A 57671-nucleotide genomic window follows, 5' to 3' on the forward strand; every position below is an offset into this window, starting at 1 on the left:
GCGCGGACCTGCATTTTCGGCTGAACGTCGCCACCATCGACTTGCCGCCCTTGCGTGCAAGGCCGCAGGACATTGCCCTGCTCTTCGATACGTTCGTGCATCAGGCCGCGCTGCGCGTCGATCGGCCGGCCCCGCCGATCAAGGATGCGGTCATCCGCGAACTGCTCGCGCACAAGTGGCCGGGCAACGTGCGCGAACTGCGCAATCAGGCCGAACGGTTCGTGCTGGGCCTCAAAGGCGCGCCGGGCAGCACGGCGGGCGCCGAGGCGGTGTCGCTGACGGCGGCCGTCGAGGCGTTCGAGCGCGGACTGATCGTGGAGGAACTGCGACGCAATCAGGGTAATCTTTCGCGCACCGCCGAAGCGATGCAGATTCCGAAGACGACGCTCTTCGGCAAGATCCGAAAATACGACATTCGAGAGCAGGAGTCGTAAGGCGCCGGCCGTCGCGCCTTACCGCTTGTTCGTGTCGCCTATCTCATGTCGTTGCCGCCGTGAGGCGGCGCCACCTCACGTTACGCCGCCGTCGGAGACGGGCTGTGCCGCATCGCTGCGCCGCACGTCGCCCACCGGCGGCGTTCCCCGACCATCCGCCGTGATTCCGCCTGCGCGTTCGGCCAACCGAACCGTCCTTGCGCCGTTTTTCGGCTAGCCGAACGAAGCGCGGCCTTCACACGTTCACGCGCATCGGAATTTCGTTGCAAAAACAACGATCTTCGGAAGAAGGCCGGCGATGGCATACCCCTTGCGATATCTGGCGCGAAGCCGGACCGGCTCTCATCGATACGACATCGAAATCGATAACCCGAACAAGGAACGACCACCATGGCTACGCCCAACACCATCGAAACCAGGAAACTTTCCGTACGCCCCGTTGCATCGCTTGCCGGCGCCGCGCTGCTGCACGATCCCGCCCGCAACAAAGGCTCGGCGTTCTCGCGCGACGAGCGCCGCAAGCTGGGGCTCGAGGGTCTGCTGCCGCATACCGTCGAGTCGCTCGACCGGCAGGTCGAGCGCGTCATGTCCCACCTCGACAGCCTGACTGACGACCTTGCACGCTACGTCTATCTGATCGATCTCGAGGCACGCAACGAAACGGTGTTCTACCGGACCATCATGTCCGACCCGAAGCGCTTCATCCCGATTCTGTACGATCCGACCGTGGCCGATGCCTGCCTCGAATTCGGCAACCTGTATCGCCGCGCGCGCGGCATGTATATCACGCGCGACATGAAAGGCCGCATCGCCGAGGTGCTGCGCAACTGGCCCGAGCGCGACGTGCGCTTCATATGCGTATCGACGGGCGGGCGCATTCTCGGGCTCGGCGATATCGGTGCGAACGGCATGGGCATCCCCATCGGCAAGCTGCAGCTTTACACGGCGTGCGCCGCCGTGCCGCCCTCGTGCCTGTTGCCCGTGCTGTTCGATATCGGCACGGCGAACGAGCATCTGCGTGCCGATCCGTTCTACATGGGCACGCGCGAAGTGCCGCTCACGGAGGCGGAACTCGACGCGCTCACCGAGGAGTTCGTTCAAGCCGTGCAGGAAGTGTTTCCAGGCTGCTGCGTGCACTTCGAAGATTGGAAGGGCGTGGACGCGATCCGCATGCTCGAACGCTATCGCGATCGCGTGCTGTGCTACAACGACGACATTCAAGGCACGGCCGCCGTTGCGCTGGCCGGCATCGCGGCAGGCCTGAATCAGGTGGGCGGCAGGCTCGCCGATCAACGCATCCTTTTTCTCGGCGCGGGCTCGGCCGGCATCGGCATCTCGAAGCTCATCGCAGCCGAGTTGCAAACGAAGGGTTTGTCGGCCGAAGAGGCCAGAAAGCGCATTCGGTTGTTCGACGTCAACGGCCTGATCGAATCTTCGCGCAAGGATCTGACGGCAGCGCAAAAGCCGTGGGCGCAGGACGAAAAGCCAAGCAAGGACTTCCTCGAAGTGATCGAGCGGTTCAAGCCGACGGTGCTGATCGGCGTATCGACGAAGGCCGGCGCGTTCACGAAGGAAGTCATCGAGGCAATGGCGCGCATGAACGAACGGCCAATTATTTTCGCGCTCTCCAATCCGACGACGAAAGCCGAGTGCACGGCCGAGCAGGCCTACGGCTGGTCGCAAGGGCGGGCGCTTTTCGCAGCGGGCGTGCAGTTTCCGGAGTTCACGATGAACGGCCGCCAGTACCGGCCTGGCCAGGCGAACAACTTCTACATCTATCCGGCCATCGGTCTTGCCACCTATGCCTGCCGGCCGACGCGCCTGACCGACGAGTGCTTCATCGTTGCCGCGCACGCAACAGCCGATCAGGTTGGACCGTCGCTGCAGGCCAAGGGCATGTTGTTTCCGAGCCAGGACCATATTCTCGAAACGGAAATCACGACTGCCGCGCGTATCGCCGAGCACATGTTCGACGCGGGCCTCGCTCAGGTGCCGCGGCCGCGCGAGTTGCGCGCCTGGATCGAGGGGCTTCTTTATCGCCCGGCGTACTGAGCGGTGATGGCGCGACGGCGCGCAGGCTGCGGCGCTGTTCGCGGCGGCAGCCTTGCCGTCCCCGTGACCCCGGCGGCTGTCGCCCGTCGCGCCGCTCGACGTAACAGTCACGCGCCCGCTCCGGGTGGGATAACGAGCGGGCCACACAATAGAAGAATCGCCATGGACTACTTTGTTCACACTCTGCAAAAGTATCCGGAAATCGCGCTCTTTCTGACGATCGGCATCGGTTTTTGGATCGGCAACCTGAAACTCGGCAGGTTCAATCTGGGCATCGTCACATCGACGCTGCTTGCGGGGCTTCTGGTTGGCCAAATCGGCATCAAGCTGCCGTCAGCCCTGCAATCGACGTTCTTCGCGATGTTCCTCTTCGCGGTCGGTTATTCGGTCGGCCCTCAATTCATTCGCGCGCTCAAGAACGACGGCCTGCCGCAGGTGCTTTTCGCCGTCATCGTTTGCCTTTCGGGCACGGCCACGGCGATCGTGCTCGGAAAGCTGCTCGGCTATAACGGGGCGTTGACCGCGGGCCTGCTGTCGGGTGGCTACACGAACTCGACGGTGCTCGGTGTGGCCACGGACCTCGTACAGCAATCGGGGTTGTCCGACGCGCAGCTGCAAAGCGCGCTGGCACTGCTGCCGATCGCCTATGCGGTGACCTATCCGTTCGGCACGATCGGCTCGGCATACCTGCTCGCGAACATCGCGCCGAAGCTGCTGAAGTTCGATCTCGCCAAGGAATGCGCGCAGTACGAGCGCGAGCATGGCGGCGGGGCGGCTATCGGGACGACCGCCTACCGTGAGTATTCGGCGCGGGCTTTCCGCCTGATGAATCCGTCGCTGATCGGCAAGACGGTGCGCGACATCGAATCGTTCTTCAATCACGAGATCTTCGTGCGGCGCATGCGCCTTGCCGACGGCGCCGATATCGTGGATTGCACGCGTGACACGACGGTATCCGAAGGCGCCATTCTCGCGGTCTCGGGCGGTCTGGCATCGCTGCTGCAACACGAGCGTGCGTTCGGCCCGGAGGTGAAGGACGTGCCGCTGCTCGATTTCCCGACGGAGCTGCTCGATATCGTCGTGACGAGCAAGCAGTTCGCGGGCAAGACGCTTGGCGAGATCAAAGATGCGCTTTTCGGCGAGCCGGGGCGCGGCGTGTTCCTGACGAAGGTCACGCGCTCCGATGGCATGATCGCTGTGCAGCGCGACATGAAGATCCAGCGCGGCGACGTGCTGCAGATTCTCGGCGCGCGGCAGGACGTGGCGAAGATTGCCAAGGTGCTTGGGTATGCCGACCGTCCTATCGAAGGTACCGATATGGCGTTCATGGCATTCGGCATCGTGGCCGGTAGCCTCATCGGTGCGATCACCGTGCATATCGGCGGCATTCCGCTCAGCCTGGGCACGGCGGTGGGCGCGATCGTGGCCGGTATCATCTGCGGCTATTTGCGCTCGACGATGCGCACCTTCGGCCATATTCCGGGTCCTGCCATCTGGGTGTTCAACAACGTCGGCTTGAACGGGTTCATCGCCTGTATCGGCCTGAACGCGGCACTCGGCTTCGTCGGCGGAATCCAGCACTATGGGCTCACGCTGTTCCTGGCCGGCACGCTCGTGACGATCGTGCCGCTCATCGTCGGCCTGCTGCTCGGTCACTTCGTCTTCAAGTTCCATCCGGGCATCATGCTCGGCGCCTGCGCGGGCGCCCGCTCCACCACGGCGGCGCTCGGTGCGCTGCAGGAAGCGGCGAAGTCGAACGTGCCCGTGGTCGGTTACGCGACAGGATATGCGGTATCGCGGCTCGTCATGGCGCTCTTGACGATCGTCGTCATCAGAATGTTCTGAGGGCGGGCGGCAACGACACGCTTGATCGGTGAGGTTTTCGGGAGCCGGCCGCGGTACGAGCGGCCGGCTGCTCTCTTTCATGGCCGGGACAGCCGAGGGTGCAGCGACGAACGCAGCGCCGGAACGCCGCATTCCGCAGCGGGCCGATCTGTCCTAGCATGAAGGATTGGATGTTCGCGCCGATGGATTGGATGTTCGCGCCGATGCTTACGCCCGCGCGCCGGCGCTCTGAAATCGTCATGAAAAAGATCCGGCTCGCCTATTTGGGCCTTTTGGCCGCGCTTGCGCTGCTGTGGCTCGCAGCGGATAACGTCTTCGACGTGCCGTACGCCTTTCGGGCATTTCGCAGTTCGATGATGAACCTCACGGGCGTGCTGGCCATCGGCTGCATGAGCGTGGGCATCGTTCTCGCTGTCCGCCCCGCTCGTGTCGAGCCGTGGCTCGGCGGCCTCGATAAATCTTATCGGTTGCACAAGTGGCTCGGGATCACCGCACTTGTGGTCGCGATCGTTCACTGGCTCTGGGCGAAAGGGCCGAAGTGGCTCGTCGCGCTCGGCTGGATGCAACGGCCGGAGCGCAAGCCGCCTCCGGGCGCGGGCTCGCTTTCCACGATCGAAGCGTTTTTCCGAAGTCAGCGGGGCCTGGCCGAACAAATCGGCGAGTGGGCGTTTTATGCCGCTGTCCTGCTCATCTTCATCGCATTGCTGAAGTCGTTTCCTTATCGGCATTTCTTCAAGACGCATCGTCTGATCGCCATTGCCTATCTCGCGCTCGTCTACCATGCGGTGGTGCTGATACCGGTCTACTACTGGCGCGAGGCGATCGGCCCGGCCGTCGGCCTGCTCATGATGGGCGGGGTGGGCGCGTCCGCCGTTTCGCTCTTTCGCCGTATCGGCCGTACGCGGCGCGCCGTGGGCGAGATCGAAAGTCTCTTGCTGCATGAGGACAACCGTGTGCTCGGTGTCGTCATCGATCTGAAGGACCGCTGGTTCGGGCATGCAGCGGGACAATTCGCGTTCGTCACGTTCGACCCCGTCGAGGGGCCGCACCCGTTCACTATCTCCTCGGCGTGGCAAGGCGACGGCAAGCTGCAATTTCACATCAAAGGCATCGGCGACTACACGCAGCGCCTGCCCCAATCGCTGACGGTGGGCGAACTCGTGACCGTCGAAGGGCCGTACGGCACCTTCGACTTTCGAAGCGACAAGCCCCGGCAGATCTGGGTAGCCGGCGGCATCGGCATTACGCCATTCCTTGCGCGGATGCGGGCCCGCGCGGCGCACGAGGACCTGCGTGCCGTCGATCTTTTCTACAGTACCAAGCTGCCCGATCCCGCGTTTATTGCGTGGCTCGAGGAACTCGCGGGCCGTGCGGACGTGCGGCTCCATCTGCTCGTGAGCGGCAAGGACGAACGCCTCGACGCCGACCATTTGTGCGAGCGCGTGCCGGAGTGGAAATACGCCGATGTATGGTTCTGCGGGCCGGCCGCATTCGGGCGGGCGCTGCGGCAGGGCCTTGTTGCGAAGGGGCTCGCGCCGAGGGACTTTCACCAGGAATTGTTCGACATGCGTTGAGGTGGCCCTGAGGGCGAGAGGGCGAGGGTGAGATTTTTCGGGACCAGGGAGGGGCCGATGCCCGACCCGATGCCCGCGCGGACGCTACGAGGCGCACGACCGGCACGCGTCGAACAAGCACCGAACAAGCGTCGAACAAGCGCCCGCCGCAACACCCGTCTCATGCGAATAGTTTCCCGGTAAGCTTGCGCAAGCTGAGTTTGCAGGAATCGGGCGCATGCTTGCTTTTGCCGAGGGCCGACATGGAAGTGGAATGGATCGAGGATCTCGTGGTTCTCGCGCAATACAGGAGCTTTTCGCGTGCCGCTGAAGTGCGCAACCTCACGCAATCGGGATTCAGCCGGCGGATCCAGGCACTCGAACAATGGGTGGGCGCCGACCTCGTCGACCGCAGCAGTTATCCGCTGTCGCTGACGCCGGCTGGCCAGCTTTTCAAGGAAGCGGCCGAAGACATCCTGCGCAAGCTGTTCGATACGCGTTCGATCATCCGGACCGACCAGCGCATGCAGGGGCCGGGGATCAGGATCGCGGCCGGCCATACGCTCTCGGTCAGCTTCCTGCCTGCATGGCTGAATGCGCTGAGCGGACAGTTCGGCGAGCTGCGCGCCCGCGTGTTGCCGACGAATGTGCACGATTCGATCCTGATGCTCGTCAACGGCAATTGCGAGCTCATGCTTGCCTATCATCATCCCGAGCTTTCGCTGCATCTGGACCCGACACGCTACGAACACCTGACGGTGGGGCGCGACGTATTCATGCCGGTGCGCCGCCCGGCAAAACGTGCGGCCGCCCAGGCGCGTCTGCCGGGTACGGCGCGGCAACCGGTGCCGCTCATCGGCTATACGTCGACCACCTACTTCGGTCGCTGTCTCGCGCTCGTGCTGCGACGGCAGGGCAACGCCGCAGTCTTGCAACCGTACTTCGAATCGGATATGGCCGAGGTACTCAAGAAGATGGCGCTCGCGAGCGACGGCATCGCGTGGCTGCCGCGCAGCCTGATCGAGGAGGAACTGGCCAGCGGTGCGCTTGTACCTGCCGGAGAGCGTCGCTGGATGCTCGATTTGGAACTGCGTCTGTACCGGGACCGCAATCATGCCTCCACGCTGCTTGCCCAGTTGTGGACGTGTATCGCGGAGGGGGCCGCGGCCGGCTGAGCGCTGCCTGCGCGCCGTACGGCGCGCGACGGTTTTCCATTGCGATCGTCATTCGAGGGCCGCCGTGCGGCCCGTTTTCTTTTGAAGCCGTTGCTTCGGCATGCCGGCTGCCGGATGGGCCGCCTCGCGCCCCGAACGTCGTTTTGGTGCGCCGCAGCATAGGCGAAGCCATTGCCAGATAAGGCGATGACGAGGTTATGCGGGCGCCGCATGAACGAATGCAGGACTCGCATCGAGCGCTGTTTATGGCGCCCTACCATGCGACTCGTCTTCCGGAATCGGCATTGCGCTCCCGGGAGTGGCTCGCCTGTCGAGAGACGTGCAAAGGCATGCGGGCACTGTTCAATGACCGCATCCGTGGGGATTCCCAGTGAAGACTGCTCAAGGTGGTGCGCGCCACGACGGCGCGGGCTCGGGGCGAGGGGAGCGAAGTGCGACGAAACGACTCATGACCGCGCGCCGCTCCCTCCGCGTAATTGGCGTGATCGGCGGGCTCGGCGCACTGGCCGCCGCCGATGTGTTTTTCAAACTGATCAAGTCGACGCCCGCGGCGCGCGACGGCGATCATCTCGACGTGATCTTCGAGCAGCATCCGAGCCAACGCGGGGCAGCGGCCGACGTTGCGAGCATCGAGCGCAAGCTTTACATCTACGACACGATTCGCGAGTTCGAAAAGCGCGGGGTGACGACTGTCGTGCTGCCGAGCTTCGTGAGCCATGCCTATATCGACGAATTGCGCGGGAACGCGCGAATCGAGATCGTGGATATGCTCGCGTGTTTGCTCGCGCACGTGCGCAGCCATTTTCCGCACGCGCGCCGCATCGGCGTGCTGACGTCGGACCTCGTTAGCGAGCGCGCGCTCTTCGAACGGTACTTTCGCGCCCCGGAATACGAGGTGCTGCATCCACGGCCCGATGACGAAGCGGGCGGCAACGTCGTGGCGCGCGCGGTGTACGGTGCCGATGGCATCAAGGCCGGCAATCTGCGCGGGCGCCCGATCACGCTGCTGCGCGAGGCATGCGAGGATCTGATCGCGCGGGGCGCCGAGGTGCTCGTGACCGGGTTGACCGAAGTCGGGCTTGTCGCGGAGCAGCTCGCGCCCTTGCGCGTGCCGCTCGTCGATTCGAACCTCGTCTACGCGCAGCATGTCGTGCGCGGCGAGTACGACCGCAGGGCACGGCCGTTCAAAGTGGGCGTGGTCGGGGGTGTCGGCCCGGCGGCAACGGTCGATTTCATGCAGAAGATCGTTCGCAACACGCCGGCCGAACGCGACCAGGATCACATCAAGGTGCTCGTCGAGCAGAACCCGCAGATCCCCGATCGCACGGAGAACCTGATCGGCGACGGCGAAGACCCGACCGTCGCGCTGTATGCCACCTGCAAGAAGCTCGAAGCGGGGGATGCCGACATCATTGCGATTCCCTGCAACACCGCACATGCATTCGTCGAACGGATCCAGCCGTATCTGAACGTGCCGATCGTGAACATGCTGACGGTGACGGCCGAACATTTGCGCGCCACGTTTCCCGCGCTGCGAGAGGTGGGGCTGCTCGCCACTTCGGGGACGCTCGCGAGCGGCGTGTACGAGCGCGCACTCGCCGCAGTGGGCCTCGAGCAGGTTACGCCGGAGCCGGCGCTGCAAGCCCGGGTCATGAATGCGATCTACGGCCCGCGTGGCGTGAAAGCCGGCTACACGAGCGGTGATTGTGTGGAGGAGATCGTCGCGGTGTGCGAGGCGCTGATGGCACGCGGCTGCAAGGTTGTCTTGCTCGGCTGTACGGAACTCCCGCTCCTCTTGCCGCAGGGCGAGCGCCGCGACGAGCGCGGCCGTACCGCATGCCTCGTCGATCCGACCGACGTGCTGGCACGACGTTGCATAGCCTATGCGCGCGGCGAGTTGCAAGGTGAGGATTTTCGGGAACAGGCGCGCCATGGCGCGCGGCTTCCTGCGAGAGGGCAAACGACGTAATATCCGGGATCGCTTCGCCGCTCGCGCGAGCCGCGATTCCTCGCGCACGCCGGGCGGCGCCTTTCATCATGCGTTCCATGCCGCCGCCCATATCGCCCTGTCGCTTTCGCCCCCGCCTGCAGTCAACGGCTGGGTCACGCGTGTTGCACGAGCCGCCACAAGGCCTGCACGTCGACGTTCGCCTGCACGGCGTCTGCGAGCTTGTCGATGGAGGCGAGGCGCCGGGCGTCGTGATCGATGCGCTCGGCAGCATCGAGTCCGGCCCAGCGCAGCAGCGCGCGGCATGCATCGGCGTTGTCGAAGAGCCCATGCAGGTACGTCGCAAGAATCCGGCCGTCTTCGGATATCGCGCCTTCGGCGCGCATCGTCTCGCCGTCGAGCAGCCGGATCGCGGGCCGGTTCAGTGCCGGGCCCTCGGTTACGCCCATGTGAATCTCGTAGCCGGCAACGGGTGCATCATCGAACGCGAGCCGGCCCGACGTATTGACGAGCCGTTTTTCGGGCGCGAGGGTGGTGACGAAATCGAGCAGCGCGAGGCCGCGCTCGCATCGCACGCCGCTTTCGAGTCCGAGGGGATCGAGCAGTTCGCGCCCGAGCATTTGCATGCCGCCGCAGATGCCGATCAGCTTTCCGCCATAGCGCAAATGACGCTGCAAATATGGCTCCCAGCCGTTGTCCCGCAGCCATGCGAGATCGCGTTGCACGCTCTTGCTGCCGGGCAGCACGACGAGATCGGCGGCAGGCAGCGGCTCGCCGGCGCGTACATAACGGAAATCGACCTGGGGGTGCGCCCGCAGTGCGTCGAAATCGGTGTGATTGCTGATGCGCGGCAACGCCGGCACGACCACACGCAACGCTTCGTCCGCCAACGCGCGGGCATGCCGGGCCGCCGGCAGCATGTCTTCGGCGTCGAGCCACAGCCCCGGCACGAATGGGACCACGCCGAACACCGGCTTGCCCGTGCGCGTTTGCACCCAATCGATGCCGGGCGCGAGCAGCGCCACGTCGCCGCGAAACTTATTGATAACGATGCCCTTGACGCGCGCGCGCTCGGCTTTGCTCAGACACTCGAGCGTGCCGACGATCTGCGCGAAGACGCCGCCGCGATCGATGTCGGCTACGAGCACGACGGGGCAGTCGACGGCCTGCGCGAAGCCCATGTTCGCGATGTCGCCTTCCCGCAGGTTCACTTCGGCGGGGCTGCCCGCCCCCTCGACAAGCACGAGGTCCGTCTTCGCGCGCAGCCGCGCGAACGATTCGAGCACGGCCTGCATCGCGACAGGTTTGTAGTCGTGATAGGCGCGCGCATCGAGGTTACCGCGCGCGTGGCCCTGCACGATCACCTGCGCGCCGATATCGCTGTTCGGTTTCAGCAGCACCGGGTTCATGTCGACCTCGGGTGCGATACCGGCGGCCAGGGCCTGCCATGCCTGCGCGCGGCCGATCTCGCCGCCGTCCACTGTCACCGCGCTGTTGAGCGACATGTTCTGCGGCTTGAACGGCGCCACGCGCTTTCCCGAGCGTGCCGCGAGGCGACACAACGCGCCGACGAGCGTGCTTTTGCCGGAGTCCGAGCTCGTTCCTTGGATCATCAGTGCGCCGGGCATGGCGGAATACCTGCGAAGTTGGGATGGGGCGCGCGCCTGGCGCGCGGATATCCGCGCATGCGGTGCACGTGCGCGACGTCGATGGGCTCGCATTATGTCATCGGTGAGGCGTGCTTCGAAAATCAGACGAGGGCGAAGCGGTGCCGGACGCATACGGTCGGCAATGCAGGGGCCGCTTTCCGTTGGAGCGAGCGATGATTGCCTCGCTCTCGGCCGTGACGATGGCGTTGCTGGCACTCGCGGGGTTCGCATTCGATGCGCTCGTGGGAGAGCCGCGCCGCTGGCACCCGCTCGTCGGCTTTGGACGCTGGGCGAAGTGGCTCGAGCACGCGCTCAATCCCGACTATGCGGCCAGCACGCCACCCGCTTCGCGCCGATGCCCGATCGTCTGGCGCACGCGCGTGTCCGGCGTGGCGGCATGGGCGCTGGCTGTGGTGCCTCCCGTCGTGCTTTCCATCGTGCTGATGCGCGTGCTGCCGCCCGCGGCAGGATGGGCGCTGCATGCCGCGCTGCTCTGGTTCGCGCTTGGCGCGCGCAGTCTGGCCGATCACATCGTGCCGATCGAAGCCGCGCTGGCCGCGGGCGATCTGCCGCGCGCACGCATGCTGACTTCGCGCGTGGTCACGCGCGACCTTTCCGATGCAGGCGAAACCGACGTCGCGCGCGCGGCGGTGGAGTCGGCGCTCGAGAACGGCAACGATGCCATCTTCGGCGCGCTCTTCTGGTTTGCCATCGCGGGCGGCCCCGGCGCGCTTGCTTTTCGGCTCGTCAATACGCTCGATGCGATGTGGGGCTATCGCACACCGCGCTTGCTCCATTTCGGCTGGGCCGCTGCGCGTCTCGACGATCTCGCGAACTACGTGCCGGCGCGGCTCACCGCGCTCAGCTATGCCCTGGGCGGCGATTGGCGCACGGCCTTGTATTGCTGGCGCACGCAGGCCGGCGCGTGGGACAGCCCCAATGCGGGGCCGGTCATGGCGAGCGGCGCCGGCAGTCTCAATGTTTCGTGCGGGGGCACGGCCCGTTACCATGGCGCGGACGAAGCACGGCCCGCGCTCGGCGCTGGCAGCAGCCCGGCTGCCGCCGACGTGGGACGCGCGATCGCGCTCGTACGGCGCGCGATCGGCATCTGGTTCGCTGCGTTCGCGTTGCTCGCGGTCTCGTCGACCTTGTTTTAGAAAACACGCTCACTCATGACCGATCTCGATCTCCCTGTTGCCGTTGCGCACGGCGGCAATCTCGGCGAGGCGATCCGCCGCTACGGGATCGCGCGCGAACACTGGGTCGACTTGTCGACGGGCATCAATCCGCACGGCTATCCGGTGCCGCCGATCAGCCCGGACGCGTGGTTGCGCCTGCCTGACGACGACGACGATCTGGAGGCCGTGGCGGCCGCGCATTATGGCGCCGCGCGCGCGCTGGCCGTCGCCGGCACGCAGGCCGCGATCCGCGCGCTGCCTCGGCTTTTGCCGCCGGGCTGCGTGGGCGTGGGGCTGCTCACCTACGGCGAATATGCGCCGGCGTTCGAGCGCGCCGGTTTCCGCGTCGACCGGTTCGTGACGCCGATGCTGGCCGATTGCCGACACGCCGCCGCTTTCGTGCTCGCTCCGAACGAGCCGTTGCCGGCGCACCTGAAGCACCTCGTGCTCGTCAATCCGAACAATCCGGGGACGGAATCGTTCACGCGCGAAACCGTCGCCGAATGGCACCGCCAACTTGCTTCGCGCGGCGGCACGCTGATCGTGGACGAGGCGTTCGCCGATGCGGTGCCGGCATCGAGCCTTGCCTCGTTCGCCGATGCCGAAGGGCTCATCGTCTTGCGTTCGGTTGGCAAGTTTTTCGGGCTCGCCGGCGCGCGCGTCGGCTTCGTGCTCGGCTCCGAGCGCGTGCATGGGGCGATGCGGGCGCTGCGGGGGCCGTGGGCGGTTTCAGGGCCGGCACGCGTGGCGGTGCGGGCCGCTTTGGAAGACGACGCGTGGCAGCGCGCGATGCGCGCGAGTCTCGCCGATGCCAGCGCGCGCCTCGCGCAACTGCTGCGAAGCCATGGCATGGACGCGGTCAATACGGCGCTTTTCGCGTGGGTGCGCGACGGCAATGCGATGCGGATACAAGACTGCCTCGCGCGGGACGGCATCTGGGTACGCCGATTCGAAACGGTGGCGGGGCTGCGATTCGGATTGCCGCCAGACGAATCGGCGTGGGCCCGCCTCGATGCCTCGCTGCGTGCTGCGCGAGGGCGCTGAGCGCACGGATTTCTTTTCCGATCGCAATGCAAAAAATCTAGTCAGATAGCTGTAATTATTGCCATCGAGCGGGCGCATGTTTCGTGCCTAAATACGATTTTTGCCCGATTGCGCAATTCGGCTGTAAAGCATATTGGTTTTTGGGTGCAGCGGCGATATCTTTGCTGGAACCGCAAAGCAAGGAACTGCCCCATGACCGACGCATCGCGCGCCTCGCGCCTCGAGCAGGGATTGAATTTCCTTTCGGGTGGTGGAGAACTAGGCAGACTCATTCGCAATTTCGACTGGCGGTCGACCCCGCTGGGCGAGCCGGAGAGTTGGCCGCAGAATCTGAAACTCGCGTTGCGCATCATGCTCAACTCGAGCCAGCCGATGTGGATCGGCTGGGGTAAGACGCTCGTCTATTTCTATAACGATCCTTACAAGGCTATTATCGGCGGCAAGCATGCCTGGGCGCTCGGGCGGCCGATGATAGAGGTGTGGGGCGAGATCTGGAGCGAGATCGAGCCGATGCTCGATACGGCGATGAACGGCGGACGCGGGACGTATGTGGAAGCGCAACTGCTCGTCATGGAGCGCAACGGCTATCCCGAGGAAACGTATTACACGTTCTCGTTCAGCCCGATTCCGGACGACGACGGCAACGCCGGCGGCATTCTCTGCGCGAACACGGACGACACACAGCGTGTGGTCGGAGAGCGGCAGCTCGCGCTCTTGCGCGATGTCGCGGCCGATACCGCGCATGCGAGGACCTGGCAGGATGCCTGCGCGCGCAGCGCACAGGCGCTCGCGACGAATGCGCGCGATCTGCCGTTCGCGATGATCTACATCGCCGAGGAGCCGAACGCGTCGGCCTTCGAGCTTGCGAGTGCTACGGGCATCGAACACGGGCATCGCGCCGCGCCGCTTTCGATCGCGCCCGGCGATGCCTCGCTGTGGCCGCTGCACGAGGCTGTGCAAACGCGCAAGCCGGTGGTGGTATCCGATCTTGCGGCGCGCGTGGGCGTGGCGTTGCCGAGCGGGCCCTGGAGCGAGCCGCCGAAACAGGCGGTGGTGCTGCCGATTTTTCCCGGTGGCGAACGGGGGCGCGTTGGCGCGCTCGTGGTCGGGTTCAATCCGTATCGGCTCTTCGATCGGAATTATCGAAGCTTCCTGAGCCTCGTCGCCGGTCAGATCGCCGCCGCGGTGGCCTATGCGCTGGCTTACGAGGAAGAACGACGTCGCGCCGAGGCACTGACGGAGATCGATCGCGCGAAGACGGCGTTCTTCTCGAACGTCAGCCACGAATTCCGTACGCCGCTCACGCTGATGCTGGGGCCGCTCGAAGACGCGCTCAACGAAGCCATGCCGGCGGCATTGCCGTCGCATCAGCGCCGGCGCCTGCAGATGGCGCACCGCAGCGGGCTGCGGATGCTGAAGCTCGTCAATTCGCTGCTCGACTTTTCGCGCATCGAGGCTGGCCGCGTGGTGGCCGCGTTCGAGCCGGCCGATTTGTCGAAGTTCACGGCGGAGCTGGCCTCCAATTTCGATTCGGCGACGGAGCGGGCGGGCCTCGCGCTGTCGATCGATTGTCCGCCGCTGCCGCAATCGGTCTATGTCGATCGCGACATGTGGGAAAAGATCGTCCTCAACCTGCTGTCGAACGCCTTCAAGTTCACGTTCGAGGGCGAGATCGCGGTGCAGATGCGGCCCTCGGCCGACGGCCGCGCGGCGGAACTCGTCGTGCGCGATACGGGGGTGGGCATTCCGGCAGGCGAGCTGCCCCGGCTTTTCGAACGCTTTCATCGCGTGGAGGGCCAGCGCAGCCGGTCGTTCGAGGGCTCCGGCATCGGCCTTGCGCTCGTGCACGAACTCGTCAAGTTGCACGGCGGCTCGATTGCGGTGGAGAGCGAGGTCGGACGAGGCACCCAGTTTCTCGTGAGCCTTCCCTTCGGCACCGCGCATCTGGCCGCCGAGCGAATCGGCACCGAGCGGATGCGCGCCTGGAATTCGAGCCGCGCGGAGGCGTATGTCGAGGAAGCACTGCGCTGGTTGCCGCGAGGCGACCTGAGCGAAGACGGCAGCGATGCGGAGCGCGCCGAGGAACTGCCTGACTTGGCCTTTGCTACGCGCACGATGGGCTCGCGCGTGCTCGTCGTCGACGACAACGCGGACATGCGCAGCTATATGCGGCGCCTGCTCAAGGGGCGTTGGGAAGTCGAGACCGCCGCTGACGGGCAGGCGGCGCTCGAGGCGATAAGACAACGTAAGCCCGATGTGGTCGTCACCGACGTCATGATGCCGAACATGGACGGATTCGGACTGTTGCACGAGATCCGGCGGGACCCGGCGCTGCGCGATCTGCCCGTCATCGTCGTCTCGGCGCGCGCGGGCGAGGAGGCGCGCGTGGAAGGGCTCGAGTCGGGCGCTGACGATTACCTGACCAAACCGTTTTCCGCGCGCGAGTTCGTGGCGCGCGTCAATGCCAACCTGGAAATGGCGCGGCTGCGCCGCGAAGTCACGCGCGATCTGCGCGAAAGCGAGGCGCGGTTCAGGAACATGGCCAACCACGCGCCCGTGATGATGTGGATCAGCAAGCCGGACGGCGCGTTCGACTACCTCAATCAGCCCTGGTGCGATTTCACGGGGCAGACGCTCGACGACGCCATTGGCGACGGCGCGTGGAACGCACTGCATCCCGAAGACCGGGAGGCTACGCGTCGGGCGTTTCTGGCCGACAACGTCGAGCAGCGGCTGTTCCGCGCCGAGTATCGCGTGCGCACGGCCCAGGGCGATTACCGGTGGGTGCTCAGCGCGGCGGTGCCGCGTTTCGACGACGACGGCCGGTTTCTCGGCTATATCGGCTCGATCATCGATATCACCGATCGGAAGGAGGCCGAGCAGATTCTGCGTGAAGCCAATGTGGTGCTGGAGCGGCGCGTGGAGGCCGCGATCGCCGAGCGCACGCATACCGAGGCGCAGTTGAGGCAGGCGCAAAAGATGGAGGCGATCGGCAAGCTGACGGGCGGTGTCGCGCACGATTTCAACAACGTGCTACAGGTTATCGCGGGCAACCTTCAATTGCTGCATCGTGACGTGGCCGGCAATCTGCGTGCGGAGCAACGCTTGCAGACGGCTGTTGCGGCCACGGCCCGCGGCTCGCGGCTGGCCTCGCAACTGCTCGCCTTCGGACGGCGCCAGCCGCTTTCGCCCAAAACGGTCAATCTTGGCCGGCTCGTTCGCGGCATCGACGACATGCTGCGCCGCTCGCTTGGCGAGAGCGTCGAGATCGAGACGGTGATTGCGGGCGGATTGTGGAATACGTTCGTCGATACGGTGCAGGTGGAAAATGCGCTGCTCAACCTCGCGATCAATGCGCGCGATGCGATGCAGGGCCACGGCAAGCTGACGATCGAGGCCGGCAACGCGTTTCTCGACGACGTCTACGTCGCCCGCCATCCGGACGTGACGCCCGGCCAGTACGTGATGGTCGCCGTGACCGATACGGGCTGCGGAATTCCCGCGGAACTGCTCGAGCGCGTGTTCGAGCCGTTTTTCACGACCAAGCCCGAAGGCCGGGGTACGGGGCTCGGCCTCAGCATGGTCTATGGGTTCGTCAAGCAATCGGGCGGGCACATCAAGATCTACAGCGAGATGGGGCAGGGCACGACGGTGCGGCTCTATTTGCCACGTGCACGCCAGCCCGAGGACATCGAAACCGAGGTCGAGACAGGGCCTGTTACGGGCGGAACCGAAACGGTGCTCGTGGTGGAGGACGATGAGGATGTGCGAGGCACCGTGGTGGACCTGCTTTCGGAACTCGGCTATCGCGTGCTGCGCGCGAAGGACGCACAGAGCGCGTTGGCGATCGTCGAAAGTGGCGTGCCGATCGATCTGCTCTTCACCGATGTCGTCATGCCGGGCCCGCTCGAGAGCCCCGAACTCGCGCGCAAGGCGCGTGAGCGGCTGCCCAACATAGCCGTGCTGTTCACGTCCGGTTATACCGATAACGCGATCGTCCACGGCGGCCGGCTCGACGACGGAGTCGATCTGCTCAGCAAACCGTATAGCCGAGAGGCGCTGGCACGCAAGATTCGCCAGGTATTGCGCCATCAGGTACGGGGGCGGCCTTCGCAGATGCCGGTGCCCGCGCTGTTGCCGGGCGAGCCCGCCGCCGCGGAGCGCGAGGCGCAGCCGCCGGCACGCACCAGAGGGGGGATTCTGCTCGTCGACGATGATCCGATGGTGCGCTTCACGACGGCGGATATGCTCGCGTATCTGGGCTATGCCGTGACCGAAGCGGCGGATGCGAGCGAAGCGCTGAGCCTGCTCGGCAAGCGTCAGTTCGACATCATCGTGACCGATATCGCATTACCGGACCTTTCCGGCGATGAACTTGCCGTACGGGCCATCGCGCTGCAGCCCGGCTTGCGTGTAATCTTCGCCTCCGGCTATGACGAGTTGCCCGATGGCGGGAATCATGCTGCGTTGTCCGATGCGATGCTGCTGCGAAAACCGTACGACAGGCAGCAGATGGAGGCGCTGCTCGATGCCGCCATGGCCGCGCGGATCGCCTCCGGCATGGCCGGCGCGACAGCGCCGTCGGATCGCACGAGGTTGCCGCCGTCGTTCGAGAAGGTCGACAGGTCCACTTAGTCGCGGCGCGCGCTGCTTTGCACAGACGCGCGCCTTGGGTTCGAGAGGGTGAGCCTTTACGGGAAGTGGCACCGCATTGGTGAGCGTTTTCGGGAGGCGCGCCGCGGGCGGGAGGGCATAGCGTTGCTTGCGGCGAACAGCGCCGTCGTTGCGGCAGCGGCGCATCATCCGTTACTATCGGCGCAGTCGAATGTCGTAGCCGTATCGTTGTATCCGCGTTCCGGCCGGCTTTCATTCTCTCCCGAATATTCTCACCGTCATTGTTTTGCTCTACAAAGGTGAGAATATTCGGGATTGCAACGGAAACTGCCGGGTATGTGGTTGTAGCCTCGGCATAAAAACCGTCGGCGCGGTTTGTGCGGAAATGGCGAACGTGCCCGATCGGGCATGAAATGCGCAAGGATGGGGCAGGCAGTCCGGCGCGCCGCGTCCGGAATCGTCAGTCTCCCGCGCACGGCGCAAATTTCCGCGCAACAATGCGGTGTGCTTGGCAATGCCTTGTCCAGGGCCGCACGTTCGGCGCCGCTGCGTGGGCGCACCGCGGCGGGCGCCTTGGTGAGCGGGCGTATGCACGGGGCAGCGCCCGTGTGACGGGAAGCAAAGGTTTCATACCGATTGCACGCCTTACGCACTGTGTCGGGGCAGCGAATCCGCTATACGTGCGATGCCGCGCTTATGGTTTTTCATATTTTGCTTTTTCGGATTTTTGTATCGATAATTGACGTCGACACGTTGAAACACGATCTGGCAGGCGTCAACTCTGGCGCCACCGTTGGGCAGTTGCGACTCCGCGCTGCCACGAGTCGAGTATGATTCGGCTCGGATCTATAAAGGGGGCTCGGCGTCCCCGCGTCAACCATAACCGGAATCATCGATGGAACAGCTTGAAGGCGAAGCTCGCGAACGGTTGATTCGCTGGCTCCGGCGTCGCATGGACGAATACGGCATTACATTGGAAGCCGTGGCGGAATCGATTTCCGCTGATGAGCAAGCCGAACGGCCCGTGCTTTACCGCGACGCGATGGGCAATACATGGGACGGCTACGGCGATCCGCCCGATTGGCTACGCCGCGCCGTAGCGGCAGGTCAACAAATGGATTTCTACCGTTGCGAGGGATAACACGCGCGTTTCGCGCGTGTTCGTCAGCCGTCGCCGTTCGACGGCGGCCAATAATTTTCGAAAACGCAATCGGAGACGGGAACACGTTGCGCCCAGTGTTCGATTTCGAGCATGGGCCGCGGATAGAACTGTTCGACATGCCCGAGGCATAGTATTGCCACCGGTTTCGCGCCGGCCGGCATATGCAGCAGCGCGCGAAGTTCGTCGACGTCGAAAAGCGATACCCAGCCCATGCCGAGACCCTCGGCGCGGGCGGCGAGCCACATGTTCTGAATTGCACAGGCCACCGAGGCCAGGTCCATCTCCGGCATCGTGCGGCGGCCGAAAACATGCTTTTCGCGTCCGTCCATGAGCGCGACGACGAGTAGTTCGCCGCATTCGATCATGCCTTCGACCTTGAGCTTCATGAATTCGTCGCGCCGCTCTCCGAGCGCGTCGGCCGTCTTTTCGCGCTCGCGCTCGACGGTATCGTGCAGCGCTTTGCGCAGCGCTTCGTCGGTGATGCGAAGAATGCGCCACGGCTGCATGTAGCCGACGCTCGGCGCGTGGTGGGCGGCATCGATCAGGCGGGCCAGTACCTTTGCATCGACCGGTCCGCGCACGAAATGGCGCATGTCGCGCCGCTCGTAGATGGCGCGATAGACGGCCGCGCGGTCCGATTCGTCAAAGGGCTTGTCCATGAATGCGTCGAGCCTCGAAGGTGGCGATGAGATCGCGGTGCGGGCACGTGCTGATGCGTCGTGCGTACGGGAGCCGCGAGCCCCGAGTGTAATCCAACCATCGGGTCTGACAGGTACGGATCGCCATTGATGCCGGGCGCTTCGGCGGTTTGGCCCTCAGCGCTTCGCATCGGCGCCCACTTCGGCGCGAACGAGGTACTGCGTGACCACGTCCGGCAGGTTTTCGAGCAGCCACTGCGCCATGGCCACTTCCTGAGGCAGGATGGTTTCGCAACAGCGTTGCGTCTCGGTGTCGCCAACGGCTTTCGCCGCCGCGATCAACGCCGTGTACGAGGCGATTTCCATCTGCTCGAAAACATAGCCGGCCATCCCACCCTTGACCACTTCGTCGCTCATCGTCATTCCGCCTATCGCCTGTCCGAACGCTGCGATGCGGGCGGCGAGGTCCTTGATCGTCGAGGGGCTGCTGCCCAGGCGGTCAAGGCATCCCTCGAGCAGCTTTTGTTGCGAAAGCGTTTCGTCCAGATGCTGCTCGATGCGCTGCTTGAGTTTCGGGTAGTGCTCGAGCCGCGAGGCTTGCGCCTTGAGCATCGATTCGGCCTGCTTCTCCATTGCGTAGGCATCTCGGAGCCAATCCACCAGATGTTCCCGTGGTTTCGTCGTCATCGCTTTCTCCACGCCGCGCTGTCATGGCGGCAAAGGCGAGCCGGCACCAGCGCGCGGCATCGACTTGCATGCAACGGCTGTTCCCGGCGTGCGGCGGCGCGAACGCGATGCCGGGTACGCGCGTTGCGGCAATTCCGTTGCGGCAATTCCGCTGTGGCAATCAATACGCAGACGCACCCCTCTTTCAACGAACCGGGAGGACGACGATGACCTCGAGAAAGCCCAGTCAGGCAGCCCCGAACAATCCGCGTCAGCAGCATGATCGCGGCGATCACCGGCAGGCTCAACAGCAGCAGAATCAGCAGAAGATGCCACGCCATCAGGGCGGCCAGCGTCAGCCATGACGCGCGGGGCCCGTTGCCGCCGGCAACCCGTGGCCGGCGCCGGTGGGCCGCCGTGTGCCCCTATTTGTGCAGCGTCTGGCGCAGCGCGGCCACGTCGTTTGCGCTGATCGGCTGCGCGTTGTTGCCCCATGCACTGCGCACATAGCTGAGTACCTGTGCGATCTGTGTATCGGCCAGCACGCCCGCGAATGCGGGCATCTGCTGGCGCGGCGGCCCCGCGAGCGTTTCGGGGCTGTTGCCCCCCTCCACCAGCAGGCGAATCAGCGAGGTGGTGTCTTTCGCCAATACGGACGGGTTGCCCGCCAGCGCCGGGAATACCTCCGGTGCGCCGCGTCCGTCTGCGCCGTGGCAGCGCGCGCAAAACGATCGATAGGCGAGGTATCCGACCGATTGCGCATCGGCCACGCGATTGCCGTTGGCCGGAGCAAGCGCGGACGTCGAATCCGGCGCGAACGTGCCCGACGGTTCTCGTACCGGCAGCGATTTGAGGTAATGGGCAATGGCCAGCAGGTCGGCATCGGTCAGGTACTGCGTGCTGTCCTCGATTTGTTCGACCATGCTGCCGTAGGCGCTCAGGCCGGCGGCATGCCCCGTCTTCAGGAACCGCGCGATGTCGGCTTCAGTGAGGCGGCCGAGGCCCGAGCCGGCGTCCGTAGTCAGGTTCGGTGCGAACCAGTGGTCATTGATGCCGCCCGTCAGATACCGGGGTGACGATTCGTCGTAGCCGCGCTCCTGGTAAGCGGCGCCGCGTGGCGTGTGGCACGCGCCGCAGTGTCCGAGCGACTGAACGAGATAGGCACCGCGCCGCCATTGTGCATCGCGGCCGGGCGTGTCGATCGTGGAGTCCTTCGGCATGAAGATCCATTGCCAAAAGCGCAGCGCCCATCGCTGATCGAACGGAAAAGCCACGTCCGAGCGTGCATTGGGGCGAGCGACGGGGCGCACGCGGTGCATCAGAAACGTGTAGAGCGCATACAGATCGTCGTCGCTCATCTTCCAGAACGCCGGATACGGCATGGCGGGGTAAAGCCGCTTGTCGCCGGGCGCGACGCCTTCTCTCACGGCCCGCGAAAAATCGGCGTAGCTATAGCGGCCGATACCGTGCACCGGATCCGGCGTAATGTTGGTCGTCACGATGGTGCCGAAAGGGGAGCCCATGCCGAGGCCGCCCGCAAAGGGCTCGCCCCCCGCGGGCGCCGTATGGCAGCCTGCGCAGTCGGACGCCTTCGCGACGTATTCGCCCCGCGCGAGCAGCGCTGAAGTGGGTTGGCCGCGTGCGGCAGCAGTTTTCTGCGCGTTCTGGCGGGCGGCGTCGGCGCTGCGCTGCGCGTTGCCCATCGCGATTGCGACGATCGCGGGCACGGTCAGCCAGAAGAGCTGCATGGCTCGCGTTGGCTCCTTCATGGCACAGGCCTCGTAGGGCAGGCAGGGGTCGCACCACCGTGCGCGCGCGGCGGCGAGGGCGCGCGCACGGTGGCGGAAGGCAGGAGCCAGCGCGCGGCCACGGCGAGCGCACCCAGCAAGTAAGCCAGCGCGGCGGGCACCCACATGATCAGCCCCCCGAGTTGCTGATCGCGCAATGCGTCGAGGCCAAGCACCGCGGCCGGTTCGACATACGACGGATACCAGAGCCCCGGCGCGAGCGTCAGCAGGGCGCCGAGCGCCCCTGTATGCACCATCGTCGTGAAGAGCGACAACATCGCATGGCCTCCAGTCGAACGCGTGGCGGCGTTGCCGACGATGGTCCACCAGAAGAGCAGCGCCGTCACGAGAAAGCTCGCATGCTGCAACGCATGGACATCGTCGCGAGCCAACGCTGCTTCGAAGAGAACCGGCGCATGCCAGGCCCACAGCGCGACGGCGTGCAGCATCCACGCCCACGCCGGCGAGACGAGGCGCCGCCAGACGCAGGTCCAGCCGCGCGACCGGGCGGCCCGCCCGATACACACCCGCGCGCGCGGCGGCAGCGCCCAGATCCAGGTGCCGAGGGGGCATCCGAGCACGAGCAGCGGCGCCGAAACGATCATCATCGCTTCGTGCTGCACCATGTGCGCCGAGAACAATGCGGCACTCAGCGTATCGAGCGGCGAAACGAGCACGGCTGCGAGCACGAGCCAGCCGGACCCGAATGCGGCCAACCGGCGATGCCGTACCGCCCGCCCGAGCCTGCCGCGCCGCACGAGCCGGACATAGCCGATCGCGTATGCCGCGAGGCTCGCGCACAGCAACGCGGTGACCCAGGGGGTGAACTGCCAGCCGAACGAGGGCGGCGCGCCGTTCGAGCCACCGACGGCGCCGCCATGTGCGAAAGCCGGTGGGGCCGGCACGAGTGCCCACGCCAGGCAGGCGGCCAAGACCATCGGGATGGCCGCCGCGGTTCGACGGCCCGCGGCGGGGCGCGGGCAATGCCGGACAGGGTGCGCAAGGCGGTTCATCGGCAAGGCGAAAGGAGCCATTGTGGAAACCACATCGTCAACTGCACGAGCGCGCTGAACGCACCGAGTACGGTAGCGGCAAACGCAAGAAAGGCGGGCCGCGCGGCGCGCGGTTCGTAGCTTGCAGGGAAAGGCGCCGCCGCATGCCGCCAGTTGCGGTAGGCCAGCGTCGTCGCCGCGATGGAGAATGCGAACGCGAGTGCGCTGACGACGTTGAGCGGCACAGGGTCGCCACGCTCGCACGTATACCGCACGAGCGCATAGTCCACGCTTTGCACGGCGAGCACGAGGGCGGGAGCGGCCAGCAGTCCGAGCCACGTTTTCATTGTGCGACGTCCTCCTCGAGCGGTGTGCCGCCAGCCAGCCAGTCAGTCAGTGCGGTATGCGCGGCGCCAGATAGATCACGGCATAGATGGGCGGCCAGCTCAATACGACGAAGTACCAATAGAGTGCGTTTTCGCTGACGTCCACGAAGCGGCGCCCCTCGATCGGCCCCGTGAAGAGCAGCGCGCCGAGCACGAGCGTGTCAACGGCATCGGTGAGCAAATGGGTGGTATGCAAGCCGAGCAGTAGCCAGATCGTCGAGCCATATGCGTTCGCGTACCACTTCGCGTTCAACGAAGCGAATTCGAAGCCGCGAACGACGAGCGCCGCCGCGGCGAACGCGAGGCACACGGTCACCCAGCGCCGGCAGCCCGACAGATCGAGCCGGTGGGCCGCGCGTTTGGCGAGCGCGTTGGGCGCCATGCTGGCAAGGAGGATCGCCGTGTTGACGGTTGCCCAGTCGAGCGAGGGCGGCGGCGCATCGAGCGGCCATGCGGCATTGACGCCGCGCAGATAGAAGAAGACGGCGAGCGCGAGTGCGAAGGCGGTGCCTTCGATCAGCATCAACGCCGTCGTCGCCCACCACATGAGGCTGCGATGGCCGAAGGCGAAGCTCGGCAATCCCTGTACATCGAGTGTTGCGCGGCTGACGTTGCGCGATGCCGGAGTCCGCTCCCCCGCGCGCTCGTGGCCTGCGTTGGCGGCGTGGTTCATGGCGCGCGCTCCAATGCCATCGCCTGAGCGTGATGCCGCCGCGTTGGCCAGAACCAGACGATCAGCGTGACGGCAACGGGCACCGAGCCCCAGACGACGGCCCACGGGGTGAATACGGAGCCGATGAAAAGCACTGTCGTCGCGAGGGCGCTCAGGAACGGCCAGATGGATGGCGTCGGGAAAAGCGAGCGGAGGTCGGGGCGCGCGTCGAGCACGGTGGTGACGAGTACCTCGCGCGCGTTCGCGGCAAGACCGGCCACGTATTCGGGCTCGCGGCGCGGCGCCCAGAGCGGATCGCGCGCGTGCACCACGGGCACCACGTCGAAATTGTGCGGCGGTGGCGGGCTCGGCGTCGCCCATTCGAGTGTGCCGCCGCCCCACGGATCGGCTCCCGCCCGCACGCCATGACGGCGCGCGCGCCAGACGTTGAACAGGAACAGCACGACGCTTGCGGCGATGGCGGCGGCGCCGAGGCTGGCGACCATGTTCATCGGCCCCCATCCCATGCTGGCCGGATACGTCCAGACGCGGCGCGGCATGCCTTCGAGGCCGAGCAGGTGCATCGGAAAGAACGTCAGATTGAAGCCCGCGAAGAAGAGCCAGAATTGCCAGCGGCCGAGCCGTTCGTCGAGCATGCGTCCGGTGATCTTGGGGAACCAGTAGTAAAGGGCGCCGAAGAGCGGGAAGACGGCGCCGCCGATCAGCACGTAGTGCAGGTGCGCGACGACGAAATAGGTATCGTGCAATTGCAGGTCGAGCGAGACGGAGCCGAGCATGATGCCCGTCATGCCGCCGAGCACGAGGATGAAGAAGAATGCGAGCACGAAGAGCAGCGGCGTCTTCGCATTGAGGCGGCCGGTAACGAGCGTGGCGATCCAGCAATAGATCTGCAGCCCGGAAGGCAACGCGATCATGACGCTTGCCGCCGTGAAAAAGCTCTTGCCGAGCTGCGGCACGCTCGTGGCGAACATGTGATGCACCCAAAGGCCGAACGCCATGAACGCGGTGGCAATGAGCGCGAGCACGATCGCGGTGTAGCCGAACATCGGACGGCGCGCGAAAGTGGGGATGATCGACGAAATGAAGCCGAGCGCCGGCACGAAGATCAGATAGACCTCCGGGTGGCCGAAGAACCAGAAGAGGTGCTGCCAGAGCAGCACGTCGCCGCCGAGTGCCGGATTGTAGAACTGCGTGCCGACGAGCCGGTCCAGGATCAGCGCCGTGCTCGCGACCATGACGGCCGGCATGGCGAAGATGACCATGAATTGCGTGACGAGGGTGGCCCAGGCGAAGAGCGGCATGCGGTTCAGCGACATGCCCGGCGCGCGCATCTTGAGAATCGTGGTGCTGAGGACGATGGCCTCGAGCAGCGCCGAGAGTTCGGTGAAGGTAATCATCTGCGCCCAGATGTCCGAGCCCTTGCCGGTGGCGTAGTTGGGCCCGGCCAGCGGGACGTAGCTGAACCAGCCGCTACGCGGGGCCGCGCCCAGGGCGAAGGCCACGTAAAGCGTCAGTCCGCCGAAAAGAAAAATCCAGTAAGCGTAGGCGTTCATGCGCGGAAATGCGACGCTGCGGGCGCCCACCATCAGCGGTATGAGGTAGCCGGCCACGGCCTGCATGACCGGCACGGCGAAGAGAAACATCATCGTCGTGCCGTGCATCGTAAAGAAGGCGTCGTAGGTGTCGGGCGCAAGCAGGCGTGCATCGGGCCGTGCCAGCTGGAGCCGCATCGCGAGTGCGAGCAATCCCGCCAGCGCGAAGAACACGAACGTGGTGACGATGAAGCGCCGCGCGATCGTCTTATGGTTGACCGCGGCCAGTGCACCGAGCCAGCCGGGCGGGTCGCTCCAGGTTTGGGCCAGCGCGGCGCATACGGCTTCGCTCGCCTCCGGGCCGTCCACCAGGCGGCCTTCGGCGGGCGTGCGCGGTACTCGCTCGGTATGGTCGGATGGGTTGCGGTCAGGGGTCATGGCGGCGTCGGACGGAGCTCGGGGCAGCGCTATCGGAGGGTGGTGAGCCAGGCGACGAGCGCTTGGAGGTCGGCGGCGGGTAGCGAAGACGCAGGCATCGTTGCACCGGGCTTCGCTGCGTTCGGGTCGCGAATCCAGGCGGCGAGACTGGCCGCGTCGTTCGGAATCGAGCCGGCCGCCAGCGTTTGCCGGCTCATCAGATGCGTGAGGTCGGGGCCGAGCGAGCCGGCGGCGCTCGTACCCCGCACCGTATGGCAGCCGGCGCACGACGACTGCTCGAAGATCTGACGGCCGCGCACAGCCAGCGCATTCGCCGGTGCGCCGGCCGGCTCGCGCTGACGTGCGGCCCACGCGGCGTAGCGCTCGGGCGCCTCCGCCACGATCGTCATCGCCATCAGCGCATGCTCGGCTCCGCAAAACTCCGCGCACTGCCCGCGGTAGACGCCGGCTTTGTCGGCGCGAAACTCGATCGTCGTCGAGATGCCGGGCAAAAGATCTTTCTTCCCGTGCAGGTTCGGCACCCAAAAGCCGTGAATGACGTCACCGGCCGCGAGCGAGATGACGACGGGGCGGCCGACGGGTACATGCAGTTCGTTGGCGACGGTGAAATCGGCCGCGTCGCCGTCGCGCGCATAGTTGGCCTGCCACCACCATTGCCATCCCACGAGGTCGATGTGAAGCGCGTTTGCGACGGGCAGTCTCGACAGCGCACGATCGGTCAGCGCATCGGCCACGGTAATGCCGGCGAGCAGCAGTACGGATGCCGCGCTGGCGGCCACGACGGCGCGGCGCGCCGCGCGCTCGGGGCGCGCGCTGCCGCCGAGATCGGGCGGCGTCGATTCGTCGGCCCGCCGGCCGCGCCGTGCCAGTGCGACGAGCACGATGGCCAGCACGGCGGCGAATACGGCGCCCGTTACGACGAGCGTGAGGTTCCAGAGCCTGACGATGTGCGCAGCTTGCACGCCCGCAGGCGTAAGCGCATTCTGGTGCGTCGCTGCATGCGCGAGCACGGCCGGGACCATGCATGCGGCGAACGGCGCGAATGCCGTGCGAAGGCGAGCGGCGCAGCGGCGTCGTAGCAGGAGCGGCCGGCGCGGCCCGCGCAAAAAGGCGCTCGTCGAGGCGCGCAGTCTTTTCATCCGGGCTTGCCGAGAGAGAGGGACCTTCCGCGCTCAGCAGATTCCGTACCCGCCGCGCGGCGCTGGACGGGCCGCACGGATCGGCGCTCTCTGGGCAATGCTTTTGGCAACGCGCGGCGGCCGGGCCGCATGGCCATGCGGCGGCGGGAACGAAGGTTGCGTCGCTCGGCAGACCGCCGCCGCGGCGGTCGAGTGCGCCTCGCCTGCGCATGGTTCGATGCCAACAACGGAGGCTGCCATGAACGTGAAACTCAAACCCATCGATCAGCAGACCATCGTCATCACCGGCGCCACGAGCGGCATCGGGCTTGCGACGGCACGTCTTGCGGCCCGGCGCGGCGCGCGTCTGATGTTGATCGCGCGCAGTGCGCCGGCGCTCGAGGAACTGGCGGCCGAGCTTGCCGGCGCGCGCGAGGGGGCGACCGGGCCGTCGGTCTCGGGGCGCGGGGCGGTGGTCGACTACGCCGTGGCGGACGTGGGCGAGCCGGATCAGGTCGAAAAAGCCGCGGCGCAGGCCATCGCGCGATTCGGCGGCTTCGACACGTGGATCAATAACGCCGGTGCGTCGATCTTCGGCCGCTATGCCGACGTCCCGCTGGAGGAGCAGCGCAAGCTCTTCGATACGAACTTCTGGGGCGTCGTGCACGGCTCGCTGGCAGCCGTGCGCCATCTGAAGACGCGCGGCGGGGCGCTGATCAACCTCGGCAGCGAATTGTCGGATCTGGCCATTCCGCTGCAGGGCACCTATGTGGCTTCGAAGCATGCGGTGAAGGGCTATACCGATGCGCTCCGGCTCGAGTTGATCGCCGAGCGCGCGCCGGTATCGGTGACGCTCATCAAACCCTCGGCCATTCACACGCAATTCGTCGAGCACGCGCGCAATCATCTCGAAGTCGAGCCCAAGCTGCCTGCACCCGTCTATGCGCCGGAACTCGTCGCCGAGGCCATTCTCCATGCGGCCGGGCACCCGGAGCGCGAACTGTTCGTCGGCGGTGCGGGGCGCACGCTATCCGCATTCGCGCGGCATTTGCCGAGGCTTTTCGATCGTGTCATGAGCCGCAACGGCTTGCGTTCGCAAATGAGCGACCGCGAACCGTCGGCAGGCGACGGCCTCGAGCAGGGGGCGAGCGGGCTGCGCGAACGTTCGGAGATGCCGCGGCGCGTGTTCCGGTCGAGCCTTTATACGCAGGCGGTGATGCATCGGCGCGGCACGACAGCAGTGGCGCTCGGCGCGGCGGCGCTCGTGGCCCTCGCGGCGCTGACACGTCAGCGCGACACGAACCACGGCAGGCAGCGCCGGCGCAACGCCTGAGCGCGGCGGTGTTTCCGGCCGCGCCGCCACGGCGGCGGCGCGTGCTTTGTCCGACGCCGCCGTGATATCGCTCCTGTGCACGCCATGCCGCTCGAACCCGACAGAAGCAGTGCGATCGACGAGGTACCCATGCCTGACCGCCCGCGCGGATCGAGCGCGCGCACGACCGCGCGCGTTCGAGAAGTGCTCGATGGCCGCCGCCGCGGCCTGGGCGTGCTGCTGCCATTCGCCGGCCCTGCCGTCGTGGTGTCCGTCGCCTACATGGACCCCGGCAACATAGCGACGAACCTTCAGGCGGGAGCCGGCTACGGCTATTCGCTGCTGTGGGTCGTTCTGCTCGCGAACGTGGTCGCGATGCTGTTTCAGGCCATCTCGGCGCGCATCGGCCTCGTCACCGGCGAAAGTCTCGCGAAGCTGTGCGCAAGCAATCTGCCGCGGCCGGTGGTCTATGCCGTGTGGGCCGTCAGCGAAATCGCCGCGATGGCGACCGATCTCGCGGAATTTCTCGGCGGCGCCATCGGCCTGTCGTTGCTTGCGCATCTGCCGCTGCTCGTGGGCATGGCGATCACCGCGGCGTTGACGTGGGGCCTGCTGCTCATGCAGGCGCGTGGCTTTCGCCCGTTGGAGCTTGCCATCGGCGCGCTCGTCGGCGTGATCGCACTGGCCTATACGGCGCAGCTCTTTTTCGTGCAGCTCGACTGGCCCGCGCTTGCACACGGCACATTCACGCCGTCGATCGCCGACGGCGAAGCGCTGCTCGTCGCCGTGGGCATCATCGGCGCGACCGTGATGCCGCACGCGCTATTTCTGCATTCGGGCCTGACGGGCGAGCGGATCAGGCCGCGCGACGACGGCGATCTGCGCAGACTCGTGCGCTACGCCAATGCCGAAGTCGTCATCGCCCTGGGCGTGGCCGGCCTCGTGAACATGGCGATGGTTGCCATGGCGGCCGGTGCCTTTCATCGGGGGCATGCCCAGATCGCCGAAATCCAGGCCGCCTACCATACGCTCACGCCGCTGTTCGGCTCGATGGCCGCGGGCCTCTTTCTCACCTCGCTGATGGCCTCGGGCATTTCGAGCTCGGTAGTCGGCACAATGGCCGGGCAGATGATCATGCGCGACTTCCTCGGCTTCGCCGTGCCGCTTTCGGTCAGACGCCTTGTGACGATGGTGCCGGCATTCATTATCGTGGGGCTCGGCTTCGACGCCACGCGCGCCCTCGTGCTGAGCCAGGTCGTGCTGAGTCTGGCTGTGCCCGTGCCGATGATCGCGCTGGTCGTCTTCGCGAGCCGGGCGCGCACGATGGGCGCTTACCGGCTGGGGCCGTGCGTCGTCGCGCTTGCCGTCGTGTGCGCGGCGGCCGTGCTCGGCATGAACGGCGTGCTCGTCGCGCATCTCCTCTGACCGATGCCGCCATGCGTTTCCGTGCGCTTCGGGATGGTCTGCGGGCGGCGGCGCGCGGACGGTCCGGGCGCCGTGAAGGCCCTCCCTGCTCCGACCGGTGAGGGTTTTCGGGATCGACCGAATCTGAGTCGTCGCGTGGTGGTTTCCTCGCCGCTTGCGCCGCGGCATGAGCCGCACCTGCGGCCCGTCCGGCGCCGCGCCAAGCCGGTTGTGCCCAAAGCAGTGAGCGGGCGGGCTGCTTGCCGGCCTGTTCTCCGCGCTTCGAAGCCACCTTCAAAGGTGAGAGTTTTCGGGATTGGCGGCTGTTCTTGCCACAAGCGCGTCACATCGCGAAATCGAAAATCGTGCGAAGATCGCTGGTTTGGACGCGGCATCGGCCTCGTCGTGACGATTGAACCTATAGGAGACTCAGATGCAGATCACCGGAGAGATGCTGATCGGCGGCGAGGCGGTGCGTGGCACGGCCGGCACGTTGCGTGCGTTCGACCCGGCTCGCAACCTCGAGATCGAGCCGGCTTTCGGGGCGGGCGATGCAGGCGATGTCGACCGCGCATGCCGGCTCGCGCAGGGGGCGTTCGACGCCTTCCGGCAAGCGCCGCTCGAGCAGCGTGCGAAGCTGCTCGACGCGATCGGGGACAAGATCATGGCATTGGGCGATGCCCTGATCGAGCGCGCCCAGATCGAATCGGCCCTGCCGAAGGCGCGCCTCGAAGGCGAACGCGCACGCACGGTCGGCCAGCTCAAGCTGTTCGCGGCGCTCGTGCGCGATGGCCGCTGGCTTGGCGCGACGCTCGATTCGGCGATGCCCGAGCGCAAGCCGCTGGCGCGTTCGGACCTGCGTCTGCAGAAAATTCCGTTGGGGCCTGTTGCCGTGTTCGGGGCAAGCAACTTTCCGCTCGCGTTCTCGGTGGCCGGCGGCGATACCGCTTCGGCCCTGGCGGCGGGCTGTCCCGTTGTGGTGAAGGCGCATCCGGCGCACCTCGGAACCTCGGAGCTCGTCGGCCGCGCCATCCGGGAGGCCGTGGCCGAAAGTGGCCTGCCTGCCGGCATCTTCTCGCTCGTGCTTGGCGCGGGCAACGCGATCGGCGAGGCGCTCGTTGCGCACCCGGCGATCAAGGCCGTCGGCTTCACGGGTTCGCGTGGCGGCGGCGTCGCGCTGATGAACATCGCGGCGCGGCGCCGCGAACCGATTCCGGTGTATGCCGAGATGAGCAGCATCAATCCGTTCTTCGTGCTGCCCGGTGCGCTGGCTGCACGCGGCGAAGCGATCGCGAACGGTTTCGTCGAATCGCTGACGCTGGGCGTGGGGCAGTTCTGCACGAATCCGGGGCTTGTGGTGGTGCTCGAAGGGCCACACCTGCAGAGCTTCGTCGACGCGGCCGCGAAGGCCCTGGAGAAGAAGGGCGCGCAGACGATGCTGACGGCCGGCATCGCGTCGGCCTACCGCGACGGCATTGCGCGGCGCGCGGGCATCGACGGCATCAAGCGCCTTGGCGAGGGCGCCACGACCGATGCGCAAAACGCGGCGCTGCCGTCGCTGTTCGCGGCGACGCAATCGCAATTCCTCGCGAACGCGCCGCTCGAGGACGAAATCTTCGGCCCGACGTCGCTGATCGTCACATGCCGCGACATCGCCGAGATGATGGAGCTGGCCGAGCGTCTGGAAGGCCAGTTGACGGCCAGCCTGCACCTCGAGCGCGACGATCACGACCTCGCGCGCCAGTTGTTGCCGACACTCGAGCGCAAGGCCGGCCGTATTCTCGCCAACGGTTTTCCGACTGGCGTCGAGGTTTGCCATGCGATGGTGCACGGCGGGCCGTACCCGGCCACGTCCGATCCGCGTTCGACGTCGGTCGGCACGCTCGCGATCGAGCGGTTCCTGCGGCCGGTCTGCTATCAGGACTTGCCCGCGGCGCTGCTGCCGCAATCCGTGCAGGACGAGAACCCGCTCGGCCTTTGGCGCCTGCGTGATGGTGCGTTCGAGCGTCGCTGAGCGCAAGCGATGACGGGCGGCGCAGCGGCTTGGCCGCGCGCCTGCCCCTTACCTCGTTACCCGCGTTCCTTCAGCCGCCCACGTGATAGATGCGCCCCGTCTGGGCGCCTTCCACGCTGCGGCAATATGCCATTGCCGCACGCTCCGCCGTAACGGGCTCGAAGCCTTGGAAATACGATCCATACGCGTCGAGCGATTCCGCGAGCACGGTCGGGCTGACGAGATTGATGCGGATGCCGCGCGGCAATTCTATTGCCGCGCCGCGCACGAAGCCTTCGAGTGCGGCGTTGACGGTCGTCGCATTGATACCGTCGCGAACAGGCTCTTGCGCCAGAATGCCGCTTGTGAGCGTGAACGAGCCGCCATCGCGAACATGATGCTGCGCGGCCAGTACCACGTTGACCTGCCCCATCAGCTTGTCGCACAGGCCGATCCAGAATTGATCGGCCGTCATGTCGTGAAACGGTCCGAAGTGCACTTTGCCGATCGTCGTCACGACAGCGTCGACCGACCCGATTTCGTGAAACAGCCGCTCGACGCCCGATAGATGCGTTGCGTCCACGTGGTAATCCCCATGCGTTGCACTCACCTCCACGATTTCATGGCGCTGAGCCAGCGCCGTGCTGACCGCTTTGCCGAGCGTGCCGCTCGCGCCGATGACGACGACTTTCATGGATTGCCTCCTTCACCGTTCGGGCCGTTCGCCGCGAAGCGGCCATGCGAGCAACACGGCCGCGGCGGCCTTGCAAAGGGCACCGGCGCCCGTCACGATCGCGGCCGGCACCGACATTGCCCATTCGGCCGGCAATGCCGGCGCGGCGAAAAGGGCACCTGCCAAGCACAGCACGATCGTGACCCAGCGTGCCCAGCGGCGGCCCAGCGCCACGAAAGCATAGAGCGCGCCGAGCAGCACGCGCGCCAGGATTGCGGCGGCAAACGCCGATGCACCGATTTGCGATGCATCGTGCGGCGGCAGCCAGGCGAACTCGAACGGTATTTCCAGCCATGAGGCAGCGTAGGCGGCGCCGAGAAAAAGGAGCGCCGCGTGCCATCGTTTCGCCGAGCGCGGTTCGAGCGCCGCGCGCTGTGCGTCGAATGCAAGTCGCATCCGCTGCATCGCCGTGCCGGGAAGGGGGCGGCTCGCATTCATGGTCTGCTCGCAAGGTTTGCGCGTCAGGTTCGTCGGCCACGGCGCGTATCGTTCGATGCGTTTGAAACAACCGTTATCGCTCATCAAGCGTAGTGCAGCGGCTGACAACTTCAAGCTCGAACGCGTGCGTCGCGACGCGATCCCGCACGCGCGCGTGGATCATTCTCGAGCCATGCCGCAAGAGTCGTTCCGACAGGTTGGCCGAAGAACGCGGGCGCGACGACACGACACGGGACGACGGAACGAGAACGATTTATTTCTCGTGCAACCTGCGTTTTCTACAGAGTATGATTCCAATCCTGCGCGCACGAGCCGCCGCGAAGGTCATGGCTCGCGCGCCCGGCTGCTGCGTCGAACCGTGTTGGGCGCTCGCTGGCGGCCCCATACGAAGAGGTTTCAGGAGGCAGACGAGTCATGCATTCCGACGCCGCATTCACTCACCGCGGATACCTGCTCAACTGCGCGCCGGCACGCGCGGGAGACGGCTTTTTTCAGCCGTACGTGGTGATTTCCCGATCGAGCGACGGCGAACTCGTCGCGAACCGTTTTTTTCCCGTCGATCTGCGCTTTCGCGACGAGGCGACAGCCATCGCGTATGCGCGCGACTGGGCAGTACGCTGGATCGATGCCAGCAGTGTGACGGTCTGACGAAGCCGCGCTCGCCGGTGCGGCGGGCGGGCCAGACGCACTGACCGAACGGTCGAGGCACGCTGCGCGAGAAAAAGCGGTAACCTCCGTACAAGTATCACTTTCCCGCTGCGCGGCTCGCGGCTTCGTCTCATCATGTCCAATCCGTCTTCTTCTCCCTGGGGGCTCGACCAGATCGTCGCCGAGCTTCGCGCGTCGCGCGAGGAGCTTCATCGCACTCGCCATCCGCGTGGTATCCGCGAGTTGCCCTCGCGTCAGGCGATCGTCGGTATCGTCAACGGCTTGCGCGCGGCAATGTTTCCGACGCATTACGGCGCCCCCGATCTGACCGACGAAAGCGTCGATTACTACGTCGGCCATACGCTCGAAAGCACGCTGCGGCTGCTCAGCGAGCAGGTGCGCCGTGCGCTGCGGTTTCTACCGGAGCATGCGGATACCGCCGAGGCCGAGCTGAGCGCGGTTGCGTTTGAAATCACGCGCATGCTTGCGGCCCAATTGCCCGCGATCCGAGCGCTGCTGGTCAGCGATATCCAGGCCGCGTTCGCGGGCGATCCGGCCGCGCAGCACATCACCGAGATTCTGCTGTGCTACCCCGGCGTACTGGCGATGATGCACCATCGCCTCGCTCATGCGCTGCACCGGCTGGGCGTGCCGCTGCTCGCGCGCTTCATCAACGAGATCGCCCATTCGGCCACCGGCATCGACATCCACCCCGGCGCCCAGATCGGTTCGAGCTTTTTCATCGACCACGGCACTGGCGTCGTGATCGGCGAGACGGCGGTCATCGGCGAACGCGTGCGCGTGTACCAGGCCGTGACGCTCGGCGCGAAAAGTTTCCCGGCCGATTGCGAGGGAACGCTCGTAAAGGGGCGCGCGCGGCATCCGATCGTCGAGGACGACGTCGTCATCTACGCGGGGGCGACAATCCTCGGGCGCGTCACGATCGGCCGCGGCGCCGTGATTGGCGGCAACGTTTGGCTCACGCACAGCGTCGCACCCGGCGCGAACGTTTCGCAAGGCAACGTGCGGGAGGGCGCACGCGGCGACGATCCCGATAGCGGCAAGCGGCAGCCAAGATGAAACGCGTAGGGGGCGGCCGCGTCATGGCGGTGCGATGCACCATCGAAGGCGTCGAAGCCACCGCCGCGGATACGGTGCATTCGTTTGCCCGCCATTCACACGACCAGTTCGGCGTGGGGCTCGTCACACGGGGCGCGCAGCGCTCGGCGAGCGGGCGCGGCCTTGTGGAGGCTGCCGCGGGCGATGCAATCACGGTCAATCCCGGCGAAGTACACGACGGCAGCCCGCTCGGGGGCGTGGCGCGTGCGTGGCACATGCTCTATGTCGAGCCGGCCCTCATGCGTACGGTCGCGAGGGATCTCGAAGCCGCGCGCGCGGATGGTTTCGAACTCGAGCGCCCGGTGCTGCGCGACGCGCGGTTCGTCATGCTGTTCGAGGCCGCATTCGCCGCTGCCGTGGCGCACCGTGATCGCTTCGACGCGCTCGCGCGCGACGAGGCGCTGTTCAGATTTCTTGCGGACGTGGTGCATCGTCATACGACCGCGCGCGCGAAGTCACGGTTCGCGCCGATGCGCACGGCGGCGAGCTTGCCGGTGCTGCGCGCCCGGGCCCGCATCGATGACGATCCAGCCGCTTCGCCCACGCTCGCGAGCTTGGCGGCCGAAGCGGGCCTGAGCCGTTTTCAGCTTTTGCGCGAATTCACGCGTGAAACGGGGCTTCCGCCGCATGCCTATCTCGTGCAGCGCCGCGTGGCGTTGGCGCGGCAACTCATTGCGGCGGGTTGCGCGCTGGCCGATGCCGCCGCTTCGGCAGGGTTCGCTGACCAAAGTCACATGACGCGCGCGTTCGTGCGGCTGCACGGCGTCACACCGTCGAATTACGCCTGCGCGGTGCGCTGACTCGCAAGGGGTGTCGTGGCGATGTGCCCGTGGCACCGTAATGCACGCTGCTATGAGGTCGAGGACCCTGGCAGATCGTGAACTCGTCCGATAATGGCGATGGCTCGCGGACACGAGCACCTTCGGTGGTTAAGCTGCTGTGAGCCCGTCGTGCTTTTGCCTCGTTCGGGTTCGGCCGCCGTTGGGCGGGCTCATTTCACTTATCTAGGAAATTGCCGCTGGCGATGGTTTAAACCGGGGCCAGAGGGTGTGCTATATTCGCCGCGATACTGAGGGTAGTAGAAATAATTCCAATGACAACGCTAAATAGAATTCCGTACTTCAAACCGGAAAAGGTCGGCTTTTTTTCGAACGACACAACGTGGAAAAAGGATGTTTGCAGGCCGCTGAATAATCCACAGGCTCACATCCTGATGGAGCGGCCGCCAAAAGGATGGACGCCGCCACCGCCTCCGCCGAAGGCGGAGGAACCGAAAATCGACAAGAAGGAAGAGAAGCAGCTAGAACAAGAACTTCCTGAGCCGCCGCAGTCAACTTCACCGGCAAAAAACAAGGATGACGAGGACGGCGACTGCTACACGCCGCCGCCGTTCGATATGCTCGACCTCCCGGGCGCGATGAAAAAGATGGGTTTTCCTGTTGCCGCCAAGTTGGCGCAGCGGTGGTTCGACGGCAGAAAATACATTCTTAGCAATGATCCATCCGCGTCCTATCCGGGCGACTTGGTGGATAAGGATGACGTTTCTCTCGGTTTCGTATTGAGCTATGATGGAGTCGTTCGGAAATATGAAAAATTGATACGCGAGGGAATCTATTCTGAAAATGCTTTGAGTTTTATGAAGAAGAAGATTCGGCAATTTGTTGAAAAAAAATTCATTGATTCGGGTGAATCGTTCAATGGGGTGATTGATGCCCTGTCCGTTTCTGGTGGGGATATTCAACGGCTGCACGAGGGCTTTCAGTTTCAGAAGGGGCCGATCAGTAGTTGGGATACGCTCTCCTCAAATCTGGGTATGACGGACCTAACGGCGTCGCTCGCAAACTTCGATTTCATGGCGGCGGTAGCAACAGCCAAGGTTGTGTCAGAAAAATACTACAACTACGACGGACCAAGCCCGCTTTACTGTTCGAAATCTAGTGTGGAGGTTTCACATATCTACGTCTACGCAAAGGATAGTTATTCGTTTGCGGACGATCCCAACAAGAGGACATCCCAATATCTCGGTCATTGGAACCGAAGCGGAATGATAATGGTTGTTCCGGCGGCTGCATCTGATACCGTCAATCGTGTAACAGGAAGTCGCGGCACCGACCTGCAATGGGGTGACTACCCAGATAAGCCGATCTTCATGCCGTATATTTATGATAATGGATATAAGAAGCCTGTTGACATCATGCGTGGGCTATTTAAAGATCATAGAAAACATGATATATATTATCCTGTTCGCAACGATGATTATAACGCGTGGCGTGAAAAGTATAATCGCGGCGGTGATTTTGTGATTTATACGGAGCCGAGAAAGATAAAGCTTCATAAGCCGATCAAATTCACTTTGGACCAAATATGCAAACCAAGGGCGCAGTCAAGTTTTTCTCGGTGATGATTAAGTTTTCAGAGATCGCTTTTGTGCTTGTAATTGTGATATATGCTGTCCTCTCAGTTCTCGATAGAATTTATCCGGAAAAATTCTATCGCTGCGATAAGTATACGAAACTTCTTAACGGTGGCGAAAAGATGTATGAGGGGAGGCGGCTGAATGTGGTTCTCTGTGGGACGGGCCCAGACAAGAACAGGATGAATGACAAGATTCGTTTGCAGATTTTCTCGGAAAATCATAGCTTGCTTGCGCAGAGAAAATTCTTCGTGGATTGGGATACCAATGCAGACAGGGAACTGGTCTATAGCCCTGATCGCGTAACGTATTTTGATTCGTCGCAGGAGAACGACTATGTACATAGCGTTAGGATGCCTCCCACGTGGTGGGATTGGGTGAAAGCAAGATTGCCACTGTTCAGCTAGTTTGCGACGCGTGAGGCCGCTTGGGAGCAGGTGCCGGTAGCGGCTTCGTCCTAGCTGAGTCTGGCCGGAACAATCCATGCGAGGCATCGGTAGTAAGCAGATCAACTTGAAGCATCCGTTGATTCGTCTTGCCGATCTGAGCGACTGGGAACGGTTGAACGCGGCGATAAGTGCGAGCTTCGTGTCGCAACGCGGCCGACCGACAACGTCGACGCGTTTGATCGCAGGGCTGCTGTATTTGCAGCACGCCTTTGACCTGTCGGACGAAGACGCGGTGTGGCAATGGCTGGAGAATCCGTATTGGCAGGTATTCATCGGCGAGACGTACTTGCAGACGAAGCCGCCGTTCGGTCCGTCGAGCCTGACGCGCTGGCGCAAGCGGCTGGGCGAGGCCGGCGTTGAAGAACTGTTGGCCGAGACGATCGATGCGGCCAAACGCGCGAACGTCATCAAGACTTCGAGCGTGAAGCGAGTGATTGCCGATACGACGGTGATGGAAAAGCGATTGCGCATCGCACCGATTCGCGCTGCGCACTTTGCGTTCGCGCGTGATGCGCGACGTCGAGCGCCAACTGGACGGCATCGCTCAGTAAGGTCGGGCGGCCGCGGAAGGGCTGATCGGCCGTACCGAGCGGATTCTCACGCAGAAGCAAAAGGACAAGAACAAGCTGTACGCGCTGCATGCTCCGGAGGTCGAGTGCTCGGCGAAAGGCAGAGCACGCAAGCCGTACGAATTGGACGTGAAGGTATCGATCACAACGACGCACAAGGAAGGGCTGGTCGTCGGAGCATCGTTCGATGCCGGGCAATCGGTACGGCGGGCATTCGCTGGCCGAAGTGTTGGAGCCGGCGGCGATCTTGAGCGACGTTCAGCCGGAGATTGCTGTCGTCGGCGGCTACAGAAGCGAAGCGTTACTGTCGATGTTGTGAAGGTCTCCGGGATTGCGGCGAGGTATAACGCGCGGCCTGCGCGCGATGATCCGGCGGCGCAGTGCGATCGAGCCGGTCATTGGACCGGTCATTGGACATATGAAGGCCGACGGCAAGCTCGGTCGCAATTGGCTCAAGGGTACGTTGAGCGATGCAATTTATGCGGTGCTGTGCCGCGTCGGCCATAACCTGCGGATGATCCTTCTCCGGCTGCGGCTTTTTTACGCCCTGGTTCTCGCCGCTTTGCTTAGCTTCGAAACCGCTAGGCCGTCGACGGCGTAGTTCGGGGCGACAAAACGAATTGTTTAGCGCCGACGAATTGCTGGCGCGGGCCACTATCCGGCGCTACCGCCTGCAATTTCGTTCAAGACGCTTCCCGGGGCGCGGGCCTATCGTGCGCGACATCTTCAGCGATACGAGAGGAGGCGCGAATGGGAGTGCGATGGATGGCCTATCTTTGCTGCACCTTGGCGATGATCGGCGTGGGCAGCACGGTGGTGGCAAGCAAGCTGATTGCAGCGGGGCTACCGCCCTTTACGGCAACCGCCCTGCGTTTTGCGATCGCTTTGCCGATCTTTATCGCGATCATGCGTCTCAGGGGCGAGCGGTGGCCGCGGCCGAGCCGGCGCGATGCCGCGCTGCTCGTGCTGCAAGCCGGATCGGGGAGCGTCGGCTATACGGTCTTCCTCCTGAGCGGCATGCGGCTCACGTCTGCCACGGATGCCGGCGTGATTGCCGGCACCCTGCCCGCGGTGGCGGCGCTCGTTGCCGTTTTCGCGCTGCGCGAGCGGCCATCGCCGGTGACGCTTGCGGCCCTCGCGCTGGCCACGTCCGGCGTGCTCGTCTGCACGAGCGGCGGGAGCCCCGCCCACGCTGCGCCGCCGGCGGCGCTCGGAGCCGCTCCGCGCGTATTCGGCAATCTGCTCGTGGTTGCAGCTGTGTTTTGCGAGGGGTTCTTCATTCTGCTCAACAAGCGATTAAGCACGCCCTTGTCGGCCTTGCAGATGTCGACCTCGATGACAGGCATCGGGCTCGTGCTCGCCCTCGTGCCAGCCTTTTTCGAACGCCCTTGGGCGCTGCATGCCGATGCGGCGGCGCTGGCAGGCGTCGTCTACTATGCGCTCGTGCCGACCGTGGCCGGGTTTCTGCTCTGGTTTGCCGGTGCGTCGCGTATTGCCGGTGCGCAGGCCAGCGCGTTCACTGCTTTCGTACCGGTCTCAGCGGCTGCACTCGCGGCGCTCGTGCTGCGCGAGACGATGACGCCCGCGCAATGGTGGGGGATGGGCTGTGTGGTCGGTGCGGTCCTGCTGATGGCAGGCGAGGGCGTGCGCACCGGCATGCGCCGCGGCGTGCCGGCGCAGTGAGGCGGGGCCGGCGGCAATCACGCCGGCCTCGCGAAGCCTCACGAATTGGGTACTGCAAGCGAGCCCGGGTTGCCGACGATCGCGAGGAATTCGCGCCGGGTCGAGGGGTCCGTGCGGAACGAGCCGAGCATGCGCGAGGTCACCATCGCCACGCCGGGCTTGTGAATGCCGCGCGTGGTGATGCATTGATGCGCGGCTTCGAGAATCACGCCCACGCCGCGCGGCTGCAGGATCTCGTTGAGCGTATCGGCGATCTGCACCGTCATCTTTTCCTGGATCTGCAACCGCTTGGCGAATGCATCGACGAGGCGCGCGAGCTTCGATATGCCCACCACGCGGTGCTTCGGCAGATAGGCGACGTGCGCACGGCCGATGATCGGCACCATGTGATGCTCGCAGTAGCTCTCGAAGCGGATGTCTTTCAGCACGACCATTTCATCGTAGCCGTCGACTTCGGAGAACGTGCGCGCGAGGATTTCCCGCGGATCGAGGCCGTAACCCGAAAAGAACTCTTCGTAAGCGCGCGCGACGCGCGCCGGGGTGTCGCGCAGGCCTTCGCGTTCGGGGTCGTCGCCGGCCCAGCGCAGGAGGACGCGCACGGCGTCCTCCGCCTGCTCGCGTGTGGGCCGCTTAGCCGCTTCGCCCGCCGCTTCGCCCGCCGTATCGATGGCACGGTTGGCACGGGCCTTGGTCTTTGCCTTCGGCTCGCCTTTGTCTTTCGTGCGCGATCCGCTACTCATTGCTGACTCCTCTTCTTCGCTGACTGGCAGGCGCGGCTCCGGCTTTGATTGCGCACGGCTCGTGCCCATGCCGGCCATTGTTTCACGTTTCCGGGACTTCGGGGGACGGATGCGCGAGCGCCGCCTGGAGCACAATGAGAGCTTCGCTTCAGGAGGCCTGCCGCCATGCCTTTCGCCACTATCGAGGGAGTCCGCCTTTACTACCGGGTCGACGCGAACGGTCCTGCCGATGCGCCATGGCTCGTCCTGTCGAATGCGCTTGCCTGCGACACCTCGCTGTGGGCGCCGCAGGTCGATGCGCTCGGCGCCGTTTTCCGCGTGTTGCGCTACGACACCCGCGGCCACGGCCGCTCCGAGGTTCCGGCAGGGCCCTACACGATCGAGCAATTGAGCGACGACGTACTCGCCCTGATGGATTTGCTCGAGATCGGGCACGCGCATTTTTGCGGCGTGTCGATGGGGGGCGTGACGGGCATGGCGCTCGGCGCGCGCGCCGCCGAGCGTATCGACCGGCTCGTGCTCGTGAGCGCGCCGCCGCGCAACCCCACGCCGGCCGAGGCGTGGGAAGCCCGCATGAAGCAGGCGCGCACAGGCGGCATGCCGGCCATCGCCCAGGCGACCATCGAACGCTGGTTCAGTACCGAATTCATCGAGCGGGAGCCGCTCGTATGTGCGGCAATACGCGATACGGTGCGGCACACGGACCCTGAGGGCTACGTGGCCAATTGCGCGGCGATTGCGGCGGCGGACCTTACGGACGAAGTGGCGGACATCGAGGCGCCGACGCTCGTTGTCACGGGCACACGCGATGCCACGATATCCGCGGAACAAGGCCGCGCACTGGCCGCGCGGATGGCGCGTGCGCGTCACCTTGCATTCGATGCACTGCATCTGCCCAACGTCGAGCAGGCGGCGCCGTTTACGCACGCCGTGCTCGATTTCCTGCGCGGTGCCTGAAACAACGCGGTGCGAGCGGGCCGGCGCGGCCTCGATCGGCCCCGCTCGGCCCTCGGCCGCGCCTCATTCCTCGGCGTCGTGCTCGGCGACGAAACGCATCAGATAGGCGCGCAGCGCTGCTTCCAGCGCACGATGATCGGCCACGCTCTTCGAGCCTGCATCGGCCTCTTCGCCGAAGAGTGTGGGCGGCGCATCGTAAAGACCGACTTCGGCGCCTTCGCGCAGAACCCGGATCTCGTGTGTCGATTCAACATACTCGGCGACCCAATGAATGCCTTCGATATGGGCGCCGGTCCGGACGATCGTCTTCATCAGAGTGCCCTCCGTCGGAGGCCGGCTCGCCGCGGGGAGCAGCGGGCCGGCGCTTCAGGCACAAGGGTACGCCTGTCGGGCGCGCTTCGCACCTGCGGCGCGCGGCGCGGCGGGGTGGGCTGCGTCAGTGGTTGATCGATTCGAGCGCGCGGCCTTTCGTCGACGGCCCGAGCAGGATCATGCAGATGCCGACCGCCATCGACGCACCGATGAACGTGGCAACACCGGGCACGCCGTAGTTGTGCAGAAGGATGCCGATGGCGAGGCCGGCGAACGCGGCGGCAAGGCGGCTCCACGAATAGACGAAGCCGACGGCGCGGGCGCGTATGCGCGTTGGGAAAAGCTCGGCCTGGTACCCGTGAAAGGCATACGACATGACGTTCGCGGCGAGCGTGAAGAGTACGCCGAGTGCGATCAGCACGGCGGGCGCGGACGACTGCGCGAAGAGCGCGATGACGATGCCCATGATGAGCAGGCCGCCGCAGATCTGCGTCTTGCGTTCGAGCTTGTCGGCGAAGAGCGTGCCGAGCAGCGGGCCGAACGGGTTGGCAATGGCGATGATGAACGCGTATTCGAGGCTCGCCGTGACGTGCACGCCGCGATGGATGAGCAGCGTAGGCACCCATGCCGCAAAGCCGTAAAAGCCGATGACCTGCGCCATGTTGAAGATCGAGAGGATGATCGTGCGCTTCAAATAGCGTGGGCCGAAGATCTCCGCGAAGGTGCCGCGGCTCTCCGCTTCGGCTGAAACGGGCAGGGGCGCCGGCAATGGGACGCCCTTCTCGGCCGCCACGCGGCGCTCGATGTCGGCGACGATGCGCTCGGCTTCGTCGATGCGCCCGTGGCGCGCGAGCCAGCGCGGGCTTTCCGGCACGTTGCGGCGGATGAACCAGACGGCGGCAGCACCCAGGGTGCCGACGAGAATCACGACGCGCCAGTAGGCGAGGCCGAGCGGCTGCGTATCCTTCAGCGCGAAGGCCAGAAAGGCCACGATGGGCACGGCGCAAAACGTAATGAACTGATTGACGGCATAGGCCCGGCCGCGCTCGCCGCTTGGAATCAGCTCCGAGATGTACGAATCGATCGTCACGAGTTCGACGCCGATCCCGATGCCGGCCAGAAAGCGCCAGACGTTGATGGCGAAGCCGGAATCCTGGAAGGCCATGATGGCGGTACAGATGACGTACCAGACGAGCGACCAGGTGAAGATGAACCGGCGCCCGAAGCGGTCGGCGATGAAGCCGAGCAGGAACGTGCCCACCCACAGGCCGGCGAACGTCGAGAAGACGAACGTACCGAAGCCCGCCACGGCGAGCGGCGCGAGCGACGCGAAAAAGCCGAGCGATTCGGGCTTGAAGAGGCCGGCCTGCACCATGGCCGGAGCGACGTAGCCCGTGAAGAACAGGTCGTAATACTCGAAGATGCCGCCGAGCGAAATGAGGATCACCATCGTCCAGACGGTTCGCGACGGTGGCAGCCGGTCGAAGCGTGCTGCGACTTCTGCCGATTTCTGATTGGACATTTGCGCCTCGTTGTTTTGGATTTTGTCGCCGGGTGCCGAGCCGTTCGGCGCGGTCCGGGAAGAGCCGGCGCCAATGTCGCATGTTGGCGGTTGCTTAACAATGGGTGCGAACACGGACGGTGAACCGTCGAACCGCTCGGCGTCCGCTCGCGGGTGTGCGTCGGTCATGCTTGTCTCCTTGCCGGCGCCTCGCGTGCGCCGGTTTTATCGATCTGTCGTTCACGCGGCTGCCCTGTAATGGACCATAGCCGACATCGGGCGCAGACCGCTCTCGGGTTTTGCCCGGCGATGCTGCGGCGTGCGCTGCGAGGCAACGAGGCTGGCCGGGAGCGTGTGCGGCTATCATATCTACCCGATTTCACGACCCGCGGCAGCCCCATGAGCCAACCCCTGCGCGACCTCACCCCCCTCGAAGCCCGTATTCTCGGCGTGCTGGTGGAAAAGCAGCACACCGTCCCGGATACGTACCCGCTTTCGCTGAACGCCTTGACCGCCGGCTGCAATCAGAAGACGGCGCGCTCGCCCGTGATGAGCGTGACCGAGCCCGAGGTTCAGACCGCGATCGATGGGCTGAAGCGCCTGAGCCTCGTCATGGAGGCCAGCAGCAGCCGCGTCACGCGCTACGAGCACAATATGAACCGCGTGCTCGGCATCCCGAGCCAGTCCGCTGCGCTGCTGACCATCCTGCTGCTCAGAGGCCCGCAGACCGCCGCCGAACTACGGCTCAACGCTGCGCGGCTGCACAGCTTCGCCGACAACTCCTCCGTCGAGGCATTCCTCGACGAACTCGCCGCACGCACGCCGCCGCTGGCCGTGAAGCTGCCTTGCGCGCCCGGCGAGCGCGAAAGCCGCTGGATGCATCTGATGTGCGGCGAGGTGAGCGTGGACCAGATCGCCCCCGCGTGCGCGGGGGCCGATGAATCGATTGCGCCGGGCGAATTCGAGGCGCTGAAAGCCGAACAAAAGCGCCTGAGCGGTGAGGTGGCCGAGCTCAGAGCACTGGTCGAGCGCATGGCCGCCGAGCTGGGCATGCCCGTCGATCGGCCGGCGCAGGATTGAGGGGGCGATGCCGATGGGCGGTCCGGTGGGCGGCGCGGGCATGGCCGCATCGCACGTGGCTGCCACGATCTACAGCTGTGCTTCGATCGCGCTTTTGTCGATCACGGACCAAACCTCGGCGATCTTCGCGCCGCGAAATGCGTAGAACACGTTCTCCGTGAACACGATGCGCTTGCCGCCGATGTTCAATCCGAGAAAGGTGCCCCTGGGCGAGCAATCGAATCGCAGGCGGCTCGCGACGAGCGGCGCATCGATTGCCAGCAGTTCGATGTCGAAGCGCAAATCCGGTATCTCGCGGACGTCCTGCTCCAGCATCTCGCGGTAGCCTGACAAGCCGATCAGCAGGCCATTGCGGCGGACGTCGGTGTCGACGAACTGACCGAGCGACGCCCAATCCCGCCGGTTCAGGCAATCGATGTAATACCGGTAGATCGTGCGCAGGTCCAGTTCGATCACGATGGCTCCCTTTTCGTCGGTCTGGTGTGGACGGAGCCCGATCGAGCGTGACATCGATGGTCCGGCGCGCTGAGCCGTGCCACGAGACCGATGATAGTCGCACGGCAGGCCCGGGGTACGACGTCGATCGCACGCGTTCGGAAAGGCGCCCCGGCAGAGGGCAACGGAGCTTGCGCAGCAAAGGCGGTGCATATATGATTCGTATATGTTTCATATATGCGGAGCCGGCATGGGCATCGTGAACATCGACGACGATTTGCACGACCAGATACGCAAGGCAAGCGCCGTGTCGTGTCGATCGATCAACGCGCAAGCGGCCTTCTGGATCAAGGTCGGTATGTTGTGCGAAATGAATCCGACGCAGAGTTTCAACGACATCGTGGCTCGGGAGCTGCGAGCAGCGGGGGTAGCCACACAAGGTCTCAAGGTGGCCTCCGCATGACCAAGCGCCCCGACGAAATCGTATTGATGGCCGAGTCCGGCAAGCTGCTGGCGGACGTGTTCGGCTACCTGGATCGGCTGAACCTGATCGGCATGTCGACCATGCAGGTCAACGACATGGTCGACAGCTTCATCGTGAACGAGCTCGAGGCGCGCCCGGCAAGCAAAGGGCAGTACGGCTTTGCGTATGCGCTCAACTCGTCGCGCAACAACGTGGTTTGCCACGGCGTGCCATGCGCTACCGAAATCCTGCGCAGCGGGGATATCGTCAATTTCGACATTACGTTGGAGAAGAACGGCTATATCGCCGATTCGAGCAAGACCTATCTGGTCGGAGACGTGTCGCCGCCGGCCAGACGCCTCGTGCAAGCCACCTACGACGCGATGTGGAAAGGCATTCACGCCGTTCGCCCCGGTGCCACGCTGGGCGATGTCGGTTATGCGATCGAGCAGCACGCTCGCAGGTACGGCTATTCGGTCGTCAGGGAATACTGCGGGCACGGCATCGGGCGCGAAATGCACGAGCCACCCGAAGTGCTGCATTGGGGAAGGCCGCAAACGGGCCTGGTTCTGCGGGAAGGCATGGTGTTTACGATCGAACCGATGATCAATCAGGGGCGGCATGCCGTTCGCACCGAAAACGACGGTTGGACGGTCGTCACGCGCGACGGGCAACTGTCCGCGCAATTCGAGCACACGGTGGCGGTGACGAGCGACGGGGTGCGGGTGCTGACGCTGCGTGCCGAGGAAACGATGTTGAATTGACCGCGTGGCGCAGGCGCAAGCTCGCGCAAGACGCTTTCGATATCGGCTGCGTCAGCGCAGACTTTCGCCGGGCATGGCGTTCGATTCCGGTTTTGTCGCCCCAATCGTCGAAGCAGTGTCCTGGGTTCCCAGCGCCTTCGCGAGCATCGCTCGATCGAGCCCGCCCTCCCACGCGGATATCACGATCGCCGCCACACCATTACCCACGATGTTCGTCAGCGCCCTGCATTCGGACATGAAGCGATCGATGCCCAGAATCAGCACCATCGCGCTGACGGGAACGGTGGGCACGACGGACAGGCTCGCGGCAAGCGTGATGAAGCCCGCGCCCGTTACCCCCGTCGATCCCTTCGAGGTCAGCATCGTGACGAGCAACAGCGTGATTTCCTGTGCCGCGGACAAATGCGTATCGGTCGCCTGCGCGAGAAACAGCACCGCGAGCGTCATATAGATGTTCGTGCCGTCGAGATTAAACGAGTAGCCGGTGGGCACCACGAGCCCCACGACACCGCGCGGGCAGCCAAGGCGTTCGAGTTTGTCCATCAACTGCGGTAATGCCGCTTCGGACGTTGACGTGCCCAGCACGATCAGCAGTTCGTCGCGGATGTACGCAAGGAACCGCCAGAGGCTGAACCCACACAGACGCGCGACGACCCCGAGCACGACGGCGACGAACAGAAACGCGGTGAAATAGAACGTGCCGATCAGCTTCAGCATCGGCAGCAGCGAGACGATCCCATAACGCCCTATCGTGAAGGCCATCGCCCCGAACGCGCCGATCGGTGCAAGGCTCGTGACCATCCGGACGATACGGAAAAACGCTTTCGACAACGTTTCGACGAGGTGCGTGACGGGCGCGGCGGGCTCGCCCATCAGTGCCAGCGCCGTGCCGAAGAGCATCGCGATCAGCAGCACGGGAAGAATGTCTCCCTGAACGAGGGCACCGAGGAATGTCTCGGGTATCACGTGCGTCATGAATCCGACTATGCCGTCGCCATGTGCCGCCTTTGCCGCAAAGCCCGAAACGGCGCGCGCGTCGAGCGAGGCCGGGTCGACATTGAACCCTTTCCCCGGGGCGAGCACGTGCGCTGCAAGCAGGCCGACCGCCAGCGCGAATGTGGATGCCGCTTCGAAGTAGAGCAGGGCCTTGCCGCCGACACGGCCGACTTTCTTCATGTCCTGCATTCCGGCGATACCGGTCACGACGGTGCAAAAAATCACCGGCCCGATGATCATCCGCACGAGTTTGATGAAGAGATCGCCGAGCGGTTTGAATGCCATGGCGGCTTGCGGCGCGAAATGCCCGAGCAGCACGCCGGCGATGATCGCTGCCAGCACCTGGACATAGAGAATTTGGTAAAACGGTTTGCGTTTCATGTGTCTCCTCCCTTTTTAGGGCAAAGTGACGCCCTTCCCCTCTTCGATCGGGGGGGAATCGGCTCGGTTAATGCAATGAAGCTGCAACGAAGCTGCAACGAGCTGCAACGAGCTGCAACGAAGAGCGAGGCAGCCGCCGCGGCGCGGCGGACGAGCGGTTACATCACCTGTGCCCAGGGGTGCCGGGCAAAATGCGATCGTTCGAATGATTCGATCGCGGCGAGCGTCAGATCGACGGTATCCATGCCTTCGATCACCATGCGCTTGTGGCGTGCGCCGATCGGATAGACATACCGCGCGCCCGACGGGGAGCTCACCGTCTGCTGTTCGAGGTCGATCGAGATGGAGGTGCGCGGATTTTCGATCGCCTCTTGTATCAGCGCATCGACCACATTGCGCTCCAGTTGCACGAGCAGCAGGCGGTTATTCATCGCGTTCGAATAGAAAATCTCCGCGAAACTCGGCGCGATCACTGCCTGGAAGCCGTATTGCTGCAAACCCCACACCGCATGTTCGCGGCTCGATCCGCAGCCGAAGTTCGCGCCGCCGATCAGGATGCGTGCGTTCGCGTACGCGCGTTGATTGAGCACACAATCCGGGCGGGGCATGCCATGCGCGTCGAAGCGAAGGTCGTAGAGCAAACCATCGGCAAGGCCCGCTTTGTCGATGATGCGCAGGAACTGCTTCGGCATGATCTGATCCGTATCGAGGTTCTCGATCGGCAGCGGCGCCGCGCCGCCTTGAATGGTGGTGAGCCTGGTCATGATGCATGCGCCTCCAGCGTGCGGACATCGGTAATACAGCCGGTTATCGCGGCAGCCGCCGCCATCGCCGGGCTCATCAGATGCGTGCGGCCGCCGCGTCCCTGACGGCCTTCGAAATTGCGGTTGGTGGTGGACGCGCAGCGTTCTCCGGCGTCGAGGATGTCGTCGTTCATCGCAAGGCACATGGAGCAGCCCGGCTCGCGCCATTCGAACCCCGCGTCGATCAGCGTTTGGGCAATGCCTTCCCGTTCGGCCGCCCGACGCACGCTGCCGGAGCCCGGCACGACCATCGCGCGCACGCCTGCCGCGACGCGCTTGCCGCGCACGATCGCTGCCACGGTGCGCAAATCCTCGATGCGCCCGTTGGTGCATGAGCCGATGAACACACGGTCGACGGGCGTGCCCGCAATCGGTTGATTGGCGGCGAGCCCCATGTAGTCGAGCGCGCGGCGCAGGGATGCGGCAGCTTCGGGCGTCGTTTGCGTGGCTTCGCCAGGGATGCGCTGATCGATGGCGACGGCCTGATCGGGACTCGTGCCCCAGGTGACGAACGGGGCGATGCTCCGCGCATCGAAACGGTACTCGGCGTCGAAGTGCGCATCGGCGTCGGAATGCAGCTCGCGCCAGTCTTCGAGCGCGGCTTGCCAGCCTGCTTCGTCGAGCGACGGCGTGTGGGCGCGCACGTATTCGAAGGTGGTCGCATCCGGCGCAATCAGTGCGGCGCGGGCACCGGCTTCGACGGTCATGTTGCACAAGGTCATGCGTGCCTCGGCCGAAAGCGATGCGATCGTCGAGCCGGCGAATTCCACGGCGTACCCGCGCGCGCCTTGCGCGCCGATTTTGCCGATGACCCAGATGACGATGTCCTTCGACGACGTGCCGTACGGCAGTGCGCCATCGATCGTAATGCGCATGGTCTGCGCGAGCCGGTACACGAGCGTTTGCGTGGCGAGCACGTGCTCGACTTCCGACGTGCCGATGCCGAATCCCAATGCGCCGAGTGCTCCATACGTGGTGGTGTGGCTGTCGCCGCACAGCACGACCATGCCGGGACGGATCAGACCGAGTTCGGGCGCGACGATGTGTTCGATGCCCTGCAGCGGGTCGTCCGCCGCAAAGAGCCGGATGCCGGCTCGTTCGCAATTGCGCGCCAGATTTTGCGCCAGCAGCAGCGACGCCGCATCGCGAATCACGCGGGGCGACTCCGCATGCGTGGGGATGATGTGGCTGACGACGGCGAGCTGCTGTCGCGGGCGGCGCACCGCGCGGCCGCGCGCTTCGAGTGCGCTGAACGCCTGCGGACTCGTGTACTCGTTCATCAGGTGAAGGTCGGCGTACAGCAGGACGTTATGTTCGTCGATACTCGAAACGGTGTGCGAATCGACGAGCTTTCGGTAAAGCGTTCGGTCGGACATGAGGTGACTCGCAGGTTACTCGGAGAGAAAAGGCAGCACGCGTTCGAGCAGTTGCTCCGGCGCTTCTTCGGGGATGTAGTGGCCACAAGCGAGCGCCTCGCCCCGGACGTTTGGCGCGTAGGCCCGCCATTCGGCGAGTGGATCGAAGCATTGTTCGATGACGCCCTGCGCGCCCCACAACGCCATGAAAGGACACTCGATCCGCTGCTGTGACGCAAGCGTTGCGCGGTCGTGCTCGAGGTCGATCGTCACGCTTGCACGGTAGTCCTCGCAGATACCGTGCGCCGTATCGGGATCGGAGAGGCAACGCAGGTACTCCGCGTAGGCCGCCGCCGTGAACGGCGCGAGGCCGGCGCTGCGCGCGCCGATGGTCTGCTTCAGATAGAGGTCCGGGTCGGCACGGATCAGCGTCTCCGGGAACGGAGCAGGCCGGACCAGCATGAACCAGTGCCAATAGGCGCGCGCGAAGTCGAACGAAGTCTGCTCGTACATCGCAAGCGTTGGCGCGACGTCGAGCGTCACGAGGCGCGTCACGACGCGAGGATGATCGAGCGCCATGCGAGCCGCCACGCGCCCGCCGCGATCGTGGCCAATTACCGCGAAGGTCTCGTAGCCGAGACCGCGCATCAGTTCAATCTGATCGAGTGCCATGCGGCGCTTCGCGTAGTTCGCGTGGCCGGCCGTGCCAGGTGGTTTGCCGCTGTCGCCGTAGCCGCGCAAATCGGCGGCGATTACCGTGAAACGTGCCGCTAGCGCCGGCGCGACCTTGTGCCAGATCGCGTGCGTTTGCGGATGCCCGTGCAAGAGCAATAACGCGGGGCCGCTGCCGCCTTGAATGGCGCGGATGCGTACGCCATCGACGGTCGCGCAAGCGTCCTTGAAGCCTTCGAACATGGTTGTCTCCTCATCTTGATTCGAGTCTAATTGATGAGCAGAGCGATTTGGTTTCCTGAAAAGCATTCCGGTCGTAACTTGCAGGAATGAATCAACGCAAACACCGGCGCAGACGATGGAGCATTGAAATGGATGGTTTCTCCGATCTGAATCTCTTCGCACTGGTGGCGAGGCATCGGAATCTGGCGGCTGCTGCGCGCGAGCTGGGCGTAACGCCCCCCGCGGTAAGCAAGCGGCTTGCGCAATTGGAACGGCGCCTCGGCGTGCGATTGGTGAACCGCACGACGCGGCGCCTGAGCCTCACGCCGGAGGGCGAGCTTTACCTGCGGAACGGGTCGCGCATTCTGGACGAGTTGTCGGAACTCGAGCATCTCGTCACGCAAAGCCGGGGCGAGCCCACTGGCTTGCTGCGCGTGAACGCATCGTTCGGGTTCGGGCGGGCACATATTGCGCCGGCGGTGTCGGAGTTCGTCGCGCGTTATCCGGCGATGAAGATCGTGCTGCATCTGACGGACCGGCCGATGAGCCTGCAGGAGGAGGGCTTCGATGTTGGCATTCGCTTCGGCGAGGTGCCGGATGCGCGCATCAACGCGCGGCTGCTGCTCGCAAACAGGCGCCTGGCGTGCGCATCGCCCGACTATGTGGCACGGCACGGTAAGCCTGCCGTGCCGCACGATCTGACGCGGCATGCCTGCCTCGTTCTGCGCGAGAACGAATCGGCCTACGGCACATGGCATTTTTCCCGCGGCAAGCGCACGGAAACAGTGAAGGTCGACGGCGCACTGTCGAGCAACGACGGCAGCGTGGTGCTGCATTGGGCACTCGAAGGCCGCGGGATCGTCGTGCGATCGCAGTGGGAAATCGAGGCGTATCTCGCGCGCGGCGAACTCGTGCCCTTGCTCACGGACTGGGCATTGCCGGATGCCGATATTCACGCGATCTATCTGGAGCGGAACCAGCTTTCCGTAAAGCTAAGGACATTTGTGGATTTTCTGGGCGAGTGGTTGCGCCGGCCGGCGAGCGGCGCGTGACAGCTGTTTTCGGCCGCGCGCATTTACGCGTCACAGCGTCTGCAAGCAGCCGCTCCTGCACGTACGTTTTTTCCGCCGGGCTGGAGAGCGCGGTCGTAAGCGTCGTCAGCCGGCGCGTGCCCGCGAGGCGACGCAATTCCTCGTGCCCGCGGACACGCTCTCTCGTCTGATTCAGCCATTCGAGCGGGGGGCTACCCCGGCCAAGGGAAGCGGCCTGGGGCTGGCCATCGCGAACGCGATCGCGCAGGCGGGAGGGGCGCGGCTCACGCTGCGCTCGCCGGCAGCGGGAATGCCCGATGGCTTCGAGGCGATTGTCGAAAACCTGAAAGACGGTAGTCACTGCGTCCCGCCTGTGGTTCGCCGAAGAGGGGCATGATGGGAAACAGGCGGATGCCGACGGAATAAGAAGATTGCCTATGTGTCGTCCCTGCTTACCGATACTCGCGCGACCCATCATGGAAACGTCGAGAGTGCATCTCAGTTAGCGGCTAGCGGCGCTATATGCAAATGGACATCGCCATCATGCGCAGCGCGGGCCCAGGGAGACTAAGTTGGCAAATTTGTTGCGCAAAGCCTTTGGCTGTGTTCATCGCTCGCTTATACTTCTCTACACCGTCCACGTCAGTTGCACGCATAAATTTCTCTAAGATAGAAAGTACGGACGAGAGGATCGTGCGCTGAACTAGGCTGATTGATTCTCCATTCTGGGCGTGCTTAGATACTCTGCCAATAACGCGAAAGCAGCCGTCCGTTAATTTCGCCTTCATGGATAGTGCATCGAAATCACTGACGTCAACATCGAGAACGCCAATCTGGCGTTGCGTATCAGGATCCACCATAATCATTTCAAGTTGCCCGGATTTCAAATAATCCGTCTCGAGATCATTAAGGATTCTGGATACCAGTGATTCATATTTTGTTAGGTCATTTTTGATATTCTTGTTGAAGATCTGTGGATTAAATTTGTCGCCAAAATTTTGCAATACCTGCACTATTAATGGCGTTGAAACTTTGATGGCTTCGATTATTGAGTAAAAATCGATGGGCCTTAGAATTGCATTCAATTCAATGAATTTATCCCTGGGTGGGATTTTTTCTATATCCAGATCTTTGATTATATATTCTTGCTCGTTCAGTGCATCGATGAGCGACATATGCAATCCGCCCATCGTATAACGTCGAGCAGTCTTACTAACTTCTGATTTCTCTCCACCATGTTCGCCGGAGAACGAAATGGGGGATATGAGTTCGCTCAAGAATTTTAGGCCGACGGTCAAATTTTTTCTGCTTTTTGTGGTTTGGGACTGAGAAATCTCAGCCTCCATGGTGACCCCCTTAAAGACGTATGCTGCACAGTTAAGAACCATCTTTTCGTTCAGGTATATCGGCTCAATGTACAGGTTCATGTCTGGTCCTTTTTAATTTGATCAAAATGATGCCGTGTAGCCCCGCCTCGATTTTTTGTGCCAGATAGGAGCGTCGGTCGGAACTATCAGGTCGTGCTCGCAGTATCTCGGGCTTGCGGTCTGAGCTAGTGTCCGGGGGGGCATCCGGTGTCAGTTAGTAGGTGCCCGTGCATAGGTTATGGCGTAGTGGGCTTGAGGAGCATACATTACTACTACCTATCGTCCGCCACATTGGAGCACGGGCTCTGTCCGAGGCCGCCTATCACTTCACCGTCCCCAGTACCTCGCGCACGGTCCCGAAGATCCTCGCAATCTGTTCCTCATCGATGATGAGCGGCGGCGAGAACGCCAGAATATCCCCCGTATAACGCACGAGCACGCCCGCTTCGAAGCATTTGACGAAGACCTCGTACGCGCGCGCCCCCGGCGCTCCGTCGCGCGATTCGAGCTCGACACCCGCCACGAGCCCGAGGTTTCGCACGTCCTTCACATAAGGCGCATCCGCGAGCGCATGGGCGGCGCGTTCGAACTCGGGCGCGAGCCGCGCAGCGCGGGCAAACAGATCTTCCTTCGCATAAAGATCCTGTGCGGCGACCGCAGCCGCACTGGCAGCCGGATGCGCCGAGTAGGTATATCCATGGAAAAGCTCGATGCCTCCCGGCATCCCGCTATCGACGATCGCATCGTGCACGGCGCGGCTCGCCGCCACGGCGCCCATCGGCACGGCCGCATTGTTGATCGCTTTCGCGAGCGTAATGAGATCGGGCGTCACCCCGAAAAACTCGCTCGCCGTTGCGCGCCCGAGCCGGCCGAAGCCCGTAATGACTTCGTCGAAGATCAGCAGGATGCCGTACTTCGTGCAGATCTCCCGCAGTCGCTGCAAATAGCCCTGCGGCGGAATCAGCACTCCCGTCGATCCTGCCACCGGCTCCACGATCACGGCTGCAATCGTCGACGGATCGTGCAGCGCCACGAGCCGCTCCAGCTCGTCCGCCAGATGCGCGCCCCAGGCTGGCTGCCCTTTCGAAAACGCGTTATGCCCCAGATCGTGCGTATGCGGCAGATGGTCGACATTGCCGAGCAGCGAGCCCGAAAACGTCTTGCGGTTCGGCGCAATGCCCCCTACCGAAATGCCGCCGAACCCCACGCCGTGATAGCCGCGCTCGCGCCCGATCAGCCGCGTACGCTGCCCCTCGCCACGTGCCCGATGGTAGGCAAGCGCGATCTTGAGCGCCGTATCGACGGCCTCCGAACCCGAATTGGCAAAGAAAATCCGGTCCAGCCCGGCAGGCATGACGGCCGCCACCTTTGCGGCAGCTTCGAATGCGAGCGGGTGCCCCATCTGGAACGTCGGCGCAAAATCGAGCGAGCCGGCCTCGCGCTGCACCGCCGCCACGATTTCGTCGCGGCAATGGCCGGCGTTCACGCACCAGAGCCCGGCGCAGCCATCGAGCACTTCGCGGCCGTCGGCCGACCGGTAGTACATGCCGTGTGCCGAAACGAGCAGGCGAGGCGCCGTCTTGAACTGACGGTTCGCGGTGAACGGCATCCAGAAATTCGACAGATCGTCGGACGCGTGGGAGGTCACGGTATTTCTCCTGTTGGGGTTCGAGGCCGGGCGAGCACGCAAGCGGCGGGCCGCGACGCGGCCGATCATGCGACTCTAGCTCCCGTCCCCAGCCCGTGGACATGCACAGTTCATGGGCCGGATCGGCAACTGTGCTGTTAATTTACCGCTAACTGTATTGGAATGGCGCCCGGGCTTTGCGCGCTACCGCGGCTGAGCGCCTCGAGTGCTTTCGCCGGACTTGCGTGTTCGGCCGGCCGGACATAACGGGCTGCCCGCCCCGATCCGTGCGGGGCGAACGGGGCGGGCTCGTGCCGAGCAGGCGGGGAAGACTAGGTCAACTCGTACGTCCGCCCGGGCTTGACTTCTTCGGGCACCGGTTCGTCGCACAGTTCGAGCAGCGTGCGCTCGATGTTGCGTGCCATGGCATCGAGCGCAAGCCCGTTGGGCACCGGCTCGAACGGTTCGGAAATCTCGCTGGCGATGGCCTCGAGTGCGATCAGCGTATAAGCGACGAATACGGCAACAAGCGGTGTGAAAAAGCCGATCGAATCCACGAGTCCGAACGGCAGCAACATGCAGTAGGCGTACACGGTTCGGTGCAGCAGCACGCCATAGGCGAAAGGAATCGGCGTCGAAGCAATGCGTTCGCAGCCCCCGACCGTCTTCTCGAGTTCGTTCAGCTGCGCATCGAACATCCACAACTGCGTGTCCGAGATCAACGCGCGGCGCTGGAGCCCAGCGAGCAGGCGGCGGATGTCGTTCAGCACCGCGATCGGCCGGAAGTGTTTCTCTTCCAGCGCGAGCGCGCGCCCCACGCCCACGAGGCGCACGAGATCCTGCATCGGGTCGGTTCTGCGCAATTGATGCTTGAACGCGTAGACGAACGCAATCACCGATCCGGCGAAGGACACGCGCTCGAAGCCTGGTGCCGTATCAGGCACATAGGCAATCATCTGCGACGTGAGCGTGCGCGTGGCGTTGAGCACTTCACCCCAGATCTGCCGGGCTTCGCGATAGCGTTCGTAGCTCGCGTTATTGCGAAATGCGAGAAAGATCGTGAGCGCGACGCCGCACAGCGTGAACGGTGCGGTATTGAGCGGAATTTTCTCGCCGAATATCCGCCCGTCGGTGGCCACCGCGATGCCGCCGATTATCGCCATCAGCGCGAGTTGCGGCAGAATCGACCGCAGCACGGAGCCGCGCCAGACGAAAAGCAGCCGAAACCAGTGCTGTGTGTCCCTGACGATCATGGTGCGCCCGCTTTCGATAGAAGCAACGTGAATCAGGCTGCGGCAGCCACCGCGGGGGCCGCGGCCCGGTGCAGCAAGACGGGAATCGACTTCGAGGTCGGCGTGTTGCAGACGTCGGCCACGCTCGAAAGCGGCACGAGCGGGTTCGTCTCGGGGTAATACGCGCCGATGCACCCGCGCGGGATGTCGTACTCCACGAGCAGAAAGCCGTCGGCGCGGCGCTCGATGCCGTCGTCCCAGACCGTCGTCAGATCGACCCGGTCGCCGGGCTCGAACCCGAGCATGTCGAGGTCGGCCCGATTGATGAAGACCACGCGCCGCTGACCGAACACGCCGCGATAGCGATCGTCGAGCGCATAGACGGTGGTGTTGTACTGATCGTGCGACCGCGTTGTCATCAGCACCATCACGCGTTCGCCGTGGCGCTGCCGCGCGCGCGCAATCGGCGTATCGCGCTCGATCGCATGCGCAATGAAATTGGCCTTGCCCGTGGCCGTCTTCCAGTCGCGCTCGCGCGAAGCCACACGCAAATGGAAGCCGCCCGGCTGCGCAATCCGCTCGTTGTAGCGGTCGAACCCGTCGATCGATTCCTCGATCGCGTCGCGGATCCGCGCGTAATCGCGCGCCATCCAGAGCCAATCCACATTGCCGCCGCCGAGCGTCGCGTGCGCCATGTGGGCGACGATCGCCGTTTCCGACATCAAATTTTTCGAGGCCGGCTCGTTGAGCCCATAGGACACATGCACCATGCTCATCGAGTCCTCCACCGTCACGCCTTGCGACACGCCGTCCTGCAGGTCGATTTCGGTGCGCCCGAGCGTCGGCAGAATCAGCGCGTCCTTGCCGTGCACGAGGTGGCTGCGGTTGAGCTTCGTCGTGACGTGCACGGTCAACGCGCACGAGCGCAGCGCGTCGAACGTGCGCGGTGTGTCGGGCGTGGCCATTGCGAAGTTGCCGCCAAGCCCGATCAGCACCTTGACGCGGCCGTCGAGCATTGCCTCGATCGTCTCGACCACGTCGTAACCATGCTCGCGCGGTGGCTCGAACCCGAACACGCGGCCCAGGCGGTCGAGGAACGCCTGCGTCGGCTTCTCCTCGATGCCGACCGTGCGATCGCCCTGCACGTTCGAATGCCCCCGCACCGGGCACAAACCCGCGCCCAGGCGGCCAATATTGCCGCGCATCATCATGAGGTTCGAGAGCATCTGCACGGTGGCCACGGCGTTCTTGTGCTGCGTGATGCCCATGCCCCATGTGGCGATAACCCGCTGCCCCTGGGCATAAATACGCCCGAGTTGTTCGATTTCTTCACGCGCCACACCGGATTCGGCTTCGAGCAACGGCCAGCTTTCGGTGCGCAGGTCGGCGGCGAACGCCTCGAAACCGGACGTGTGCTCGTCGATGAAGGCGGTGTCGAGCACGGGCGCCTCGCCGTGGGCGCGGGCTGCGTCGTCGAGTTCGAGCACGTGCTTGGCGATGCCCTTGATCAGCGCGAAATCGCCGCCCACCTTGGGCTGGACGAAGACGGAGGCGAGCCGCGTGCTCGAGAGCGTCAGCATCTCCACCGGATGCTGCGGGCTCCTGAAGCGCTCGAGGCCGCGCTCGCGCAACGGATTGATCGAGACGATCGTGGCGCCGCGGCGCGCGCATTCGCGCAGCTCGCCGAGCATGCGCGGGTGGTTCGTCGCGGGATTCTGGCCGAAGACGAGGATCGTGTCGGCATGCTCGAAATCGTCGAGCGTGACCGTACCCTTGCCGATACCCACCGTGCCCGGCAGGCCGCGGCTCGTCGCTTCGTGGCACATGTTCGAGCAATCGGGGAAATTGTTCGTCCCGTACATGCGCACGAACAGTTGATAAAGAAACGCCGCCTCGTTGCTCGCGCGCCCCGACGTGTAGAACGCGGCTTCGTCCGGCGAATCGAGCCGCCTCAGGTGCGAGGCGATCAGCGCAAACGCGTCTTGCCAGGCCACCGGCTTGTATTTGTCGGCAACCGCGTCGTAGATCATCGGGTCGGTGAGCCGCCCGTGCTGCTCGAGTTCGTAATCGCTTTGCGTCAGCAACTGC

48 protein-coding genes and 1 pseudogene (2 of these 49 running past the window's edge) are annotated in these 57671 nt (G+C 64.5%); 25 read left to right on the forward strand and 24 right to left on the reverse strand.

Going from position 1 to position 57671, the window contains the following annotated elements; translation table 11 throughout:
• From U0034_RS26100 to cuyB, 6 genes are all read left to right on the forward strand, one after another.
• On the forward strand, positions 1–434 hold the end of the coding sequence (locus tag U0034_RS26100; RefSeq protein ID WP_085228764.1) for a sigma-54-dependent transcriptional regulator. Its footprint begins 901 nt before the window's first position; 434 of the gene's 1335 nt are visible here — the last part of the coding sequence; the start codon falls outside the window, past its left edge; it ends in the stop codon at positions 432–434.
• Positions 435–824: 390 nt separating this feature from the next.
• Positions 825–2486, forward strand: a complete 1662-nt coding sequence (locus U0034_RS26105) for an NAD-dependent malic enzyme (protein ID WP_085228765.1) — start codon at positions 825–827, stop codon at positions 2484–2486.
• A gap of 162 nt (positions 2487–2648) precedes the next feature.
• Positions 2649–4331 (forward strand): aspartate-alanine antiporter, encoded by a 1683-nt coding sequence (gene aspT / locus U0034_RS26110; protein ID WP_085228766.1) that lies wholly within the window; start codon positions 2649–2651, stop codon positions 4329–4331.
• Positions 4332–4570: 239 nt separating this feature from the next.
• Complete coding sequence (locus tag U0034_RS26115) at positions 4571–5905, forward strand: ferredoxin reductase family protein (protein ID WP_085228896.1); 1335 nt, start codon at positions 4571–4573, stop codon at positions 5903–5905.
• Between the two features lie 242 nt (positions 5906–6147).
• Positions 6148–7059, forward strand: coding sequence for a LysR substrate-binding domain-containing protein (locus U0034_RS26120; protein WP_085228767.1), 912 nt, complete (start codon positions 6148–6150; stop codon positions 7057–7059).
• Positions 7060–7507: 448 nt separating this feature from the next.
• Entirely contained in the window at positions 7508–9028 is a 1521-nt protein-coding gene (gene cuyB, locus U0034_RS26125; RefSeq protein ID WP_085228768.1) for a cysteate racemase, read from the forward strand.
• Positions 9029–9162: 134 nt separating this feature from the next.
• Here cuyB and U0034_RS26130 read toward each other — a convergent pair whose 3' ends face one another.
• Positions 9163–10635, reverse strand: a complete 1473-nt coding sequence (locus U0034_RS26130; protein WP_085228769.1) for a cobyric acid synthase — start codon at positions 10633–10635, stop codon at positions 9163–9165.
• Positions 10636–10832: 197 nt separating this feature from the next.
• Here U0034_RS26130 and U0034_RS26135 point away from each other — a divergent pair, with 197 nt between their 5' ends.
• The 4 genes from U0034_RS26135 (at position 10833) to U0034_RS26150 (ending at position 18633) form a co-directional block, all read left to right on the forward strand.
• On the forward strand, positions 10833–11813 hold the full coding sequence (locus U0034_RS26135) for a CobD/CbiB family cobalamin biosynthesis protein (protein WP_386092533.1): 981 nt from the start codon (positions 10833–10835) through the stop codon (positions 11811–11813).
• Between the two features lie 15 nt (positions 11814–11828).
• Positions 11829–12878 (forward strand): threonine-phosphate decarboxylase CobD, encoded by a 1050-nt coding sequence (cobD, locus tag U0034_RS26140; RefSeq protein WP_085228770.1) that lies wholly within the window; start codon positions 11829–11831, stop codon positions 12876–12878.
• A 192-nt stretch (positions 12879–13070) separates the two neighbouring features.
• Positions 13071–17513: a response regulator gene (locus tag U0034_RS26145; RefSeq protein ID WP_085228771.1), complete on the forward strand. Its 4443-nt coding sequence runs from the start codon at positions 13071–13073 to the stop codon at positions 17511–17513.
• A gap of 874 nt (positions 17514–18387) precedes the next feature.
• Positions 18388–18633, forward strand: coding sequence for an H-NS family nucleoid-associated regulatory protein (locus tag U0034_RS26150; protein ID WP_085228772.1), 246 nt, complete (start codon positions 18388–18390; stop codon positions 18631–18633).
• 23 nt (positions 18634–18656) lie between these two features.
• Here the strand turns inward: U0034_RS26150 and bluB are convergent, their stop codons facing one another.
• The 9 genes from bluB to U0034_RS26195 form a co-directional block, all read right to left on the reverse strand.
• Positions 18657–19313 (reverse strand): 5,6-dimethylbenzimidazole synthase, encoded by a 657-nt coding sequence (gene bluB, locus U0034_RS26155; protein ID WP_085228773.1) that lies wholly within the window; start codon positions 19311–19313, stop codon positions 18657–18659.
• Positions 19314–19469: 156 nt separating this feature from the next.
• Positions 19470–19979, reverse strand: a complete 510-nt coding sequence (locus tag U0034_RS26160; protein WP_085228774.1) for a ferritin-like domain-containing protein — start codon at positions 19977–19979, stop codon at positions 19470–19472.
• Complete coding sequence (locus U0034_RS26165; RefSeq protein WP_158243478.1) at positions 19976–20299, reverse strand: hypothetical protein; 324 nt, start codon at positions 20297–20299, stop codon at positions 19976–19978. The genes U0034_RS26160 and U0034_RS26165 overlap by 4 nt, the downstream gene beginning before the upstream one ends.
• Positions 20300–20383: 84 nt before the next feature.
• Positions 20384–21727: a c-type cytochrome gene (locus U0034_RS26170; RefSeq protein WP_102622864.1), complete on the reverse strand. Its 1344-nt coding sequence runs from the start codon at positions 21725–21727 to the stop codon at positions 20384–20386.
• Positions 21724–22683 (reverse strand): cytochrome c oxidase assembly protein, encoded by a 960-nt coding sequence (locus U0034_RS26175; RefSeq protein ID WP_102622865.1) that lies wholly within the window; start codon positions 22681–22683, stop codon positions 21724–21726. Before U0034_RS26175 ends, U0034_RS26170 begins: the two co-directional genes overlap by 4 nt.
• Positions 22684–22754: 71 nt before the next feature.
• Positions 22755–23084 carry a hypothetical protein gene (locus U0034_RS26180; RefSeq protein ID WP_085228778.1) on the reverse strand — a complete coding sequence of 110 codons (330 nt, stop codon included), beginning with the start codon at positions 23082–23084 and terminating at the stop codon, positions 22755–22757.
• Between the two features lie 46 nt (positions 23085–23130).
• Positions 23131–23796 (reverse strand): cytochrome c oxidase subunit 3, encoded by a 666-nt coding sequence (locus U0034_RS26185; RefSeq protein WP_233211823.1) that lies wholly within the window; start codon positions 23794–23796, stop codon positions 23131–23133.
• Positions 23793–25766: a cytochrome c oxidase subunit I gene (gene ctaD, locus U0034_RS26190; protein WP_085228779.1), complete on the reverse strand. Its 1974-nt coding sequence runs from the start codon at positions 25764–25766 to the stop codon at positions 23793–23795. Before ctaD ends, U0034_RS26185 begins: the two co-directional genes overlap by 4 nt.
• A 29-nt stretch (positions 25767–25795) precedes the next feature.
• Entirely contained in the window at positions 25796–26788 is a 993-nt protein-coding gene (locus tag U0034_RS26195) for a cytochrome c oxidase subunit II (RefSeq protein WP_085228899.1), read from the reverse strand.
• Positions 26789–27143: 355 nt separating this feature from the next.
• On the opposite strand from U0034_RS26195, the gene U0034_RS26200 reads away from it, so the two are divergent.
• From U0034_RS26200 to U0034_RS26210, 3 genes are all read left to right on the forward strand, one after another.
• A complete protein-coding gene (locus U0034_RS26200) occupies positions 27144–28217 on the forward strand; it encodes an SDR family oxidoreductase (RefSeq protein WP_085228900.1) in 1074 nt (357 codons plus the stop codon).
• Between the two features lie 129 nt (positions 28218–28346).
• Positions 28347–29621, forward strand: a complete 1275-nt coding sequence (locus U0034_RS26205; protein ID WP_085228901.1) for an Nramp family divalent metal transporter — start codon at positions 28347–28349, stop codon at positions 29619–29621.
• A 412-nt stretch (positions 29622–30033) separates the two neighbouring features.
• Complete coding sequence (locus U0034_RS26210; RefSeq protein WP_085228780.1) at positions 30034–31614, forward strand: aldehyde dehydrogenase (NADP(+)); 1581 nt, start codon at positions 30034–30036, stop codon at positions 31612–31614.
• A 70-nt stretch (positions 31615–31684) separates the two neighbouring features.
• Here U0034_RS26210 and U0034_RS26215 read toward each other — a convergent pair whose 3' ends face one another.
• Positions 31685–32287, reverse strand: coding sequence for a short chain dehydrogenase (locus U0034_RS26215; RefSeq protein WP_085228781.1), 603 nt, complete (start codon positions 32285–32287; stop codon positions 31685–31687).
• A 12-nt stretch (positions 32288–32299) separates the two neighbouring features.
• The gene (locus tag U0034_RS26220; protein WP_139831180.1) at positions 32300–32764 is read right to left on the reverse strand and encodes a hypothetical protein; all 465 of its coding nucleotides are present in this window, start codon (positions 32762–32764) and stop codon (positions 32300–32302) included.
• A gap of 414 nt (positions 32765–33178) precedes the next feature.
• Here U0034_RS26220 and U0034_RS26225 point away from each other — a divergent pair, with 414 nt between their 5' ends.
• The 7 genes and pseudogenes from U0034_RS26225 (at position 33179) to U0034_RS26255 (ending at position 39645) form a co-directional block, all read left to right on the forward strand.
• A complete protein-coding gene (locus U0034_RS26225; RefSeq protein ID WP_085228783.1) occupies positions 33179–33412 on the forward strand; it encodes a hypothetical protein in 234 nt (77 codons plus the stop codon).
• A gap of 135 nt (positions 33413–33547) precedes the next feature.
• Positions 33548–34492, forward strand: a complete 945-nt coding sequence (epsC, locus tag U0034_RS26230; RefSeq protein ID WP_085228784.1) for a serine O-acetyltransferase EpsC — start codon at positions 33548–33550, stop codon at positions 34490–34492.
• Positions 34489–35331, forward strand: coding sequence for an AraC family transcriptional regulator (locus tag U0034_RS26235; RefSeq protein WP_085228785.1), 843 nt, complete (start codon positions 34489–34491; stop codon positions 35329–35331). Before epsC ends, U0034_RS26235 begins: the two co-directional genes overlap by 4 nt.
• Before the next feature lie 293 nt (positions 35332–35624).
• Complete coding sequence (locus U0034_RS26240) at positions 35625–36932, forward strand: DUF6402 family protein (RefSeq protein WP_139831181.1); 1308 nt, start codon at positions 35625–35627, stop codon at positions 36930–36932.
• On the forward strand, positions 36896–37351 hold the full coding sequence (locus tag U0034_RS26245) for a hypothetical protein (protein WP_085228786.1): 456 nt from the start codon (positions 36896–36898) through the stop codon (positions 37349–37351). Before U0034_RS26240 ends, U0034_RS26245 begins: the two co-directional genes overlap by 37 nt.
• Positions 37352–37427: 76 nt before the next feature.
• Positions 37428–38563: pseudogene (locus tag U0034_RS26250) on the forward strand (transposase).
• 149 nt (positions 38564–38712) lie between these two features.
• A complete protein-coding gene (locus U0034_RS26255; RefSeq protein WP_085228787.1) occupies positions 38713–39645 on the forward strand; it encodes a DMT family transporter in 933 nt (310 codons plus the stop codon).
• 38 nt (positions 39646–39683) lie between these two features.
• Here the strand turns inward: U0034_RS26255 and folE are convergent, their stop codons facing one another.
• Positions 39684–40385 (reverse strand): GTP cyclohydrolase I FolE, encoded by a 702-nt coding sequence (gene folE / locus U0034_RS26260; protein WP_085228902.1) that lies wholly within the window; start codon positions 40383–40385, stop codon positions 39684–39686.
• A gap of 165 nt (positions 40386–40550) precedes the next feature.
• Between folE and pcaD the strand changes: the two genes are divergently transcribed.
• On the forward strand, positions 40551–41342 hold the full coding sequence (gene pcaD, locus U0034_RS26265) for a 3-oxoadipate enol-lactonase (protein ID WP_085228788.1): 792 nt from the start codon (positions 40551–40553) through the stop codon (positions 41340–41342).
• 63 nt (positions 41343–41405) lie between these two features.
• Here pcaD and U0034_RS26270 read toward each other — a convergent pair whose 3' ends face one another.
• Together U0034_RS26270 and U0034_RS26275 are read right to left on the reverse strand one after the other, a co-directional pair.
• Complete coding sequence (locus tag U0034_RS26270) at positions 41406–41654, reverse strand: hypothetical protein (protein WP_085228789.1); 249 nt, start codon at positions 41652–41654, stop codon at positions 41406–41408.
• Between the two features lie 124 nt (positions 41655–41778).
• Entirely contained in the window at positions 41779–43104 is a 1326-nt protein-coding gene (locus U0034_RS26275) for an MFS transporter (protein WP_199187026.1), read from the reverse strand.
• A gap of 450 nt (positions 43105–43554) precedes the next feature.
• Here U0034_RS26275 and U0034_RS26280 point away from each other — a divergent pair, with 450 nt between their 5' ends.
• Positions 43555–44235, forward strand: coding sequence for a YceH family protein (locus U0034_RS26280; protein ID WP_102622867.1), 681 nt, complete (start codon positions 43555–43557; stop codon positions 44233–44235).
• Positions 44236–44304: 69 nt separating this feature from the next.
• Here the strand turns inward: U0034_RS26280 and U0034_RS26285 are convergent, their stop codons facing one another.
• Positions 44305–44745: an ester cyclase gene (locus U0034_RS26285; protein ID WP_085228792.1), complete on the reverse strand. Its 441-nt coding sequence runs from the start codon at positions 44743–44745 to the stop codon at positions 44305–44307.
• Positions 44746–44920: 175 nt separating this feature from the next.
• On the opposite strand from U0034_RS26285, the gene U0034_RS26290 reads away from it, so the two are divergent.
• A complete protein-coding gene (locus tag U0034_RS26290; protein WP_085228793.1) occupies positions 44921–45133 on the forward strand; it encodes a ParD-like family protein in 213 nt (70 codons plus the stop codon).
• Positions 45130–45897, forward strand: a complete 768-nt coding sequence (gene map / locus U0034_RS26295; RefSeq protein WP_085228794.1) for a type I methionyl aminopeptidase — start codon at positions 45130–45132, stop codon at positions 45895–45897. The genes U0034_RS26290 and map overlap by 4 nt, the downstream gene beginning before the upstream one ends.
• A 51-nt stretch (positions 45898–45948) precedes the next feature.
• Here map and U0034_RS26300 read toward each other — a convergent pair whose 3' ends face one another.
• From U0034_RS26300 to U0034_RS26315, 4 genes are all read right to left on the reverse strand, one after another.
• Positions 45949–47274, reverse strand: coding sequence for a dicarboxylate/amino acid:cation symporter (locus U0034_RS26300; RefSeq protein WP_085228795.1), 1326 nt, complete (start codon positions 47272–47274; stop codon positions 45949–45951).
• Between the two features lie 158 nt (positions 47275–47432).
• Complete coding sequence (gene leuD, locus U0034_RS26305) at positions 47433–48038, reverse strand: 3-isopropylmalate dehydratase small subunit (protein WP_085228796.1); 606 nt, start codon at positions 48036–48038, stop codon at positions 47433–47435.
• Positions 48035–49453: a 3-isopropylmalate dehydratase large subunit gene (gene leuC, locus U0034_RS26310; RefSeq protein ID WP_085228797.1), complete on the reverse strand. Its 1419-nt coding sequence runs from the start codon at positions 49451–49453 to the stop codon at positions 48035–48037. The genes leuD and leuC overlap by 4 nt, the downstream gene beginning before the upstream one ends.
• A gap of 15 nt (positions 49454–49468) precedes the next feature.
• Positions 49469–50347: an alpha/beta fold hydrolase gene (locus U0034_RS26315; RefSeq protein WP_085228798.1), complete on the reverse strand. Its 879-nt coding sequence runs from the start codon at positions 50345–50347 to the stop codon at positions 49469–49471.
• 128 nt (positions 50348–50475) lie between these two features.
• On the opposite strand from U0034_RS26315, the gene U0034_RS26320 reads away from it, so the two are divergent.
• Positions 50476–51378: a LysR family transcriptional regulator gene (locus tag U0034_RS26320; protein ID WP_085228799.1), complete on the forward strand. Its 903-nt coding sequence runs from the start codon at positions 50476–50478 to the stop codon at positions 51376–51378.
• A 497-nt stretch (positions 51379–51875) separates the two neighbouring features.
• Here U0034_RS26320 and U0034_RS26330 read toward each other — a convergent pair whose 3' ends face one another.
• The 4 genes from U0034_RS26330 to U0034_RS26345 all read right to left on the reverse strand — a co-directional run.
• Entirely contained in the window at positions 51876–52784 is a 909-nt protein-coding gene (locus tag U0034_RS26330; protein WP_085228801.1) for a DUF6414 family protein, read from the reverse strand.
• Between the two features lie 262 nt (positions 52785–53046).
• On the reverse strand, positions 53047–54333 hold the full coding sequence (locus U0034_RS26335) for an aspartate aminotransferase family protein (RefSeq protein WP_233211833.1): 1287 nt from the start codon (positions 54331–54333) through the stop codon (positions 53047–53049).
• Between the two features lie 350 nt (positions 54334–54683).
• Complete coding sequence (locus tag U0034_RS26340; protein WP_085228803.1) at positions 54684–55604, reverse strand: bestrophin family protein; 921 nt, start codon at positions 55602–55604, stop codon at positions 54684–54686.
• A gap of 32 nt (positions 55605–55636) precedes the next feature.
• On the reverse strand, positions 55637–57671 hold the 3' portion of the coding sequence (locus U0034_RS26345) for an FdhF/YdeP family oxidoreductase (RefSeq protein WP_085228804.1). Its footprint extends 293 nt past the window's final position; the window shows 2035 of its 2328 coding nt (coding positions 294–2328); its start codon lies off the right edge, out of view; it ends in the stop codon at positions 55637–55639.

Origin of the sequence: Trinickia caryophylli, from assembly GCF_034424545.1 — a bacterium.
Lineage (GTDB): Bacteria > Pseudomonadota > Gammaproteobacteria > Burkholderiales > Burkholderiaceae > Trinickia > Trinickia caryophylli.

Coding starts and splice junctions, on each gene's coding strand:
- U0034_RS26105 (WP_085228765.1), top strand. CDS start 825: ATGGCTACGCCCAACACCATCGAAACCAGGAAACTTTCCGTACGCCCC.
- aspT (WP_085228766.1), top strand. CDS start 2,649: ATGGACTACTTTGTTCACACTCTGCAAAAGTATCCGGAAATCGCGCTC.
- U0034_RS26115 (WP_085228896.1), top strand. CDS start 4,571: ATGAAAAAGATCCGGCTCGCCTATTTGGGCCTTTTGGCCGCGCTTGCG.
- U0034_RS26120 (WP_085228767.1), top strand. CDS start 6,148: ATGGAAGTGGAATGGATCGAGGATCTCGTGGTTCTCGCGCAATACAGG.
- cuyB (WP_085228768.1), top strand. CDS start 7,508: ATGACCGCGCGCCGCTCCCTCCGCGTAATTGGCGTGATCGGCGGGCTC.
- U0034_RS26130 (WP_085228769.1), bottom strand. CDS start 10,635: ATGCCCGGCGCACTGATGATCCAAGGAACGAGCTCGGACTCCGGCAAA.
- cobD (WP_085228770.1), top strand. CDS start 11,829: ATGACCGATCTCGATCTCCCTGTTGCCGTTGCGCACGGCGGCAATCTC.
- U0034_RS26145 (WP_085228771.1), top strand. CDS start 13,071: ATGACCGACGCATCGCGCGCCTCGCGCCTCGAGCAGGGATTGAATTTC.
- U0034_RS26150 (WP_085228772.1), top strand. CDS start 18,388: ATGGAACAGCTTGAAGGCGAAGCTCGCGAACGGTTGATTCGCTGGCTC.
- bluB (WP_085228773.1), bottom strand. CDS start 19,313: ATGGACAAGCCCTTTGACGAATCGGACCGCGCGGCCGTCTATCGCGCC.
- U0034_RS26160 (WP_085228774.1), bottom strand. CDS start 19,979: ATGACGACGAAACCACGGGAACATCTGGTGGATTGGCTCCGAGATGCC.
- U0034_RS26165 (WP_158243478.1), bottom strand. CDS start 20,299: ATGGCGTGGCATCTTCTGCTGATTCTGCTGCTGTTGAGCCTGCCGGTG.
- U0034_RS26170 (WP_102622864.1), bottom strand. CDS start 21,727: ATGAAGGAGCCAACGCGAGCCATGCAGCTCTTCTGGCTGACCGTGCCC.
- U0034_RS26175 (WP_102622865.1), bottom strand. CDS start 22,683: ATGGTCTTGGCCGCCTGCCTGGCGTGGGCACTCGTGCCGGCCCCACCG.
- U0034_RS26180 (WP_085228778.1), bottom strand. CDS start 23,084: ATGAAAACGTGGCTCGGACTGCTGGCCGCTCCCGCCCTCGTGCTCGCC.
- U0034_RS26185 (WP_233211823.1), bottom strand. CDS start 23,796: ATGAACCACGCCGCCAACGCAGGCCACGAGCGCGCGGGGGAGCGGACT.
- ctaD (WP_085228779.1), bottom strand. CDS start 25,766: ATGACCCCTGACCGCAACCCATCCGACCATACCGAGCGAGTACCGCGC.
- U0034_RS26195 (WP_085228899.1), bottom strand. CDS start 26,788: ATGGTCCCGGCCGTGCTCGCGCATGCAGCGACGCACCAGAATGCGCTT.
- U0034_RS26200 (WP_085228900.1), top strand. CDS start 27,144: ATGAACGTGAAACTCAAACCCATCGATCAGCAGACCATCGTCATCACC.
- U0034_RS26205 (WP_085228901.1), top strand. CDS start 28,347: ATGCCTGACCGCCCGCGCGGATCGAGCGCGCGCACGACCGCGCGCGTT.
- U0034_RS26210 (WP_085228780.1), top strand. CDS start 30,034: ATGCAGATCACCGGAGAGATGCTGATCGGCGGCGAGGCGGTGCGTGGC.
- U0034_RS26215 (WP_085228781.1), bottom strand. CDS start 32,287: ATGAAAGTCGTCGTCATCGGCGCGAGCGGCACGCTCGGCAAAGCGGTC.
- U0034_RS26220 (WP_139831180.1), bottom strand. CDS start 32,764: ATGAATGCGAGCCGCCCCCTTCCCGGCACGGCGATGCAGCGGATGCGA.
- U0034_RS26225 (WP_085228783.1), top strand. CDS start 33,179: ATGCATTCCGACGCCGCATTCACTCACCGCGGATACCTGCTCAACTGC.
- epsC (WP_085228784.1), top strand. CDS start 33,548: ATGTCCAATCCGTCTTCTTCTCCCTGGGGGCTCGACCAGATCGTCGCC.
- U0034_RS26235 (WP_085228785.1), top strand. CDS start 34,489: ATGAAACGCGTAGGGGGCGGCCGCGTCATGGCGGTGCGATGCACCATC.
- U0034_RS26240 (WP_139831181.1), top strand. CDS start 35,625: ATGACAACGCTAAATAGAATTCCGTACTTCAAACCGGAAAAGGTCGGC.
- U0034_RS26245 (WP_085228786.1), top strand. CDS start 36,896: ATGCAAACCAAGGGCGCAGTCAAGTTTTTCTCGGTGATGATTAAGTTT.
- U0034_RS26255 (WP_085228787.1), top strand. CDS start 38,713: ATGGGAGTGCGATGGATGGCCTATCTTTGCTGCACCTTGGCGATGATC.
- folE (WP_085228902.1), bottom strand. CDS start 40,385: ATGAGTAGCGGATCGCGCACGAAAGACAAAGGCGAGCCGAAGGCAAAG.
- pcaD (WP_085228788.1), top strand. CDS start 40,551: ATGCCTTTCGCCACTATCGAGGGAGTCCGCCTTTACTACCGGGTCGAC.
- U0034_RS26270 (WP_085228789.1), bottom strand. CDS start 41,654: ATGAAGACGATCGTCCGGACCGGCGCCCATATCGAAGGCATTCATTGG.
- U0034_RS26275 (WP_199187026.1), bottom strand. CDS start 43,104: ATGGTGATCCTCATTTCGCTCGGCGGCATCTTCGAGTATTACGACCTG.
- U0034_RS26280 (WP_102622867.1), top strand. CDS start 43,555: ATGAGCCAACCCCTGCGCGACCTCACCCCCCTCGAAGCCCGTATTCTC.
- U0034_RS26285 (WP_085228792.1), bottom strand. CDS start 44,745: ATGTCACGCTCGATCGGGCTCCGTCCACACCAGACCGACGAAAAGGGA.
- U0034_RS26290 (WP_085228793.1), top strand. CDS start 44,921: ATGGGCATCGTGAACATCGACGACGATTTGCACGACCAGATACGCAAG.
- map (WP_085228794.1), top strand. CDS start 45,130: ATGACCAAGCGCCCCGACGAAATCGTATTGATGGCCGAGTCCGGCAAG.
- U0034_RS26300 (WP_085228795.1), bottom strand. CDS start 47,274: ATGAAACGCAAACCGTTTTACCAAATTCTCTATGTCCAGGTGCTGGCA.
- leuD (WP_085228796.1), bottom strand. CDS start 48,038: ATGACCAGGCTCACCACCATTCAAGGCGGCGCGGCGCCGCTGCCGATC.
- leuC (WP_085228797.1), bottom strand. CDS start 49,453: ATGTCCGACCGAACGCTTTACCGAAAGCTCGTCGATTCGCACACCGTT.
- U0034_RS26315 (WP_085228798.1), bottom strand. CDS start 50,347: ATGTTCGAAGGCTTCAAGGACGCTTGCGCGACCGTCGATGGCGTACGC.
- U0034_RS26320 (WP_085228799.1), top strand. CDS start 50,476: ATGGATGGTTTCTCCGATCTGAATCTCTTCGCACTGGTGGCGAGGCAT.
- U0034_RS26330 (WP_085228801.1), bottom strand. CDS start 52,784: ATGAACCTGTACATTGAGCCGATATACCTGAACGAAAAGATGGTTCTT.
- U0034_RS26335 (WP_233211833.1), bottom strand. CDS start 54,333: ATGCCGTTCACCGCGAACCGTCAGTTCAAGACGGCGCCTCGCCTGCTC.
- U0034_RS26340 (WP_085228803.1), bottom strand. CDS start 55,604: ATGATCGTCAGGGACACACAGCACTGGTTTCGGCTGCTTTTCGTCTGG.